The following is a 57,671-nucleotide window of genomic DNA, read 5'->3' on the forward strand; positions in this document are numbered from 1 at the left end:
ACAAGATTCTGGGTGTCGAGCCGACGGCCGATGACAAGGAAATCAAGGCTGCCTATCGCAAGCTCGCGCGCAAATATCACCCCGATGTGAGCAAGGAAAAAGACGCCGAAGAGAAATTCAAGGACGCGTCCGAAGCCTATGAAGCGCTTAAAAGCGCCGACAAGCGAGCCGAGTACGACGAATTGCGCAAATACGGCCAGCATGGCCAGCCGTTCCAGGGCCCGCCGGGCTGGCAGAGCCGTGGCGGCTTTGGCGGAGGCCAGGACGCGGGCGATTTCTCGGACTTTTTCAGCTCGATCTTTGGCTCGCGCGGCGATGCTTTCGGTGGTGGCCAACGTCGTCCTACCGGGCGCAAGGGCCAGGATGTGGAGATGCAGCTGTCGGTCTCCCTTGAGGAAACCCTGTCGGCCGAGTCCAAGCAGATCAGCTTTCAGGTGCCGCAATACGACGCCTCTGGCCGGCATGTCAGCAATAGCGTCAAGAGCCTGAATGTGAAGATCCCCGCCGGTGTAGCCGACGGCGAGCGCATCCGTCTCAAGGCCCAGGGCGCGCCAGGCATTGGCGGTGGCGCCAATGGCGACCTGTACCTGATCATCAAGTTTGCGCCGCACCCCAAGTTCGAGGTCGATGGCGAGAACCTGGTCATCAACCTGCCGCTGGCCCCGTGGGAGTTGGCCTTGGGTGCGGAAGTGGCAGTGCCGACCCTGACCGGCAAGATCAACCTCAAGGTGCCTGCCGGCAGCCAGAACGGCCAGCGTATGCGCGCCAAGGGCCATGGCTTGCTGAACAAGGCCGGGCAACGTGGCTACCTGTTCATCCAGTTGAAGGCGGTCATGCCCCCTGCGGGCAATGAGGATGTGAAAGCGTTGTGGCAGGAGCTGGCGCAAAAAGCCGCTTTTAACCCACGCGAGCAGTTCTAAGGTCCTGTGGCGAGAGAGCAAGCTCCCTCGCCACATGAGTTTGAGCTAGAACAGGAAATATCGCTGCGCCATCGGCAGGACTTCAGCCGGTTCACACCACAGCAGTACGCCATCGGCCTTGACCTGATAGGTCTGCGGATCAACCTCGATATCCGGCAGGTAATCGTTGTGGATCAGGTCGCTTTTCTGCACATCGCGGCAGCCCTTGACCACTGCAATCTGCTTCTTCAATCCCAGGGCCTCGGGCAGGCCGGCGTCCTGTGCCGCCTGGCTGATAAACGTCAGACTGGTGGCGTGCAGTGAGCTGCCGAAGCTGGCGAACATCGGGCGGTAATGCACCGGTTGCGGTGTGGGAATCGAGGCGTTGGCATCGCCCATCAGGCTCGACGCAATCGCGCCGCCCTTGAGGATCAGGGTCGGCTTGATACCGAAAAACGCCGGGCGCCACAACACCAGGTCCGCCCATTTGCCGACTTCGACGGAACCGACGATATGGCTCACGCCGTGGGTGATCGCCGGGTTGATGGTGTACTTGGCGATGTAGCGCTTGGCGCGGAAGTTGTCGTTGCCGGGGCCGTCACCTGGCAGTGGGCCGCGCTGTTTTTTCATCTTGTCGGCGGTCTGCCAGGTGCGCGTGATCACCTCGCCGACACGGCCCATGGCCTGGCTGTCTGAACTGATCATCGAGAACGCGCCGAGGTCATGCAGGATGTCTTCGGCGGCGATGGTCTCGCGGCGGATGCGGCTCTCGGCGAAGGCCACGTCTTCGGCGATGCTCGGGTCCAGGTGATGGCAGACCATCAGCATGTCCAAGTGCTCGTCGATGGTGTTGCGGGTGAATGGCCGCGTCGGGTTGGTAGAACTGGGCAGCACGTTCGGGTAACCGCACGCCTTGATGATGTCAGGTGCGTGGCCGCCACCGGCACCTTCAGTGTGGTAAGTGTGAATGGTGCGGCCCTTGAGCGCGGCGAGGGTGGTTTCGACGAAGCCCGACTCGTTGAGCGTGTCACTGTGGATCGCCACCTGCACATCGTACTGGTCGGCGACGCTCAGGCAGTTATCAATGCTGGCAGGCGTGGTACCCCAGTCTTCATGCAGCTTCAAACCGATGGCACCGGCCTTGACCTGCTCGATCAATGGCTCGGGCAAACTGGCGTTGCCCTTGCCGGTGAACCCGATGTTCATCGGGAACGAATCACTGGCCTGCAGCATCCGCGCAAGGTGCCACGGCCCCGACGTGCAGGTGGTGGCGTTGGTACCGGTGGCCGGCCCGGTGCCGCCACCGATCATGGTGGTGACGCCGCTGGTCAGTGCTTCTTCGATCTGCTGCGGGCAGATGAAGTGCACATGGGAGTCGATGCCGCCGGCGGTGAGGATCATGCCTTCACCGGCGATCACTTCGGTGCTGGCGCCAATGGCCATGGTCACGCCGGGCTGGATATCCGGGTTGCCGGCCTTGCCGATGGCATGGATGCGACCGTTCTTCAAGCCAACGTCAGCCTTGACGATGCCCCAGTGGTCAATGATCAGCGCATTGGTGATCAGGGTGTCCACTACCTCATGGGCGAGCAACTGGCTCTGGCCCTGGCCGTCACGGATCACCTTGCCGCCGCCGAATTTGACTTCTTCGCCATAGACGGTGAAGTCCTGTTCGACTTCGACAAACAGCTCGGTGTCGGCCAGGCGGACTTTGTCGCCGACGGTTGGGCCATACATGTCGGCGTAGGCTTGGCGGCTGATTTTCATGTGGTTGCCCTGATTAATTGTGTTGAATGTGAGATCGCTATCGCGGGCAAGCCCGCTCCCACATTTTGATTTGTGAACACTGTCAAAAGGTGGGAGCCGGCTTGCCTGCGATGAGGCCCTAGAGGTCGCCCATAATTCGACCGGCAAACCCGAACACCCGGCGCCCGCCGCTCAAATCGACTAACTCCACCTCCCGACGCTGCCCCGGCTCAAACCGAACCGCCGTGCCTGCCGGAATATTCAGGCGCATACCGCGGCTCGCTGAACGGTCAAATTCCAGCGCGTCATTGGTCTCGAAAAAATGGTAATGCGAGCCCACTTGAATCGGCCGGTCGCCGCTATTGGCCACGCTCAAGGTGACGGTGCGGCGGCCGACATTCAGTTCGATCTCGCCAGGCTGGATCTGATATTCACCAGGAATCATGCCGGTTGCCCCAGGGTCTTGTAGTAGATGGCGGTCGGGCTGTAGCGCCCGTCCGGGCTTTGGCAGTAATCGGGCAGCTCACCGATCTTGATGTAGCGCAGCGACTGATAGAAGGCTTCGGCGCCGGAGCCGGCCTCGGTGTCCAGATACAGCAGGCCGCGCTTGTGCTGGCGTGCGGCGAGCTCCAGGCTGTGCATCAATTGCTGGCCCAGGCCATGGCGGCGGGCGCTGCTGTGCACCAGCAACTTTTGCACTTCGGCGCGGTTGAGGCCATTGGCCTTTTGGCACAGCGCCAGTTGTACACTGGCGACTACCCGTTCTTCACGTACCACCACCCACAACAGCAGGCTGGCGTCTTCGATACCGGCTTGCACGCCGGCCAGATACTCGCGGGCCTGGGCCTCATCGAAGTCGGCCATAAAGCCCACCGACGCGCCATGCTGCACCGCGTCCAGCAACAACTCGATCAAGCCCAGGCGGTAATGGGCAAAACTTTCAGCATTGACTCGACGCAGTTGTGCAGCGTTCATCGATCTCACTCCTTGGGCGGTTCGGCGCCCGGGTTCAAGGTCAGTTGCATAAAGGTCAGGTCCAGCCAGCGGCCGAACTTGATGCCCACTTGCGGCATATGCCCGGTGGTGATGAAACCCAGGCGTTCATGCAGGTGGACCGAGGCCAGGTTGCCGCTTTCGATGGCGGCGACCATGACGTGTTTGCCGCAGCTGCGGGCGCGCTCGATCAGGGCCTGCATCAGGAGTGGACCGAGGCCTTTGCCGCGCTGGTCATTGCGCACGTACACCGAGTGTTCGACGCTGTAGCGGAAGCCTTCGAAAGGTCGCCAGTCGCCGAATGAGGCGTAGCCGGTGACTTCGTCGTTTTCCACCGCGACCAGGATCGGGTACTGCTGCGCCTGGCGTGCGCTGAACCAGGCTTGGCGGTTGGCCAGGTCCACCGGTTGTTCGTTCCAGATCGCCGTGGTGTTCAGCACGGCGTCGTTGTAGATAGCGCGGATCGCCGGCAGGTCGTGTTCGGTTGCATCACGAATCATCGCAGTGCCTCATGCAATGGGCTGGTGGACGGTGACCAGCTTGGTGCCGTCGGGAAAGGTGGCCTCCACCTGGATATCCGGGATCATCTCCGGGATACCTTCCATCACCTGTTCGCGGCTGAGCAGGGTGGTGCCGTAGTGCATCAGGTCGGCTACCGTGCGGCCATCGCGGGCGCCTTCCATTAGCGCGGCGGAAATGTAGGCGATGGTTTCCGGGTAGTTGAGCTTCACCCCGCGTGCCAGGCGCCGTTCGGCGACGAGGCCTGCGGTGAAGATCAGCAGTTTGTCTTTTTCCCGTGGGGTCAGGTCCATGGTTCAAGGTCCTTTAAATGCATTCTTCAATTTGACAGAGATCAAATGTGGGAGGGGGCTTGCTCCCGATTACAGAGGGTCAGTTGATGAATATATGTCTGACACACCGCTATCGGGAGCAAGCCCCCTCCCACATTTTGATCTTCATGTGCTCCAGATTCTCGGTGATATCGCTTCTCGGCCCAATACGGCCGGGCGCAGCAATCGCCATAAATCAATCAACCACCCCCGCGCCAACAGCGCTTCCTCGGCCAGACAACGCGCCACCAGCAACCCAGGCAGTTGGGTCAAATCGCCGCGCACCGCGTGGGGCAGCGAGCGGCAACGCTCAAGCAATTCAGGATCGACCTCACCCGTCACCAGCAACGTGGCAAACACCGGCTGCCCATCCAGCCCGATGGGCGAATCCAGCAACCCATCGGCGCCCACAATGCGCTGGCGCTCATGCCAGAGCAACTGGCCGTCGCGGCGAATATCCAGGTGTGATTGAAAGTGGCCGAGGTCGAACCGTTCGCCGCTGGCCGGGCGCCCCAGGGCGACCACGTCCCAGTAGAACAACCGCGCATCGCCCGAGAGCTCGATGCGCGTAGTGAGTTCGGCCTGGGCGGCGCTGAACACGATGGTTTCCTGGGGCAGCCATTCCAGCGTCGCGCCGGCCTCGACAGTCAGCTCGACGTGCTGAAATGCCGGACCGCTGGCGCGGTACCACTTGGCTGCGCCTGGGCTGGTCAACTGCGCCCAGGCACCGGCGCTGACGTGGGCGCTGATGTCCAGGCGATCGCCACCGGCAATTCCGCCGGGCGGGTGCACGATGATGTGCTGGCACACCTGGGGGCCTTCGGCGTACAGGTGCTTTTGCACGCGCAGCGGGCCCAGGTGGCGGCGCAATACCGGGCGCGTGGTGTCGCCGAAACGCGCGTAGCCGAGTTCCAGCGCGGCGTGCCAGCTGGGGGTGAACAGGGCAGGGGAAACGGGCAGGTTCATGATTTTTGGCTTAATGTCGTGACGCCACAGATTAGATGGTTACGAGGCCGCGTACACCTTCGCTCTCCATATTTTCACCGCGGCCCTGCTGCACGATTTCACCGCGTGACATCACCAGGTAGTGGTCGGCCAGTTCGGCAGCGAAGTCGTAGAACTGCTCCACCAGCAGGATCGCCATGTCGCCACGCTCGGCAAGCTTCTTGATCACCGCACCGATCTCCTTGATCACCGACGGCTGGATACCTTCGGTGGGCTCATCGAGGATCAGCAGGCGCGGGCGGCTGGCCAGGGCGCGGCCAATCGCCAACTGTTGCTGCTGGCCCCCGGACAAATCGCCGCCGCGTCGATGCTTCATTTGCAGCAACACCGGAAACAGCTCGTAGATGAACGCGGGCACTTCCCTGGCTTCGGAGCCGGGGAAGCGCGACAGCCCCATCAGCAGATTTTCTTCCACCGTCAGCCGGCCAAAAATCTCCCGGCCCTGAGGCACATAAGCGATCCCGGCATGGACACGCTGGTGCGGCTTGAAGCCGGTGATGGCCTTGCCTTCCCAATTCACCGCGCCCTCCTTGGCCGGCAGCAAGCCCATCAGGCACTTGAGCAGGGTGGTCTTGCCCACGCCGTTGCGGCCGAGCAGGCAGGTGACTTCGCCGATTTTCACGTCGAAGGACAGCCCGCGCAGGATGTGGCTACCGCCGTAGTACTGGTGCAGTTTGTCGACTTGCAGCATTCTCAATACCTCTTCAATCCCCCTGCGGGAACCGGATCAAATGTGGGAGCTGGCTTGCCTGCGATGCAGGCGACTCGGTGTTTGTGTGACACTGAGGTGACGCCATCGCAGGCAAGCCAGCTCCCACATAAAGCAGTTCGTGTCAGCGTTAGCGACCGAGGTAGACCTCGATCACCCGCTCATTTTCCTGCACCTGTTCCAGCGACCCTTCGGCCAATACGCTGCCCTGGTGCAACACGGTGACGTGATCAGCGATGGAGCCGACAAAGCCCATGTCGTGCTCCACCACCATCAACGAATGCTTGCCGGCCAGGCGCTTGAACAGTTCGGCAGTGAATTCGGTTTCGGCGTCGGTCATGCCGGCCACCGGTTCGTCGAGCAGCAACAGTTGCGGGTCTTGCATCAGCAACATGCCGATTTCCAGGAACTGCTTCTGACCGTGGGACAGCAAGCCGGCGGGCCGATGCACCGAGGCGGTCAGGCGGATGGTGTCGAGTACTTCATCGATGCGGTCTTTTTGCTCGCCACTCAGGCGCGCCCGCAGGCTGGCCCACACCGACTTGTCGGTCTTCTGCGCCAGCTCAAGGTTTTCGAACACGCTGAGGGCTTCGAACACCGTAGGCTTCTGGAACTTGCGGCCGATACCGGCCTGGGCGATTTGCACTTCGCTCATGCTGGTCAGATCCAGGGTTTCGCCGAACCAGGCCCTGCCGTGGCTGGGCCGGGTCTTGCCGGTGATCACGTCCATCAACGTGGTCTTGCCTGCGCCGTTGGGGCCGATGATGCAGCGCAATTCGCCGACGCCGATATACAGGTTCAGGTCATTCAACGCTTTGAAACCGTCGAAGCTGACGCTGATATCTTCCAGGGTCAGGATGGTGCCGTGGCGGGTGTTGAGCCCTTTGCCTGCGGCCTGGCCGATACCGATCGCATCGCGGCCGCTACCCGCATCGAAAATAGGTTCAAGCATGACGTTCCTCATTTCTTCAGCAGGCCGATAACGCCCTTGGGCAGGTACAGGGTGACGATGATGAACAGCGCCCCCAGAAAGAACAGCCAGTACTCGGGAAACGCCACCGTGAACCAGCTCTTCATGCCGTTGACTACCCCAGCGCCGAGCAATGGCCCGATCAGTGTGCCCCGCCCGCCGAGGGCGACCCATACGGCGGCCTCGATGGAGTTGGTCGGCGACATTTCGCTGGGGTTGATAATGCCCACCTGCGGCACATACAGCGCCCCCGCCAACCCGCACAACACTGCGCTCAACACCCACACGAACAACTTGAAGCCACGCGGGTCGTAACCACAGAACATCAGGCGGTTCTCGGCATCGCGCAAGGCAGTCAGCACGCGGCCGAACTTGCTCTGCGCCAGGCGCCAGCCGATGTACAGGCTGGCTACCAGCAACAGCACCGTGGCCACAAACAACACCGCCCGTGTGCCAGGTTCTGTAATGCCAAAGCCTAAGATGCTGCGAAAGTTGGTAAAGCCGTTATTGCCGCCGAACCCGGTCTCGTTGCGAAAGAACAACAGCATTCCGGCAAAGGTCAGGGCCTGGGTCATGATCGAGAAATACACGCCTTTGATTCGCGAGCGGAAGGCGAAGAAACCGAACACTAGCGCGAGCACTCCCGGGGCCAGCACCACCAGGCACAACGCCCAGAGAAAGTTGTCGGTGCCCGCCCAGTACCAGGGCAATTCGGTCCAGGACAAAAAGGTCATGAACGCCGGCAACCCGTCGCCCGACGCCTGGCGCATCAGGTACATGCCCATGGCATAACCGCCCAGGGCGAAGAACAGACCGTGGCCCAGGGACAACATCCCGGCATAGCCCCACACCAGGTCCAGCGCGAGCGCGACGATGGCGTAGCAGAGGATCTTGCCCACCAGCGTCAGGGTGTAGGCCGATACATGCAGTGGATTGTCCGGCGCCAGCAGCGAACACAGTGGCAGCGCCAGCAGCAGGAACAGGATCACCACGCCGACGGCGATCGTCACCTTGGGGCCGGCCTTTTGCGTGGCCGTAAGCATCAATGGCTGGTTCATCAGTCGATCACCCGTCCTTTCAGTGCGAAGAGTCCTTGCGGGCGTTTCTGGATAAACAGAATGATCAGCGCGAGGATCAGGATCTTGCCGAGCACGGCACCGATTTGCGGTTCAAGAATCTTGTTGGCGATACCCAGGCCGAAGGCTGCCATTACGCTACCGGCTAACTGGCCGACGCCACCGAGTACCACCACCAGGAATGAGTCGATGATGTAGCTCTGGCCCAGGTCCGGGCCGACGTTGCCGATCTGGCTCAGGGCCACGCCACCAAGGCCTGCGATGCCGGAGCCCAGACCAAAGGCGAGCATGTCCACGCGCCCGGTGGGCACGCCGCAGCAGGCGGCCATGTTGCGGTTCTGGGTGACGGCGCGCACGTTGAGGCCCAGGCGTGTCTTGTTCAGCAACAACCAGGTGAGCACCACCACGAACAGCGCGAAGGCAATGATGACGATGCGGTTGTACGGCAGCACCAGGTTGGGCAGTACTTGAATACCGCCGGACAGCCAGGCGGGGTTGGACACTTCGACGTTCTGCGCGCCGAACACCAGGCGTACCAGTTGGATCAGCATCAGGCTGATGCCCCAGGTGGCGAGCAGGGTTTCCAGTGGTCGGCCATAGAGGTGACGAATCACCGTGCGCTCCAGGGCCATGCCGATGGCGGCGGTGACGAAGAATGCCACCGGCAGCGCGATCAACGGGTAGAACTCGATGGCCTGGGGTACATAACGCTGCATCATCAGCTGCACCACGTAGGTGGAGTAGGCGCCCAGCATCAGCATCTCGCCGTGGGCCATGTTGATCACGCCGAGCAGGCCGAAGGTGATCGCCAGACCCAGTGCCGCCAGCAATAGAATCGAGCCCAGCGACATGCCGCTGAACGCCTGCCCGAGTATCTCTCCGACCATCAGTTTGCGTTTGACCTGGGCCAGGCTGGTTTCGGCGGCCGTGTGCACGGCGGCATCGGTTTCCACGCCCGGCGCGAGCAGCGCTTCAAGTCGCGTGCGTGCCAGAGGATCACCCGTGCTGCCGAGCAGGCGCACGGCGGCCAGACGCACCGCAGGGTCGGTGTCCACCAGTTGCAGGTTGGCCAAGGCCAGGCTGAGGGCGCCGTGCACATCTTCGTCGGTTTCGGCGGCGACCTGCTGGTCGAGGAATTTCAATTGCGCAGGCACAGCGCTTTTTTGCAGGGTTCGAGCTGCCGCCAGGCGTACCTTGGGATCGGCGGCGAGCAGTTGCTGGCTGGCTTGAACGTTGTCGATCAGGCCGCGCAGACGGTTGTTCAGGCGTACGGTCCTGGTTTCGCCATTGAGCTTGAGCTGGCCTTGTTGCAGGGCATCCACCAGCTCGATGCGCGCCGGGTCGGGCTGTGCGGCCCAGTCCTGGAGGAGCTTGGCTTGCTGCATCGGGTTGGCTTTGAGGAAGTCTTCGGCATCGCTGGCGTGTGCGGCCAAAGGCAGCAATAGCAGCACGGCGAGGATGAAGCGGTGGAGGGCAGTAGGCATAACACAATGTCCTAGTCATGCGCGGTCAACACTGTGGGAGGGGGCTTGCTCCCGATAGCGGTGTGTCAGGCAATGCATGTATCACTGACCCGCCGCCATCGGGAGCAAGCCCCCTCCCACATGTAGAACGCGTGGGGCTTTAGTTGCTCTTCACCGCGTAATCCGGCTTCTTGTCATTGCCCGGGATGTAAGGGCTCCATGGCTGTGCCCGAATCGGTGCTTCGGTCTGCCACACCACCGAGAACTGCCCATCAGCCTGGATCTCGCCGATCATCACCGGCTTGTGCAGGTGGTGGTTGGTCTTGTCCATGGTCAGGGTAAAGCCCGACGGTGCGGCGAAGGTCTGGCCGCCCAGGGCTTCGCGCACTTTGTCGACGTCGGTGGACTTGGCTTTCTCTGCCGCTTGGGCCCACATATGGATGCCCACATAGGTGGCTTCCATCGGGTCGTTGGTCACGGCTTTGTCTGCGCCCGGCAGGTTGTGCTTCTTGGCGTAGGCTTTCCAGTCGGCGACGAATTTCTGGTTGACCGGGTTCTCCACCGACTGGAAGTAATTCCACGCCGCCAGGTTGCCCACCAGTGGTTTGGTGTCGATGCCGCGCAGTTCTTCTTCGCCCACCGAGAACGCCACCACCGGTACTTCGGTGGCTTTCAAGCCCTGGTTGGCCAGCTCTTTGTAGAACGGTACGTTGGAGTCGCCATTGACGGTGGAGACCACAGCGGTCTTGCCGCCGGCGGAGAATTTCTTGATGTTGGCGACGATGGTCTGGTAATCGGCATGGCCGAACGGGGTGTAGACCTCTTCGATATCCTTATCCGCCACGCCTTTGGAATGCAGGAACGAGCGCAGGATCTTGTTGGTGGTGCGCGGGTACACGTAGTCGGTGCCCAGCAGGAAGAAGCGCTTGGCACTGCCGCCTTCTTCGCTCATCAGGTATTCCACTGCCGGGATCGCTTGCTGGTTCGGCGCCGCACCGGTGTAGAACACGTTGGGCGACATCTCTTCGCCTTCGTATTGCACCGGGTAGAACAGCAAACCGTTGAGTTCTTCGAACACCGGCAATACGGATTTGCGCGACACCGAGGTCCAGCAGCCAAACACCACGGCAACCTTGTCCTGGGTCAACAGTTGCCGGCCTTTTTCTGCGAACAGCGGCCAGTTGGACGCCGGGTCCACCACCACTGGTTCGAGCATCTTGCCGTTCACGCCGCCCTTGGCGTTGATCTCGTCGATGGTCATCAGCGCCATGTCTTTAAGCGAAGTTTCGGAGATCGCCATGGTCCCGGACAACGAGTGCAGGATGCCGACCTTGATGGTCTCGGCGGCCTGGACGGTCCAGGTCAATCCCATGGCGGCAATGGATGCCGACAAAGTAAAAGCCTTGATCAAGCTGCGACGCTGCATGGTGCGATCTCCGTGGACTCAACACTGTTATGAGGGGAAGTTGAGCAGGTGATTGCAAGCGCTGTGCCGAGTCGGAAAAAGGCATGAAATGGTCGCTTCGCCCAGGTCGGCGCATGGGAAATGCACCATGAAATGGCGGGTCGGTCTGCCAGGTGCGTGGCTGTGCGCTACAACGGGGCGCGCTCAACGCTTGCGCATCAAACCGATAAAAAACAGCCCGCCAATCGCCGCCGTCGCCACGCCAATCGGCAAGTCTTCGGGCGCTATCAGTGTGCGTGCGGCGACATCGACCCACACCAGGAACACACTGCCAAGCAGCACGCACACTGGCAGTAAACGCCGGTGTTCGGCACCTATCAGGCGCCGGGCGATGTGCGGCACCATCAGCCCGACAAAGCCGATAGAACCGCTGATGGACACCAGCACGCCGGTCATCAGCGAAGCGACCAGGAAGACTTTCAAGCGTACATTGCGTGCGTTCAAACCCAGGGTCACGGCGGTCTGCTCACCGGCCATCAACGCGTTGAGCGGGCGGGCCATGCCGAGCAGCAACAGCAACCCCAGCAGCACCGTGGTGGCGGGAATTGCCAGCAGTTCCCAGCGGGCCAGTCCCAGGCCGCCGAGCATCCAGAACATCACCGCCGAGGCGGCGCGGTGGTCACCCATGAACAGCAGCAGGTTGGCCACCGCCATCATCACGAACGACACCGCGACACCACACAGCAACAGGCGATCGCTTTCCAGGCGACCGTTGCGACTGGCGACGGCCAGTACTACCAACATGCTCAGCAGCGCACCGATAAAGGCGGCGAGGGGCAAGGTCAGCAGGCCGATGATTTCACCCACATGCAGCACCACGATCACCGCGCCGAGGGTGGCGCCGGAGGTCACACCGAGCAGGTGCGGGTCGGCCAGCGAGTTGCGCGTGACCGCCTGCAGTACCGCGCCAATCAGTGCCAGCCCGGCGCCTACCAGCGCCCCCAGTAGCATACGCGGCACACGGATCAGCCAGACGATATGTTCCTGGCCCACACTCCAGTCCACCACACCCAAGCCGAACACCTTGTTCAGCAAAATTCGCCACACCACGTCCACTGGCACCCGCGCCGAACCGAACCCCAGGGAGATCACGCAGGAGACCAGCAACAAGGCACCCAGAGCGCTCAATAACAGGACGTAGTGACGGGTGATCATTCGCCGTGAAACCCCTTGGCCAGGGTTTCAACCGCTAGCACGTTGTCGATGCTTGGTGTGGCTTGCATATAGGGGATCACGATGAAGCGCTGGTGCTTGATGGCGTCCACCGATTGCAGTGCAGGGTGGTCAAGCAGGAACTGTTTCTTCTGTTCGGCGGTGACCTCGCTGTAGTCAACGATCACGATGACTTGTGGGTTGCGCTCAACGACGGTTTCCCAGTTGACTCGGGTCCAGCTGGCGTCGATGTCATCGAGGATGTTGCGCCCGCCGGCGGCGTCTATCAGCGCCTGGGGCATGCCCAGGCGGCCCGAGGTCATGGCGCGGTCTTCGCCGCTGTCGTAAAGGAACACCCGTGGCTTGTCGGCGGGCAGGTCTTTTTGCACCTCGGCCACTTGCGCCTGCATCTGGGCGATAAGGGTATTGGCGCGATCCTGCACGTCGAAGATCCTGCCCAGGTTGCGCAGGTCGTTATAGGTATCGTCGAGGCTTGCGGCTGGGCGCTTCATCACGAACGCACATGACTCGGTCAACTCATACACATTGATGCCCAAGGGTTGCAGGGTGTGCGGTGTGAGGTCGCCGCCCACGCGCATACCGTAGTCCCAGCCGGCGAAGAAGAAATCCACGTTGGCGTTGAGCAGGGTTTCCACCGACGGGTACTTGCTCGCCAGTTCCGGCAGGCCGTCGAGGAGCGCGGCCATTTGCGGCGGTACTGACTTCCAGCCGGTCACGCCGCTGTAGCCGGCCATGCGTGGCTTGAGGCCCAGGGCGAGCATCATCTGGGTCATGTTGATGTCGTGGCTGACCGCGTGTTGTGGGGCTTGCTGGAAGGTTACGTCGCGGTTGCAACTTTTGATGGTCAGCGGGTATCGGGTGCTTTCGGCGAGTGCTTGAGCCGCGCCGAGCAACAGAGGCAGAGACAGCAGGATGCGCAGGATCATGGCTGGGTTATCCAAGTGATTCGTGGGTAGCCGTCCAAGGGGTGAGTGTCGATCAAGGCCTCGACGCCAAACACGTCGCGCAGCAACGCGGCGGTCAGCACTTCGTGGGGCGTGCCGCTGGCGACGATGCGCCCGTGGTGGATCACGTACAGGCGATCACAGAAGGCGGCGGCCAGGTTGAGGTCATGGATACTCGCCAGGGTGCCGATATTCAAACGCCTGACCAGCCTGAGCAACTCAAGTTGATAACGCGGGTCGAGGTGGTTGGTCGGCTCGTCAAGGATCAACAGTTGCGGTTGCTGGGCCAGGGCGCGGGCAAGGATGACGCGCTGTTTTTCACCGCCGGACAGGGTCGCGAAGGCATGGTCCTCGAAGCCTTGCATGCCCACCGATTCCAGCGCTTGAAGGATCAGTTGCTGGTCGTGCAGTGTGTCGCTGTCGAACAAACCCTTGTGGGGTGTGCGCCCCATGGCGACCACCTCATCCACGCGTAAGCCGAAGGTATCGGGAAACTCCTGCAGCACCACGGCGATGCGTTGCGCGCACCACTTTGCGCTTTGCTTCCAGACATTCCGGTGCGCAAGCGATACATCACCGTGTTCTGGCCGGGTGAACCGATAGGCGCAGCGCAGCAGGCTGGTCTTGCCACTGCCGTTAGGCCCGATCAGCCCGACAAACTCCCCGGCACCGACGCGCAGGCTGGCGTCACGCAGTTGGAACTGGTGATGGCAGTGGTTGTGGCCGGGTGGAGTCCAAGCCAGGTCGGTGAGGGTGAGTGAGGTCATTAGAAGGTGTAGTCCGCGGTAATGAACATGGAGCGAGGTACACCCAGAATCCACTGCTGCCCATCGTTGTACTGGCTGACCGCATAAGTGCGATCGAACAGGTTATTGAGTTGCAGGCCCAGCGTGGTGTCGCGCATGGCTTTCCACGACAACGTGGCATCGACCACGGTATAGCTCGGCAGCTCGCTCTGGTTGGCCATATCGGCATAGCGTGCGTCGACGTAACGCACACCGGCAGCGGCACGCACGTTGTCGGTCACGGCCTTGCTCAGCCACAGGTTGGCGGTGCGGCGCGGAACGTCCACCGGGCGGTTGCCGTCGCGGGAGACCTGTACGCCGTTGACGTCTTGTTTGAAATCGTCGTACTGCGCCCGCACGACGGCGGCGTTGGCTTGCAACTGCCAGGCGTGGGGCAGTTGCAAGTCGAGGCTGGCTTCCAGGCCGTTGGAGGATTGTTGGCCGACTTGCTGCTTGAAGTCCGGCTCACCCGGCACATCCGTCAGCAGCTTCTTTTTGACGATGTGGTAGGCGGCGAGGGTCCATTCTCCGCGGGCATCCCAGAACGCTTGTTTGATGCCGACCTCGGTCTGCTTGGCGGTAGACAGGTCGAACTGTTGCTGGCTCGGGCTCAGGGAGATCAGCCCGCCGACGCCGTCGGTGCTGGTAGCGTACTGGCCGTAGACCGAGGTGTCCGGGGTGATCGCGTAGACCAGACCGGCTTTCCAGTTATTGCCGGTGAGGGTTTTGTCGGATTGGCCGCCAGTGCGCAGGTCGTCGCGGTCGATGTGCGCGTAGTCGCGGCGGATACCGGTGATCAGCGTGAGTTGGTCGGTCAACTGCAAGCGGTTTTCAGCAAAACCTGCGAAGGTTTTGGTCGTAGTGGAAAACACCGGTTTGAACGGGTCTTTACTGGCAAACGGCGCGGGCGCCGGGTGATACAGGTCGATGGGTTGGCCGGTTCCCGACACATCATTAAATGGCGTGTTGCTCGCCAGGCGGAAACGGATGCGGTTGTATTCCACGCCCGCTACGGTCTGGCTATCGAGGCCGAACAGGGTGTGCTTGAAGGTGAAGGTCTGGCGGTCGCCCACCTGTTCCTGATCGTGCTTGATACCGAAGTTGCCGCTGCGGGTCAGTTGGCCGTTGGTGAAATTGTAGTTCTCGGCGTTCTGCCAGCGACGCTGGTTTTTCAGGTAGTACAGCTCGTTGGTGGCGCTGACGTTGTCGTTGAGTTGCCACTCGCTGGTCAGGCGCGTCCACTGGTCGTTGTAGTGCTGGGTGTCGTTGCTGACGTTGTAGTTCTTGTCGCGCAGGCCCTTGTGCAACTGGCCGTTGACCAGGGGCGTGCCGAAGTAGTTTTGTGGGCGCTGATCACCGTAGTCGCTGGCCAGGGTGAAACTCAGGTTGTCGGCTGGTTGCCAGCGCAGGGCGCCGCTGACGAAATCGCTGCTGGAATCGCCACGGTCGATGAAGCCGTTGCTGCGCAGGCGGTTGAGGTTCAAGCGGTAGCTCAAGGTGTCGGTCAGCGAGCCGCCGCTGTCGAGGGCTTGCTGCTGGCGGTCGTAGGAGCCGTAGCCAAGGCGGATATGGTTTTCGATCTCGCCCGCAAAGGGTTTTTTCGAGATCGTGTTGATCACTGCGCCGGTGGCGCCTTCGCCGTACAGCACCGAGGCCGGGCCGCGCAGCACGTCCACCCGTTCCACAGCCCAGCTGTCCACCGGGAAGGTCGAGGTGCCCATGCCGGTGTACATGCGGTTGCCGTCGTACAGCTGCATCACCGAGCTTTGGCCGGTAAAACCACGGGCCTGCAACGAGGTGCCGCCGTCGCCCGGCGTGCCGGTGCGGCTGATGCCGGTGGCGCGGGAGATGGCGTCCTGCACGCTGGCGTCGCCGCGTTCGCGGATCTGGGCGCCGGTCTGGCTTTCAACGCTGCCGGGGGTTTGCAGCGCTGTGAGATTCAGGCGCGAACCGGCGGTGGTCGGGGTGTTGAGGTCAACGCGCTCACTATCCACTGCCGGTGCGGTAATGGGGCTGGCGGGCAGGGTCAGGGCCTGGGCGTTGGTATGCAGGGCGAGCAGGCACAGGCCGCTCGCAAGGTAGTTGTTCATCGGTCGATCAGTCGCTTCTTGAGAGGTACTCGCCGCAGGGCGCGGCGAGCAACGATAGCGCAGAAAGTGTTATAAGTTAACACTTATCGGCTGCGGGGCAAAAGTCTGCGCAAGGCTACACAAGCCCCCTGGATTGGGCATCTCGCCTGTTTCATGCGGAACCTGAAGCGGATTCACCTTGGCCAAAAAAGCGCGACAGCACCAGACGATCCAGTACCCACACCACGATCAGCGACGCCCCCACCAGCGGGAAAACAAGTGCCAGACCCAGCATGATCACCATCGCGGTTTTCCACTTTGGCAGGTCATGACGCAACGGCGGAACACCGACGCCACCGGCAGGGCGACGCTTCCACCAGATCACCACGCCGCTGACCGCACTGAGCAGGATCATCAGGCAGATCACCAGCACGATCAGTTGGTTGACCCAGCCGAACATCTTGCCTTCATGCAGCATCACCCCGGTCTCGGTGGCGCGGGCGACCAGGTTGTAATGTTCCCAACGCACATCGGCCAGGACCTTGCCGGTGTACTGGTCCACATGCAGGGTGGCGTCATTGCGCGGGTCGTTGGCGAACACCGCGACGGTGAATACCCCCGTGGCGGTGGTGGGGAAGGTGATGCTGTAGCCGGGCTCGACCTTGCGTGCATTGGCCAGGTCGACCACTTGTTGCAGGCGCACGCTTGGTGCGGCAGGACCTGAATGCATGGCGCCGTGGTTCATGTGTTCGGCATGGTCGCCGGACATCGGCATCGGCGTGTTTTCCATGGCCCAGGGCACGGTCTGTTGGGTGGCCGTGTTGAGCACGCGTGCCTGCTGGTCGGACTGCGGCACGTTGTTCCACATCGCCGCCGGGAAGGTGTTCCACAGGTCGGCGTATTGCTTGCCCCAGAAACCGGTCCAGGTCATGCCGCTGAGCAGCATGACCAGCAGAAATGCCGCGCCCCAGAAGCCGGCGACAGCGTGCAGGTCACGCCAGAACAAGCGGCCACGACTGTTGAGGCGCGGCCACAATATGCCAGCCGATGACTTGCCACGCGGCCACCACAGGTACAGGCCGGACACCACCAGCATGACGCCCCAGCCGGCGGCGAGTTCTATCAGGCGGTCGCCGGTGGTGCCGATCATCAGCTCGCCGTGCAGGGCGCGGGCAATGGCCTGCAGGTTGTTTTTGGCGTCCTGCTCACCCAGGACTGTGCCGCGATACGGGTCGACGAATACGCTGATCTCGCGGCCCTGGTTGTGCATCACGAACTGCGCGCTGTTGGTGGCGTCGGCAGGCGGCAGGTATTTGCTGATCGCGGCCTGGGGGTAGGCGTCTTTGGCGCGTTGCAGCAGTTCGTCGGCGCTCAGAGCGTGCTCGGCTGTGGGTACGGTGAGCAGGTGGCCGTACATCAGCGGGTCGAGTTGGGGTTTGAACAGGTAGATGATGCCGGTCAGGGCCAGCAGCACCATGAAAGGGGCGACAAAGAGACCGGCGTAGAAGTGCCAGCGCCAGGCCAGGTTGTAGAAGGAGATCTTCGGTGTGCTCATCAGGGGCTCCGCAAGGCTTTTGATTTTTTTGTGTCGGTTACACCGCCATCGGGGGCAAGCCCCCTCCCACATTTGAAATGCGTTTCAAGTGTGGGAGGGGGCTTGCTCCCGATGCTGTTAGAAGCTCATGTCCACCTTGGTCCAGAGCGTACGCCCCGGCTCCTTGATGGCTTGCGGGTCATTCGCCGGGTAACCGAAGCCTGCGTTACCCGCCAGGTTCAAATGCTCGGCATAAGCCTTGCCGAACAGATTGTCGACTCCGGTACTGACCTTGAAGTTCTTATTGATGCGGTACGCAGCGTTGAGCGAGAACACGCCAAAACCGCCGCTCTTGTCGTAGTCCTTGCCGACCACGTTGCCCTTGTTCTGGTCGATGCGGTTTTGCGCCGCGACCACGCGCCACAAGGCGCCGGCACTCCAGTCGTCTTCGCTGTAGGTCAGGCCCAGGCGTGCATCCAGCGGCGGCATCTGCGGCAGGGCTTTGCCATCGCTGCTGTTCTTGCCCCAGGCGTAGGCGAGGCTGGCGTCGGCTTTCCAGTTGCGGCTCAGCTTGTAGGCCGCACCCAACTCGCCGCCCATGATGCGCGCGTCGACATTGCGCGCCTGGGAAGTGGTGCCCATCATGCCGGGCCGGTAGTCGAACAGGATGAAGTCGCGCACCTGGCCGACGTAACCCGAGGCCCAGGCTTCGAGGTCGGCGGTTTTGTATTGCGCGCCGAAATCCAGCTGCGTGGTCTTCTCGGGCTTCACGCCGTCAAAGGCATTCACCGAGCCGACCGCGCCGGTGTTGGGGGAGAACAGGTCCCAGTAATCCGGAAAGCGTTCAGCGTGACCCAGACCCGCATAGACGGTCGTGGGCGTGCCCGCCAGGTCGTGCTCGTAGCGCACAAAGCCCGATGGCAAGGTGTCTGCGCGGGTGTCGTCGGCGGTGGGGTTGGGGCGGCTCATCATTGCCGAGCCGGTGCGTTGCCGGAAATCCTTGGCTGAGGCACGGTCCAGGCGGGCGCCGGTGATCAGGCGGTCGTTGTCGGCGGCGTACCAGGTCAGCTCGCCGAATACCCCGTAGTTGTGGAAGTTGGCGTCCTTGTTGCGCGGCAGGTCCTTGTAGGTGTCGATGCCCATGCTGCTGCGCGCGCGGTGCTCGTTGGTCTGCGCGTCCAGACCGCCGATCAGTTGCACATCGGCCCAGCGCCAGGTTGCCTTGATGCGACCGCCCAGGGTGCGACGGTCGACGTTGGAGGCCATGGGCCCGGCCATCATGCCGGTGCCCGAAGGGACGCGCAGGCTGTAGTTGTCCATGACGTGGTCGGCGTAGTTGTAGTAGACCTGGGCCTCGACTTTGTCCAGCACCTCGCCGAGGTTGGATTTTTCGAAGCGCAGCCCGAGGCTTTCGCGCAGGAATTGCGAGCCGTCCATACCGCGTCCGGCGTAGCGCGCTTCACCGTCGCCACGGCCGGCGGTGAGTTCCAGCAGCGTGTCGGCGTCGGGGGTGAAACCCACCGCCACATCGCCATTCCACTTGTCATAGCGCGAGGCGACAGTGTCGTTGTTGCCGTCCTTGTAATCGTCGGCATGGGCCTGGTTGCCGATCACCCGCACATAGCCCAACGGGCCTCCTGCAGCAGCATCGATGACCTTGTCGAAACGCCCGTTGGAACCGGCCAGCACACTGGCATTGATCCGCGTGCCCAGCTCGCCGAACTGCTCGGGCTCACGGTCGAACAGGATCGTACCGGCCGACGCGCCCGGGCCCCAGAGTACGGTTTGCGGGCCTTTGATCACGGTGAGCTTGTCGTAGGTTTCCGGCGAAATATACGAAGTCGGCGCATCCATGCGGCCTGGGCAGGCGCCGAGCATCATGCCGCCGTTGGTAAGGATGTTCAGGCGCGAGCCGAACATGCCGCGCAGCACCGGGTCGCCGTTGGTGCCGCCGTTGCGCACCAGGGCGAAGCCGGGGATGGTCTTGAGGTAGTCGCCGCCATCGCTCGCGGGCACCGGCTGGCGTGGATCCTTGGGGTTGGTGACAACGGTGAGGGGCGAGCTGGGGGCGATCGCGGTGATCACCGTGGGGCTCAGCTCGTGTTCGTGCGCATGGGCGTAGGGGGCAAGCAGTACGCCGCACAGAGCGGCGAAAACAGGGGCAGCGCCCAAACGGGTGTCAGCAGAAAACCTGGACATGACAAATTCCATCAATCAATCGTAAACAACACGGCCAGCAGCCTGCGGCTGTCTAATTGAAGTCGGCCGGGGTGAAGTAACGCGGTGAAGGGCTTACGACACGATGGGCGGCGCACGACTGCGGGCGCCAGGGAAGATGCTCTGTCGGGCATGGCCCAGGCGGGGGGCGGGGATGAGTGCGTTGGCTGGCGGCGGGGTGCCGAGCGTTACGTAGGAGACGCTGCCGGGCAGGGCCGGGCAACTGAACAGCAGGCTGCAATAGCCGCATTTCTCCCAGAGGACATGATGTTCGTCGGGGGTTTTGGTCGGCTTGGGCTCGCCGTGGCACGCGGGCATGTCCATGGACATACCGGCGTGATGATCCATCGGCATCGCTTGGGAAATCAGCGGACCGATAAAGATCATCAGCATGGCGAACAGGCTGATCCAACTGCCGCGCATCACACGGCGGTGCGGAGACAACCTGGCGCGGGGGGCGCCCATCGGGTAGGTCTAGTGAGTGTGCTTATGCTCTTGCGTGGCCATCGGCGGGACCTTCTGCACCGACACTTGCACCTGAACCTTGCCTGCTTTCTCGAAGGTCAGGGTCAGTGGGAATTGCTTGCCATCGGCCAACAGGCTGCGGTCTTTGAGGCCCAGCAGCATCACGTGATAAGCCATCGGCGCGAAGGTCAGCTCACCCTTGGCCGGTACGGCAACGCTGGGCACTTGCTGCATCTTCATCAAGTCGCCTTGCATCACATGCTCGTGCAGCTCGGCTTTCTCCGCGACGCTGGTTTCAACGCTGAGCAGGCGATCCGGAGCAGCCCCGGTGTTATGAATCACAAAGTAGGCCGCCACGGTCGGCGCATTCGGTGGCAGCTCCTGGGACCAGGGATCGCTCACCAACAGGTCGCCGGCCTTGTAGTCATCGGCATTGGCAGCACTGAACACCGGCAACAACAACGCAGCCAGAAGCAGGGAAGATTTAAGCATGGCAGTTCTCCAGAACGGTTCTAAACGCAGTTCACTTGCGAAGAAGATCAGGCCGTTGGGGAGGCGCGAGGGTTAAGGCTTGGCCATTGCTGGCGCGGGGTGGGATTGCGCAATAAGCGTGGCGGCAGGCTCTGCACCGCCTCGAAGCGCGTCACATACAGCTGCGGCACATGCCCCGGCAACGCCACCAACGGCGCCGAGCCCGAGCAACACCAGCAATGCTGCATGGCAGAGTGATCGTCCGGCGCTGCCGGGATTTCCAGCTTGCCCAGGGCAATCGCCTTCAGGCTGGCACCATTGGACGAACAGAACCCACCCCACATCAGACGCTTGACCGGGTCATCAGTCTGCTGCATCGCACTGGCCAACGGCATGGCAAACGCATTGAACAGCACTGCAAGGCAGGCGATCCAGGCAATTGCAAAGCGTTGACGGGCCATGGCGGATAATCCGTAGGGTTAAACGATCAGGGGGTATTTAGCCTGATCGGGGGGGATAAGTAAAAAGGGGCGGTGTGGTTTGGTGTCGCAGTGCTGGATTTGAGCGTAGACGGGAATTGAGTGGATGAGGATCTTCAGGGCTGCGCAGGTCAAATGTGGGAGGGGGCTTGCTCCCGATCGCGGTGTGTCAGTTACTGATTTGTGGCTGATCCGCCGCCATCGGGAGCAAGCCCCCTCCCACATTAGGTCGGTGTTGCTCAGAAGGGGTGTATTGCCTTTAGCACCGCAGCTACGGTGGTGAACTCTCGATCCACCGCCGCCAGCACCGGCCGCTTCAGCACCAATACCGGCACGCCACGCTCACGCGCCACTTCCAGCTTCGGTTCGGTGGCGGTGCTGCCGCTGTTCTTGCTGATCAGTACATCGATCCTGCGCCGTTCGAATAAAACCCGCTCATCCTCGATCAGAAACGGTCCGCGCGCGCCGATCACTTCACACCGCGCATTCCCCGGATAAACGTCCAGTGCGCGCAGCGTCCAGAACTGGTCGGCGGGGATTTCCTCCAGATGCTGCAAGGGTTCGCGACCCAAGGTGAACAATGGGCGCTTGAAGGGCTTCAACGCGGCTATCAGGGCGGCCCAGTCAGGCACTTCCCGCCAGTCATCCCCCACTTGCGGCTGCCACGCCGGACGTCGCAACGCCCAGCAAGGCACATCGCTCAACCGCGCCGCCTGGGCCGCGTTGTGGCTGATCTGCGCCGCATACGGATGTGTGGCATCGAGAATCAGGCTGATACGCTCGTCACGAACAAACTGCGCGAGCCCTTCAGCGCCTCCATAACCCCCGACTCGAACCTGGCAGCTCAGGTCGGTCGGCACACGGCCCACGCCCGCCAGGCTGTAGATATGCTCCGGCCCCAGGGTGCGGGCAACGGCCAGCGCCTCCGTCACGCCGCCCAGCAACAGAATCCTTTTCATAGGGGCTTGATCACTTCCAATAGCGTGATCGGCAATGCCTGGCGCCAGGTATCGAACTCGCCCAATGGCTGCGCCTGGGCCACGTGGATGCGGGTCAGTTCGCCGCCGTGCTCGGCGCGCCAGTTCATCAAGGTCATTTCGCTTTGCAGGGTCACGGCATTGGCCACCAACCGTCCACCGGGGCGCAGGTGTTGCCAGCAGGTGTCGAGCACGCCTTCGCGGGTGACGCCGCCGCCGATGAAGATGGCGTTCGGTGCTTCCAGACCGCTTAACGCCTCCGGCGCCTTGCCGCGAATCAGTTGCAGGCCGGGCACGCCGAGGGCGTCGCGGTTGTGTTCGATCAGGCTTTGGCGGCCTGCGTCGGCCTCGATTGCCACGGCGCGGCAGCTTGGATGCGTGCGCATCCATTCAATGCCGATGGAGCCGCTGCCCGCGCCCACGTCCCACAGCAGTTCGCCGGGCATGGGGGCGAGGCGGGCGAGGGTCATGGCGCGCACGTCGCGTTTGGTCAGTTGGCCGTCGTGCTTGAAGGCCGCGTCGGGCAAACCTGCAAGGCGTGACAGACGTGGTGCGTTCGCATCCGCCAGGCAGTCGATGGCGACCAGGTTCAAAGCGGCAACCTCGGCGTGTTCCCACGATTGCGCGTGCCCGTCGATGCGCCCCTCAGCCGGGCCGCCCAGGTGTTCAAACACAGTAATCCGGCTGGGGCCGAAACCGCGTTCGGCCAACAACGCAGCCATCAAAGCGGGGCTGCTGCCGTCATTGCTCAAGACCAACAAGCGCACGCCAGCGGCCAGATGCGCATTAAGTGCTGCCAACGGACGAGCGACCACCGATAGCGTCACCACCTCCTGCAACGGCCAGCCCAGGCGTGCTGCCGCCAGGGACACCGACGATGGTGCGGGCAAAATCAACAACTCTTCAGCTGCCACTTGCCGGGCCAGGCTGGCGCCGACGCCATAGAACATCGGGTCGCCACTGGCCAGGACGCACACAGGCTCCCCGCGCCGCGACAACACCGGCTCCAGGGAAAACGGGCTCGGCCACACCTGGCGTTCGCCGCGAATACACACCGGCAAAAGGTCCAACTGGCGTTGGCCGCCTATAATCCGCGTGGCGCGCAACAGGGCGTGCCGGGCATTCCTGCCCAGGCCCTTGAAGCCGTCTTCACCGATGCCTACAACCGTCAGCCAGGGCGACATATCAATTCCTTGAGCGACATCCGACGGGCAGGCTTTTCATGCCGCCGGACAAAGCAGGCATAATACCGCGCCTTTACCCGTCAACCGGTAGCCCCGTGAACCCAACGCCCGCTGTGAATACCATGCGCCCCTCGGCTTGTCCGGGGTTGCTGCGTATTGTCCAGGCGTTGGACGGCGGCATTTGCCGGATCAAACTGGCCGGTGGTTCGATCACCGCCGCCCAGGCCAGCGCCGTGGCCGACGCGGCCCGTACGTACGCAGGCGGGATAATCGAGGCGACCAACCGCGCCAACTTGCAGGTCCGCGGCATTGGCGCCGAGCAGGACGCCTTGATCGCCAGGTTGCTTGCCGCCGGCCTGGGGCCCAATAACGCTGCCGGTGACGACGTGCGCAACCTGATGCTCAGCCCCGCTGCTGGCATCGACCCGCAGATGCTGTTCGACACCCGCCCGCTGGCCACGCAGATTCTTGCCACCTTGCAAAACCATGCGCGGTTCCACCAGCTGTCGGCCAAGTTCGCGATACAACTCGATGGCGGTGAAGCCCTGGCGATGCTGGAGCATCACCATGACCTGTGGCTGTCGGCGTTTGTGCGCGATGGTCAGACGCTGTTGGCATTCGGCCTGGCCGGCTGCCCGGGGCTGGATGCGCCCGTGGCAGCAGTGCCGTTGGACCAGGGGCATGCGCTGGTGGTGGCGGTGCTGGAGGCCTTTCTCGACCTGGCGACGCCCGAGCAAACACGTATGCGTCATCTGCCTGTGGATAACTTGTTGGGCCGCCTGAGGCTGCCGCTGTTGTCGGCGCAGGGCTTCAAGCGCCCGGCCAGTGGTGCGTTGTTGCACATCGGTAGTTATCCACAGGCCCAAAAGAATCAGTTTTACGTCGCGGCAGTCGCGCCGTTGGGCCGCCTGGATTCGCTGATGCTCCAGGGCGCCGCGCAACTGGCCAGCGAGTACGGCGATGGCACGTTGCGCTTCACGCCCTGGCAGGGCGTGCTACTGCCCAACATTGAACGCGTTGGCGCCGTGACCGAACGCCTGGCGCAACTGGGCTTTGTGTGTTCAATCGACCAACCCCTGGCGCGCATGATTGCCTGCACCGGTTCCAGCGGTTGCGGCAAGGGCCTGGCCGATACCAAGGTCGACGCGGTGCAACTGGCCGCCCTGCAACCCGGCGTCGAAGCGCACCTGTCCGGCTGCCCGCGCTCATGCGCCGCCGCGCACACCGCGCCGGTCACGTTGCTGGCGGTGAGCCCCGGCCATTACGACCTCTATTTTCGCGATGCTGCCCACCCGGGTTTCGGTCGGCTGCACGCGCGCACTCTTTCCATTGAAGCGGCGGGCGCCCTGTTACGCGCTCGCCCACGGAGCAACACCGATGATTGATTACATCCGCGACGGTCAGGAGATCTATCGCAACTCCTTTGCCATTATTCGCGCGGAAGCCAACCTGGACCGCATCCCGGCCGATCTGGAAAAACTCGCGGTGCGGGTGATTCATGCGTGCGGCATGGTCGAGGCCATCGACGGTCTGCAATTTTCCGAAGGGGCCGGCAAGGCCGGGCGCGATGCGCTGGCTGCTGGCGCGCCGATCCTGTGTGATGCGCGGATGGTCTCCGAGGGCGTGACCCGTGCGCGCCTGCCGGCCAATAACGAAGTGATCTGCACCCTGCGCGACGACAGCGTGCCGCAGCTGGCGCGGGAGCTGGGCAACACCCGTTCCGCTGCCGCCCTGGAGCTGTGGCGCCCGTACCTGGAAGGCAGCGTGGTGGTGATCGGCAACGCGCCGACCGCCTTGTTCTACCTGCTGGAAATGCTCGACGCCGGCGCGCCGAAACCGGCGCTGATCCTGGGGTTCCCGGTCGGTTTCGTCGGCGCCGCCGAATCCAAGGCCATGCTTGCCGCCGACAGCCGTGGCGTACCCTTCGTGATCATGCAAGGCCGCCTGGGCGGTAGCGCAATGGCTGCCGCCGCCGTCAACGCCCTGGCCACGGAGGTCGAATAATGCAGGTGCGCGGACGTTTGATCGGCCTGGGCGTAGGCCCCGGTGACCCGGAACTGATCACCCTCAAGGCCCTGCGCCTGCTGCGTGAATCGCCGGTGGTGGCGTATTTCGTGGCCAAGGGCAAGAAGGGCAACGCTTTCGGCATCATCGAAGGCCACCTGGTGCCACAGCAGACCCTGATGCCGCTGGTGTACCCGGTCACCACTGAAGCGCTGCCGGCGCCGCTGTCCTATGAACAAGTGATCAGCGACTTCTACGACAACGCCAGCCTCGACGTGGCCGCGCACCTGGACGCGGGCCGCGATGTGGCGGTGATCTGCGAAGGTGATCCGTTCTTCTACGGCTCCTACATGTACCTGCATGACCGCCTTGCCGAGCGCTACGAAGCCCAGGTAATTCCGGGCGTGTGTTCGATGCTCGGTGGCGCTTCGGTGCTCGGCGCGCCGTTGGTGTATCGCAACCAGAGCTTGTCGGTGCTCTCGGGCGTGTTGCCCCATGATGACCTCAAGCGCCGCCTGGCGGATGCCGATGCCGCAGTGATCATGAAGCTGGGGCGCAACTTCCCGAAGGTGCGCCAGGTGTTGGAAGAGCTGGGCCTGGCCGAACGTGCGTTGTACGTGGAGCGCGCCACCATGGCCAACCAGAAGATCGTGCCGCTGGACCAGGTGGAGCCGATGTCGTCGCCGTATTTCTCGCTGATCATCGTGCCCGGTGAAAGGTGGCAAGGTTGATGACTCCGGCGATTGTGATTCTGGGCCAAGGCAGTTTGGCCACGGCGCGCAAGATCCAGCAGGTTTACCCAGGCGCGTTGATCCACGGCCTGGCCGCTCGGGTTGAAGGGGCGGACCAGAGCTACAGCGAGTTCGGCGCGACGCTGCGCCAGCTCTACCAGCAAGGCACGCCGCTGATTGCCCTGTGCGCGGCCGGCATTGTGATTCGCACCTTGGCGCCGCTGCTGCTGGAAAAGGGCGAGGAACCCGCCGTGCTGGCCGTGGCAGAAGACGGCAGCGCCGTGGTGCCGCTGCTGGGTGGCCTGGGCGGGGTGAATGTGATGGCGCGGGACATCGCCGCGGCATTGGGCGTATCCGCGGCAATCACCACCAGTGGCGAACTGCGTTTTGGCACCTGCCTGCTCAACCCGCCGACGGGTTATCAACTGGCGGACATTGAACTGGGCAAGCGCTTTGTCTCGGACCTTTTGGCCGGTGAGTCGGTACGCGTCGAAGGCGTGGCGCCGTGGCTGGATCAAGCCAATCTGGCCCAGGACCCACAGGCGCGCCTGGCGATTCATGTGGGCAGTGCCGAGCGCCCACCGGCAGCGAACGAGCTGCTGATTTATCCGCAAAACGTCTGCATTACCTGCAAGCCTGGTGCGCGGTTGGCCGAGCGCGTGCGCACTGCGCTGCATGAGGCGGGGATCGCGGTGCAAGCCGTGGCCTGCCTGTTGGCCAGCGACCTGCAGATGGCCGACGCCTCATTGCATGAAGCTGCGCTGGCGTTGGGTGTGCCGCTGCGTTTTGCCCCGGTGACGCCCGTTGCGGACATCAGCATTACCGTGGCCGAAAAGCCCTTGGACGTGTCGCAGGTGGGACGCCCCCGTGGCCGTCTCGCAGTGATCGGCCTGGGTCCCGGCGCGGCCGAGTTGATGGTGCCGGCGGTCAAGGCGGAACTGGCGCGTTGCACCGATGTGCTGGGGTATGAAACCTATGTGCGCATGGCCGGGCCGTTCCGTGACGATCAAGTGCAACACTGCACCGACAACCGCGAAGAAATGCAGCGCGCTCGCCATGCTTTCGAGCTGGCTGCGCAGGGGCGTTCGGTGGTGGTGGTATCGTCCGGCGACCCGGGTGTATTCGCCATGGCCGCCGCGGTGATCGAGGCGCTGCACGACTCCACGGACCCGGCCTGGCATCAGGTCGACCTGGAAATCCTGCCGGGGGTTTCTGCCTCCCTGGCCACCGCTGCCCAGGCCGGTGCACCCTTGGGGCATGACTTCTGCGTCATGTCGCTGTCGGATAACCTCAAGCCCTGGTCGATCATTGAAAAGCGCCTGGACCTGGCTTCCCAGGCCGATCTGGCCCTGGCGTTCTACAACCCGATCTCGCGTTCGCGGCCCTGGCAACTGGGGCGTGCCCTGGAGATCGTCGGCCTGCACCGCACGCCCGATACGCCGGTGGTGCTGGGCCGCGACATCGGCCGCCCGGGCCAGACGCTACGCGTCACCACCCTGGGCCAATTGACGCCCGAGCAGGTGGACATGCGCACCATGGTGCTGATCGGCTCGTCCACCACCTGCGTGTTCCCGCGTGCCGGTGGCGGGGCGTGGGTGTACACGCCGCGTTGGTACGGCGACAAACCCGCCTCCTGAAAACGGCCCGCTGGCCGCCGGAAAGCTCCGAATGACCCAGGGATTCTCCTGATGTTGTTCGGGGCTTTTTCTTTTTTTTACGGTGAAAACCGCAAGCCTGCCGGCTGTGCCTTGTGATTGCTGGGCACTGGGTTTTGACCGGTGCCACCAAGGCATGTTTGTCGCATGGAAAGCCCTCCGCCCGCTGGACTAGTGTGAAGCAAAGCCCCATGTCGGGTGCTTGTGGAGAACTGAAAAATGGAGCGACGTCACAGAAGGATCAACACTATCAAACGGCGCAAGCTGATTGCCGCCTACAAGTTGCCGGGCGCACCAGGAGCGCACGCGGCGTTACCCCTGGACACTGACGACGACTGCAATGCGGCGGTGGTCAACAACGGGGTGATTTCCTTCGCCGAGGGGCTGTCTGGGCTGAACCGCGAATACATTCGCAAGAGTTACCTGCTGGCCAGCAGTTACGTGAGCGATGTATTGAAAGTACATCGGGGCACCGAGGCGTGGTACGACGAATTTATCAAGGTCATGGTCAGTCTTGGCTGGCTGCCGGTGCGCAGCAGTTTCGAGCGGGTCTCACGCTCCGGCAAGGGGCTGACGGTGCAATTGGCGGCGCTGAATATTATCGGCGCGCTGCTGGCGTCGATGTCACTGTCGGGGCCGCTGGTTACCGCGCTGCCAAAACTGGCCGCCGATGCGCTGGAGGCATTGAAGCGGCAGCCGGCGTCTTTTGATTTGTTCAAGCGCAATAGCGCGGTGCATGAGGGCGGTGACTTCGGCGTGGCGTCCTGCGCCGAAACCAATGGTGAAGTGATGATGGTGCTGGTGACCTTCAGCAGCCACGGCGTGAACAAACAGGTGGGAGTGCCGTTCCTTGAATGGGACAGCTCATCGTTCGAGGCTTTCAGCGGGCAAACCTGCCTGGTGCTGAACACCTCGGTGGTCAACGAAAAAACCATCCAGCTGATGCGCGAAAGCGCCGGTGACAAGGTGCAGCTGGCGATTGCCAAATACCGGATCTAAGGCACCAGGTAGCCGCGAACCCCGGTAAAAATGATTTGCGCGGCCAGGGCGCATACGAACAGGCCCATCAACCGGCTGACAATCTGCAAGCCCTGGTCGCCGAGAATCCGTTCGATACGGTTGGACAGGTACAGCACCACACCCACTGTGAGGCTGGCCAAGGCGATGCTGAGGATGGCGGTGAGCTTGTCGTCCCAGTGGGGCTGGCTCACGCCCATCACCAGCAGCGCACCGATGGTGCCTGGGCCGACAGTGAGCGGGATGGTCAGCGGCACGATGGTCACGTCCTGCTGCACGTTGTCGGTCTGCACCGCCGACTTGCCCTGAGCCATGCCCAGGGCCGAGATAAACAACACGCTGCCGGCGCCGATACGGAACGCGTCCACGGTAATGCCGAACACGCTGAAAATCACCCTGCCGAACAGGTAGAGCAACACGCTCGATACCAGGGTCGCCAGTGCGACTTTCCAGGCCAGGCGCCGACGTTCCTTGCTGGAATAGCCACGGGTCAGGCTGATAAAGCAGGACAGCACAAAAAACGGGCTGTAGAGCACCAGCATCTTCAGGTAAACGCTGAATAACACATGGAGCATGGGGGCGGCTCGCGGGCGGGGGAAGTGTGGAGGAGTCTATCCGACAGAGATCAAATGTGGGAGCTGGCTTGAACTGCGATAGCCATAGGTATCTAAACAATTTTGTAGGTTGTAGCAGCTGACGGTAACCACGATGCGAAGCGAGTCGCTTTTGATCTGTTTTTGATCTTAGGCGCCCCGTTAAACCACGCTGGCCGAAATTCGACAGGGATTTGGGGGGTAAACCGGCAGGGATGCCGGTTTAGCCGCCCCGCGCCATGGATGGCGCGGGGCGGCGGCCCCCCAAATCCATGGCGGATTACGGGCACACCGAGCCTAAGCGAGGTGCCGAGTGGTGGGGCAAGAGCGTTTGGGTTACTTTTGCGCTTTTCAAAAGTGACCCGCTGTAAAAGCGGAACCCTAAGTGGCCGTTACCGCAGGAATGGATATGTACTCGGTATAACTGTGTCGGCTGTCAGGCCGCCTTCGCGAGCAAGCCCGCTCCCACAGGGGATGGTATTTCAAATCAGGAAATGGTGCTGCGCTCAGGAAGCTTTTGGCGCTGCACTACCCAGTAATCCACCAGCTCGCGCAACTGTGATAGCTCCACCGGCTTGGCCATATGCCCGTCCATGCCGGCCTGGCGTGCGCGTTCTTTATGTTCCGAAAGAATATGCGCCGTGAGCGCTACCACCGGCGTGCGTACGCGTTGGTGGCTGACTTCCCACGCGCGCAGCTGCTGGGTGGCGGAGAATCCATCGAGGACTGGCATTTCACAATCCATCAATACCAGGTCATAGCGCTGGGCTTTCATCGCTTGCAGGGCTTCTTCGCCGTTGCTGGCGGTGTCCGGGTTGAGGTTGAGTTTGCCGAGCATGCCGCGAATCACTTTGGTGGAGATGCTGTTGTCTTCGGCTACCAGGATGCGGAAATCGCTCGGCACGGTCACCGCCACCGGTGCGCTGGGGGCGGGGCGTGGAATGGCTGCGCCTTTGCTGCGCTGGGCCAGTTCGTCGGCCAGGGTCGTCTTGAGCGTATAACCGGCCACGGGTTTGGCGAGGATGCGCTTGATCCCGCAGTTGCGCGCGATGATCTTGCTCGGCGCGTTGCTGATACCGGTGAGCATGATCAGCAGGATGTCGTGGTTCAGGCTCGGGTCTTCCTTGATCTTTGCCGCCAGTTGCATGCCGGTCATGCCCGGCATGTTCTGGTCCAGCAGCACCACGTCGAAGTAATCGCGCAGGTGTGCCTTGGTGCGCAGCAGCGCCAGGGCCTCCTTGCCGGACGGCACGGCGCTGACATTAAGGCCCCAGGCCGAACATTGCTGCACCAGTACTTTGCGGCAGGTGTCGTTGTCGTCCACCACCAGCACGCGGGCGTCCTTGAGCGGGCCGTCGAGATCCGACGTCGGGTGCTCCAGGCGCTCCGGGTCCAGCGGCAGGGTCAACCACAAGGTACTGCCCTGATGGCTGCCACTCTTGATACCGAATTCGCCGTTCATCAGCAGGATCAACTGGCGGGCAATGACCAGGCCCAGGTGACCGCTCAGGCGTGTCGCCGAGAGGAAGTTCTTGCTGTGCAGTTCGCTGTGCAGCAGCGCGTCGCGTTCGGCGGCTTCCATCGGCACGCCGCTGTCCTGCACGGCAATGCGCAAACGGGGCTTGGTGCTGCGCTCGTCGAGGGCCACGACGATCAGCACTTCGCCTTCATCGGTCTTGTGCAGGGCGTTCTCCAGCAGGCTCAACAAAGCCTGGCGCAGGCGCGTCGGGTCGCCGCTGATCACGCGTGGCACCTGGGGCTGGATAAAGCTGATCAGCTCGACATTCTGCTGCTCGGCCTTGGCGCGAAAGATACTCAGGCAGTCGTCGATCAACGCGTTGAGGTCGAACTGCACATCATCGAGTTCGATCTGCCCGGACTCCAGCTTGGAAATGTCGAGAATCTCGTTGATCAGGGTGAGCAGCTCGTTACCGGCGCTGTGGATGGTCTGCACGTAGTCGCGCTGCTTCACCGACAGCGGCGTACCCAATAGCAGTTCGGTCATGCCCAGCACGCCGTTCATGGGCGTGCGGATTTCATGGCTGATCTTCGCCAGGAACTCGGCCTTGGCGGCGATTTCGGCGTTGCTGGCGGCCAGGTCGCGGCTCAGGCTGAAGCGCGTTTCGACAATCGCGCGCTGGCGTTCGCCCAGGGCCAGGCTCATCAACAGGCCGCTGAGACAGATGAAACCCAGCAGGGTGACGATCAGGCCCTGCGGCGCCACCAGGGTGAGGCCGAGCAGGGCGGGAAGAATGATCAGTGTGCCAATGTTGAACACCACCATCGCCGCCACGAACAGACGCGCCGGGCGGTAGCCTTTTTGCCAATGGTAGGCCGAGACAAACAACATGCTCAGGCCGGCCAGCGCCACCAGGGCATAGGTGATGATGTTCAGTGGCAGGGTATTGACGAACAACAACAGCAGGCCGCACAGCACGATCAGCAGGATATCGGCCATCAACACCTTGTTCAGCGGGTGCGGGCCCAGGGGCATGAAGAAGCGGTAGGCGAACATCAACCCGCAAGGTGCGGTCAGCAACAGGGCGAGGTAGGCGCCAGGGGTCTGGATCGCGTGCCAGTTCGGCAGCCATGGCCCCACCAGGTTGAGCAGCAGCGCCAGGCTGAGCATCAACAGCAATTCGCAGGCGGCCAGCCACAGGCTGCTGCGCGAGCGGTGGTAGGCGAAGCGCGTGAGGTTGTGCAGGATCAGCATCAGCAGCACGCCGAACAGCAGGCCGTAGATCAGCGTCTGGTTCTGGTTGGCGGCGGCCAGTACTGCAGGTTCCAGGGTGATGTAGGGGCGCAGTTCGTGTTCCGAGACCAGGCGCAGGTACACCTCAAGAGGTCGTGGGCTCTGGGGCATCGGCAGCATGAAATCGCTGCTGGGCAGCGGGCGTTCAACCTGGGGTTGGCGCGTGCCGGTGGTTTGTTGCTCCACCAGGGTATCGCCGTCCAGTACATACAGGCTCAGGCTGGAAAGATCCGGGGCAAAGACCCGCAGCACTTGTTCGTGCTTGCCGGGCTGCAGCCTGAAGCGCACCCACAACGCACCGTCCGGCTGCGCGGCAGTGATCCGGTCCAGTTCGATGGGGCTGAATTGATTGGTGTAGCGGGCGGAACGGATGTCGCTCAGTTGCAGGTCGGCCTGTTCATCAAGCAATACCGCCCAACCACTGCCTTGCGCGGCGGCCTGGGCCGGGAGCAGGCAGAGCAGGGTCAGCAAGCTGACTGTGAAACCTATGGCGATCCTGAGCCAGCGCACGGCGAAATCCCTTCGTAGGTTGATGCACGGGTTAACTATGCGCGGGGCGACATGTGTACGGCAAGGGCCAAAGGCCCTTACCTAACCGAACGGATAGCTACTGCAAGTGTAGCTCTCAGCTGTTCTCGCCGCGTTCACGGGCAATGGCACGGTAGCCGATGTCGGTGCGGTAGAAACAACCTTTCCAGTCGATTTTCGCAGCCAGCTTGTACGCCTGCTGTTGTGCTGCATCGACACTGGCACCCATTGCGGTGGCGCACAACACACGGCCACCTGCGGTTACAACTTTGCCGTCCTTGAGCGCGGTGCCTGCGTGGAACACCTTGCCTTCCAGCGCAGCGGCGGCATCCAGACCTTCAATCACATCGCCCTTGGCGTAATCGGCAGGGTAACCACCGGCCGCCAGCACGATGCCGACGCTCGGGCGTGGGTCCCACTGTGCTTCGACCTTATCCAGCGCTTGGGCCAGCGCCGCTTCCACCAGCAGCACCAGGCTAGATTGCAGGCGCAGCATCACCGGTTGGGTTTCCGGATCGCCGAAACGGCAGTTGAACTCGATGACTTTCGGGTTACCGGCTTTGTCGATCATCAGGCCGGCGTAGAGGAAACCGGTGTAGACGTTGCCTTCGTCGGCCATGCCGCGCACGGTCGGCCAGATCACCAGGTCCATGACGCGCTGATGCACATCGCTGGTGACCACTGGCGCCGGGGAGTAAGCACCCATGCCGCCAGTGTTCGGGCCGCTGTCGCCATTGCCGACGCGCTTGTGGTCCTGGCTGGTGGCCATGGGCAGTACGTTCTTGCCGTCGACCATTACGATGAAACTGGCTTCTTCGCCGTCGAGGAATTCCTCGATCACCACGCGCGAACCTGCATCACCAAAGGCATTGCCGGCGAGCATGTCGCGCACGGCGTCTTCGGCTTCCTGCAGGGTCATGGCGACGATCACGCCTTTACCGGCAGCCAGGCCATCGGCCTTGATCACGATCGGTGCGCCTTTTTCGCGCAGGTAGGCGAGGGCCGGCTCGATCTCGGTGAAGTTCTGGTAGTCGGCGGTGGGGATCTTGTGGCGTGCCAGGAAATCCTTGGTGAAGGCTTTCGAGCCTTCCAACTGGGCGGCGCCAGCGGTCGGGCCGAAGCAATCCAGACCACGGCTGCGGAACAGATCGACGACGCCGGCAACCAGTGGCACTTCCGGGCCGACGATGGTCAGGGAAACATTCTTCTCGGCAAAATCTGCCAGTTGCTCAAGGGCCAGTACGTCGATGGCGACGTTTTCGCACTTGGCCTCAATGGCGGTACCGGCGTTGCCTGGGGCGACGAAGACTTTCTGGACACGTGGGTCCTGGGCAACTTTCCAGGCCAGGGCGTGTTCACGGCCACCGCTGCCAATGATCAAAACATTCATTTCAAAAACCTCGGATGAAGCAAATTCTGTGAGGCGCCGCAAGTGCGCTTTATGTGGGAGGGGGCTTGCTCCCGATTGCGGTGTATCAGTCAAATAATCAACCTGCTGAAATACCGCTATCGGGAGCAAGCCCCCTCCCACATTTCGATCGAGTGGGATCAGTGGCGGAAGTGGCGCATACCGGTGAAGACCATGGCGATGCCGGCTTCATCAGCAGCGGCAATCACTTCTGCATCACGCATCGAGCCGCCCGGTTGGATCACGGCAGTAACACCGGCTTTCGCGGCGTTATCCAGGCCATCACGGAACGGGAAGAATGCATCGGAAGCCATTACCGAACCCACCACCTGCAAACCAGCGTGTTCTGCCTTGATCGCGGCGATACGCGCCGAGTTCACACGGCTCATCTGGCCGGCGCCGACACCGATGGTCTGGCGGTTCTTGGCGTAGACGATGGCGTTGGATTTAACGTACTTGGCGACTTTCCAGGCAAAGATCAAATCGTTGATCTCTTGCTCGGTCGGGGCGCGTTTGGTCACCACTTTCAAGTCTTGGCTGCCGATCATGCCGATGTCGCGGCTCTGTACCAGCAAGCCGCCATTGACGCGCTTGTAGTCCCAGGCAGCGGCGCGGTCGGCCGACCACTCGCCGCAGGCCAGCAGGCGCACGTTGGCTTTGGCGGCGACAATGGCGCGGGCTTCTTCGCTGACGCTTGGCGCGATGATCACCTCGACGAACTGGCGCTCGACGATCGCCTTGGCGGTCTCGGCATCCAGCTCGCGGTTGAAGGCAATGATGCCGCCGAACGCAGATTCGGTATCGGTGGCGTAGGCCAGTTCGTACGCCTGGCGGATACCGCCTTCAGCGTCCGGGCTCACGGCCACGCCGCACGGGTTGGCGTGCTTGACGATCACGCAGGCCGGTTTGACGAAGCTCTTCACGCATTCCAGCGCGGCGTCGGTATCGGCCACGTTGTTGTAGGAAAGTTCTTTGCCTTGCAGCTGGGTCGCGGTGGCAATGCCCACTTCGGCAGGCTTGGCTTCCACGTAGAACGCCGCGCTCTGGTGCGGGTTCTCGCCGTAGCGCATTTCCTGGGCCTTGATGAACTGGCTGTTGAAGGTGCGCGGGAACTGGCTGCGACCTTCTGTGCTCAAGGTGTCAGCCGCTTGGTTCACGGTGCCCATGTAGTTGGCGATCATGCCGTCATAGGCTGCGGTGTGTTCGAACGCCTTGAGCATCAGGTCGAAACGCTGGGCGTAGGTCAGGCCACCGGCTTTCAGGTTTGCCAGCACGTTGGCGTAGTCGCTGGCGTTGACCACGATGGCCACGTCTTTGTGGTTCTTGGCCGCCGAGCGCACCATGGTCGGGCCGCCGATATCGATGTTCTCGATGGCGGTGGGGAGGTCGCAGCCTGGCTTGTTGATGGTGGCTTCGAATGGGTAGAGGTTAACGGCCACCAGGTCGATCGGCTTGATGCCGTGCTCGGTCATGATGGCGTCGTCGATGCCGCGACGGCCGAGGATGCCGCCATGGATTTTCGGGTGCAGGGTCTTGACGCGACCGTCCATCATTTCTGCGAAACCGGTGTAGTCCGCGACTTCTACTGCGGCCACGCCGTTGTCCTGCAGCAGTTTGAAGGTCCCGCCCGTGGAGAGGATTTCCACACCCAGGGCTTCCAGCTCCCGGGCAAATTCGAGGATCCCGGTCTTGTCGGAAACACTGATCAAGGCGCGGCGGATCGGCAGGCGGGTAGTCTGGTCGGTCATTTCAATTTCCATCAAAAGCAAAGGAGTCAGCAAAAAAGGCGACCGGTTTTACGCGGGCGCCTTTCTGGTTTGATTGAATGCTTACAGCAAATCGTACTGCTTGAGCTTTTTGCGCAAGGTGCCACGGTTGAGGCCCAGCAGCTCACTGGCTTTGGTCTGGTTGCCCTTGACGTAGTTCATCACGCTTTCGAGCAAGGGCGCCTCGACTTCGGAGAGCACCAGGTTGTACACGTCCGTGACGGAAGCACCCTCAAGGTGGGCGAAATAATTGTGCAGCGCTTTCTCGACACTCCCGCGAAGGGTCTGGCCTTCTTCGCTGGGCGTGTTGAGGTGCTGTTTCAAATTGACGTTGTCGCTCACGGGTGTTGTTCCACTCACTAAAGTCTCGGTCATCATCGTCATGCGGCCACCCCTTTTCCATCCCCTGTTCCCAGGCTCTTGTCACGTTCGGCGAAGAACTCACGAACGGTGGCGACCTGTGCCTGCGTTTCATCCAAACGATTGAACTGAGCGCGAAATTCCTTGGCGCCCGGCAAGGTGGCGAGATACCAGCCGACATGCTTGCGAGCAATGCGTACGCCCATCACATCCCCATAGAAGGCGTGCAGGGCGGCCAGATGCTCCAGCAGAATACGTTCCACTTCGACCAACTCCGGCGCCGGCAAGACTTCACCAGTGCGCAGGAAATGCTCGATCTCGCGAAAAATCCACGGTCGCCCCTGGGCGGCCCGGCCAATCAACAATCCGTCGGCACCGGTTGCGTGCAGCACACGCCGGGCTTTCTCGGCGCAGTCGATGTCGCCATTGGCAAATACCGGCATCGACACGGCCTGCTTGATCGCGGCAATGGTGTCGTACTCGGCTTCACCGGTATAAAGGTCGGCGCGGGTACGGCCATGCACCGCCAGCGCTGTAATCCCGGCCTGTTCAGCGATCTTTGCCACTGTGAGGCCATTTTTGTTGTCCCGGTCCCAACCGGTACGAATCTTCAGGGTCACCGGCACATCGACTGCGCCAACGACGGCCTGCAGGATCTCGGCGACCAACTGCTCATCTTTCAACAGGGCGGAACCGGCGGCCTTGTTGCAGACCTTCTTGGCCGGGCAGCCCATGTTGATATCAATGATCTGTGCACCCAGCTCCACATTGGCCCGGGCCGCATCCGCCAGCATCTGCGCATCACCCCCGGCGATCTGTACCGAGCGTGGCTCGGGATCACCTTCGTGGATCATGCGCATCCGCGATTTGCGGGTGTTCCACAAACTCATGTCGCTGGTAACCATTTCAGAGACTACTAGACCCGCGCCCAAACGCTTGCACAGCTGACGAAAGGGCTGATCGGTGACACCCGCCATCGGGGCGAGGATCAAGCCGTTCTGCAATGTATATGGGCCGATGCGTACCGCCGACATAGGACTTCCCTGTTGTGGGGCCGGATCATTAGAGTTCGAAAAAGGGTTGGCATGATACCCGCTCTCGATGACGGGTTAAAGGCTGAATTGGATAAAATCTGAACAGTTATTTTTTTATCGCCGCCGGTTTGGTTGACGTCGGTCAAGTCAATAATCCGCCGTCAACCCTCTGCGGGCGTGCCGTTTCACTCGGGCGAGTGGAAGCTCAGGCTGTAGTTCACGGCTTTGTTGCCGGGATCAAGGATGTCCAGGGAAATGTGGATCGGTGTCTGCGAAGGCATTTCGCTGACGCCAGCCAACTCGCCGCTCAGATACTCGGCGGGTTTGAAGCGACGACTGGCGATCAGGCCGCCGTTCAAATCTGCAAAACGCAGTTCCAGCAGCGGGAACGGCTGGGAAAAGGTCGCGCGGTTATAGAGAATCGCATCCACCACCAGCGCACCGGCGAACTCCGGGTGGCTGCGTACCACCAGGTTGCTGCTCTTGATATGGGCGATATCGACCCGCGATGGCACGGTGCAACCCAATTTCGGGCACAGCTGCTGGAACCACGGACGGTAGGCGTCCTGACGGGCCAGTTCGTCGAATTGGTAGGCGATGTACTGGCCTGCCAGGCCGGCGGCGGCGACCAGCACCAGCAGGATCCAGATCAGGCGGCGGCCCCAGCCCGACGGACGTTTCTGCGCATAGAGGTGCAGCGGGTCGTCTTCAAGGTCCTGGAGCACGGCGTCGTGCACGCTGGCCTCGGTGCGTGGGCGTTTACGCCGTGATTGCGGGCGTTCATCGGCTTCTTCTGCCGCTGGGGTCAGGGGCGTGAAGGGCGGGTCGGGCTCGTCGTCATGCAGGGGCGAGAGCAGGGTTGGCTCGTCGTCGATGGTTTCGCTGTGCAGCGACATGGACGGTTCGGTGCGCTGCCGGGTATTGCTTGGTTCAGGCTCGTCTTCATCGCTGTCTGCGCGCTCTTGCGCGGGCTCGCTGAACAGGCTGGCGGCCCATTGTTCTTCCTCGGCCTTGACCGTGTCGCGGCTGGCGCTGAGGGTGTCTTCCTTGTGCCGACGATCGGTGCCGGGTTGCCGACGCTCCGCGCCCTGGGGTTGAGTGTGCTGAATCTCGCGGCGCTCGAGCTTGGCCAGTTCTTCGTCCAGGTCCAGGTTGTCCAGGTCCAGCTCCTGGGCTGTCCACTGTTTCTGGCTGATGGCTCGCGGGGGTTCAGGCGTTGGCTCAACCGCAGTGGGCAGTTCAGGTTCGGCTGCCGACACTTGGGCGCGCTGCTCCAGCAACTGGCGAGCGGCGTTGAACACTTGCAGGCACGAGCCGCAGCGCACCACGCCACGGGCCACGCTCAACTGAGCGTGGTTGACACGGAAGCGGGCTTGGCAATGCGGGCACTGGGTGACGAAACTGTCGGTCATGCGGCCATCCGATTCAGACAAGCGCTCATTCTAGCGCCGACGACCGCTGATGCGTACCCAGCCATCACGGTTGGCGATCGGGTCCAGCTCGAAATCCCTGGCGTAGGCCGCAGCCACTTCTTCACCTTGCTCGGCGAGGATACCCGACAGCGCCAGGCGCCCACCCGGCTTGACCAGGCTCGACAGTTGCGGTGCCAGCGACACCAGCGGCCCGGCGAGGATATTGGCGACCAGCACATCGGCTTGTACCTGGGGCAGATCTTCAGGCAGATAGAGTGGGAATTTGCCTTCAGCGATGTTATTGCGCCCGGCGTTATCGCGGGAGGCTTCCAGGGCCTGCACGTCTATATCTGTGCCCACGGCCTCCTTGGCGCCCAGCAGCAGCGCTGCAATCGCCAGGATCCCGGAGCCGCAGCCGAAGTCCAGTACGTTGCTGTCGGTCAGGTCCTGGCCGTCCAGCCATTCCAGGCACAGGGCGGTGGTGGGGTGGGTGCCGGTGCCGAACGCCAGGCCCGGGTCCAGCAGCAGGTTGACGGCGTCTGGCTCGGGAGCAGCGTGCCAGCTTGGCACGATCCACAGGCGCTGGCCGAAGCGCATGGGCTGGAAGTTATCCATCCAGCTGCGTTCCCAGTCCTGGTCTTCGATGACTTCGCTGTGATGCTCGGGCAGCGGGCCGCCGGTGAGCAGTTCCATATGGGCCAGCACGGCGGCGGCATCGGTGCCGTCTTCGAACAGGGCCAGCAGGTGGGTGTGGGACCACAGCGGCGTGGTGTTGAGTTCCGGCTCGAAGATCGGCTGGTCTTCGGCGTCCATGAAGGTCACCGACACAGCGCCCACTTCGAGGAAAGCGTCTTCGTAGGTTTCGGCTTGTTCTGGGCTGATGGCGAGACGGACTTGCAGCCAAGGCATGGCGGGCACCTTTGAAAAAATGAATGTGCAGCGAGTAGGCCGCGAAAGCGCGCAAGTTTACGCGAGCGGACGGCAGAAGACGACATTACTGAATGAGCGCGGACCAAATGTGGGAGGGGGCTTGCTCCCGATAGCGGTGGATCAGTTACAGATACTGAGGCTGACACACTGCAATCGGGAGCAAGCCCCCTCCCACATTTGGACAGTGTCCATCCTGGAAAACAGGTGTGCAGAAACAACAAAGCCGCCCGAAGGCGGCTTTGTTGGGTGGAGCACTTACTGGTTGGCCAGCTTGTGTTCCAGGTAGTGAATGTTCACACCACCTTCGCAGAAGCCCTCATCGCGAACCAGGTCCCGATGCAGCGGGATGTTGGTCTTGATGCCGTCGACCACGATTTCGTCCAGGGCGTTGCGCATACGGGCCATGGCCTCGTCGCGGGTCGCGCCCCAGGTGATCAGCTTGCCGATCAGCGAGTCGTAGTTGGACGGAACCTTGTAGCCGCTGTACAGGTGCGAATCCACACGTACGCCGTTGCCGCCGGGCGCGTGGAAATGCTTGACCAGGCCAGGGCTTGGGATAAAGGTTTTCGGGTCTTCGGCGTTGATGCGGCACTCCAGGGAGTGGCCGTGCATCTTCACGTCGTCCTGGGTGAAGGACAGCACGTTACCGGCGGCGATGCTCAGCATCTCCTTGACGATGTCGATACCGGTGACCATCTCCGAAACCGGATGCTCTACCTGCACACGAGTGTTCATCTCGATGAAGTAGAAGCGACCGTTCTCGTAGAGGAACTCGAAGGTACCGGCGCCACGGTAGTTGATGTCGATGCACGCCTTGACGCAGCGTGCCAGGACTTCCTGGCGGGCTTTTTCGTCGAGGCCCGGTGCCGGGGCTTCTTCCAACACTTTCTGGTGACGACGTTGCAGCGAGCAATCGCGGTCGCCCAGGTGGATGGCGTGGCCCTGGCCGTCGGACAGCACCTGGACTTCCACGTGACGTGGGTTGGTCAGGTATTTTTCCAGGTAGACCATCGGGTTGCCGAACCAGGCGCCCGCTTCGGAGCGGGTCTGCTTGGCGGCTTCGATCAGGTCTTCTTCCTTGTGCACCACGCGCATACCGCGACCACCACCGCCACCGGCGGCCTTGATGATCACCGGGTAACCGACTTCGCGACCAATGCGCAGAGCGGTTTCCTCGTCTTCAGGCAGAGGGCCGTCGGAGCCTGGAACGGTCGGCACGCCCGCTGCAATCATGGCGTCCTTGGCCGAGACCTTGTCGCCCATCAGGCGAATGGTTTCGGCTTTGGGGCCGATGAAGGCAAACCCGGATTTTTCCACCTGTTCGGCGAAGTCGGCGTTTTCCGCGAGGAAGCCGTAGCCCGGGTGGATGCCATCAGCGCCGGTCACTTCTGCGGCAGCGATGATGTTCGAGACTTTCAGGTACGAGTTCGTGGCCAGTGGCGGGCCGATGCAGATGCTTTCGTCCGCCAGTTTCACGTGCATCAATTCGGTATCGGCCGTCGAGTAAACAGCGACGGTCTTGATGCCCTCTTCCTTACAGGCGCGCAGGATACGCAGCGCGATCTCGCCGCGGTTGGCGATCAGGACTTTTTGCAGTTTCTTCGCAGGTTTCAACATCGAAGGCGCTCCGCGGTTCAAACGATGGTGAACAGCGGCTGGTCGTACTCAACCGGCTGACCGTTTTCTACCAGGATGGATTCAATGACGCCGGCTTTTTCAGCGGTGATGTGGTTCATCATCTTCATCGCTTCAACGATGCAGATGGTGTCGCCCACTTTCACGGTCTTGCCCACTTCAACGAAGGCTGGCGAGGTCGGTGCCGGGGTGCGGTAGAAAGTACCGACCATTGGCGACTTGACCACGAAGCCGTTCAACGCTGGAGCGGCTGGGGCAGCAGGGGCTGCGGCAGCGGCTGGAGCGGCGGCAGGGGCGGCAGCGGCAGGAGCCGGTGCTTGCATCTGCGGTGCGTAGAACTGTTGGGCCGGGGTCTTGCTGTGACGGCTGATCCGTACGGACTCTTCGCCTTCCTTGATTTCCAGCTCGTCGATACCGGATTCTTCCAGCAGTTCGATCAGTTTCTTAACTTTACGGATATCCATGAATCATCAACTCCCAAGGGTCGGTCAGGGGCGTTTAGCCTGTTCTTCAACGTGTTCCAGGGCGGCCTCCAGGGCCAGTCGGTAACCGCTGGCGCCAAGGCCGCAGATCACTCCTACCGCTACGTCGGAGAAGTAAGAGTGATGGCGGAAAGCTTCGCGTTTGTGCACGTTCGATAAATGCACTTCGATGAATGGGATGCTCACCGCCAGCAGCGCGTCACGTAATGCAACGCTTGTATGCGTAAAAGCGGCGGGATTGATCAGGATAAAGTCCACGCCTTCGTTACGCGCGGCGTGGATGCGATCAATCAATTCATACTCGGCATTGCTTTGCAGGTAGAGCAGATGGTGGCCGGCTTCACGGGCCCGTCTTTCCAGGTCGAGGTTGATCTGGTCGAGGGTCACTGCCCCGTAGACGCCCGGTTCGCGGGTGCCAAGCAGGTTCAGGTTGGGTCCATGAAGAACCAGTAAGGTCGCCATCGGCTGTTCCTTGTTATTGGTAGGGGTGCGGCAGAACCCGGCGACTATGCCGCAAAGCCTTTGTGACTGTCCAGTTCTATGCAGTAGCCAGCACGATTAGCGAGGATTGCGCGAAATTTGTGACTGTGGCCCGGAATCCGGTCATGCTGAACACGGTCTTGAATCCACTGAAGATCAAATGTGGGAGGGGGCTTGCTCCCGATAGCGGTGGATCAGCTACAGGTATTGAGACTGACACACTGTAATCGGGAGCAAGCCCCCTCCCACATTTGATCTCCATAGGGCGGGAGAGCGTGTCAGACGCGGAAGGCTTGTACGGCAGTGTTGAGTTGCCCTCCGAGCACCAACAGGTGCTCACCTTGGCTACGGCCCTGGCCTATGCGCAGCAAGTTATCCTCACCCAGCTGGTGAATCCGCTCACTGTTATCGCGAATCTCACTCACGGCCCCACTCTGCTGCGCAGTCACATCGGCAATGCGTACCGCCGTCTCGGAAATCGTCTGGATCGCGCCGACGATTTCATCCAGCGCACCATCTGCTGCCTGGGCTTGCTGGGCGGTGGCTTCGGCGTGTTCAACCTGGGCGCGCATGCCTTGTACCGATTGATGGGCGGCGGTTTGCAGGCCGGCGATCAGGCCCTGGATTTCGGCAGTAGCGCCAGCGGTGCGCTGGGCCAGGGAACGGACTTCGTCGGCCACCACCGCGAAGCCGCGTCCGGCTTCACCGGCGCGAGCCGCCTCGATAGCGGCATTGAGCGCCAGCAAGTTGGTCTGCTCGGCAATCGAGCGAATCACGGTCAGCACGCCGCCGATGGTGGCGGATTCTTCCGCGAGTTTCTCGATCATCTGCGCATTTTGCTGCACTTCGCCCACCAAGGCGTGCAACCCGGTCAGGCTCAGGCCGATTACGCGCTGGCCTTGCTCCACAGCAAAGCCTGCACTGCGACTGGCGCCGGCAGCCTGGCTGGCATCCCCGGCCACTTGCTGGATGGTGGCTTCCAGTTCACCCAGGGAGTCACGGATCTGCGCGGTGTCGCCGGCCTGACGCTCGGCGCCGTCGTGCAGGCCGCTGCTCAGTTCGGCGAGGGCGCGGCTGCTGCCGGCCACTGCTTCGGCATTCCCGCGAATAGTGCCTACCAGGCCCACCAGATAGGCGCGCAGGCGGTTCAGGGAGGCTTCGATAGCGTGCAGTTCATGGTTGGTCTTGCCCAGGGCTATCGGCTGGCTGAAATTACCTTCGGCCCAGGTCGACAAGGCCGGTGCCAGATTGGTCAGCACCCGTGCCAGGCGCCGTTGCAGCGTGTCGATCAGCAGCGCGATCAACAGGATCAGGCCGATCATCACGCCTTGCAGCACACGCACCTCGCCCTGGATCCTGGCGTGCTGTGCACGTACTACCGGCTCCAGGCCGGCGATGGCCTGTTGCACGTTGGCGATCTTCAGGTGGGTGGTGGTGGCGAGGTCGGCGCGCTGCTGGATCTGCTCGCGGGTGCGCTGGAGTTCGGCGGGGTAGCGGGTCAACAGGCTGTTGAGCTCGCGCTTGAGGTCGACGCCGGTGTCCTGGGCTGCGGTTTTTTCGGTGTTTTCCAGGCCCATCAACGCGGAGAAATCGTCAGCGCTGGATTCGGCGCTGGCCGTTACCCCAAGCAATGGCAACTGCGCCAACAGGTCGGCCTGGGTGCGCACGGTGGCAATCTCGCGCTCCACCTCGTCGGCCAGCTCGGCGCGGCCGCTGCTCACCAGCTTGTCGCGGGCCAGGGACAGTTTGCCCAGATGCTGCGAGGCGGTCAGCAGGGGAGGCAGGTAGCGTGCCGCGTCTGTGGAGTTGACACCGCTGGCGTATTGGCTCAGTTGCTCCAGGTTTGCGCCCAGTTCGCGCTCGGCCTGCACTAACAGTGCTTGCGGGTCGCCGGCCAGCTTGCCTGCAGCCAGCAGGTCGGTCTTGCTGAAGGTTTCCAGGTCCGCCAGGCTGGGGTGCAGGGTTTGCGCCAACTCGGCCGGCAATTGGGCGAGTTGCTGCAACAGGCTCTCCAGGCTTTGACTGGCGCTGCTCAGGCGCAGGGCATCGCCGCTGGCCAGGTAGTCGTCGATATTGCGCGCTGCCTGGTTTTGAAAGCCCTGGGACAGGCCCAGGTAGCGCTCCATCAATAAATAAGGGCGCTCCAGCGCCCGTTGCGACCACCACAGCGTCGCCCCGAGGGCCAGGCATACGGCCACCAGCAGAAGGGTATTGAGATTGGTCAGCAGCTTGAGGCGCATGCGGGGTTTCAACCGACGGCAAAAGATAAGTGCCTGAAGTTATTGCGCTTGCGTTACAGAGTTATGACCGATTCGGTGGATTCCGGTGAAAAGATGGCACTTTGCTTTGATGCGCGCGCGGCTTGCACGCGGTTGCGTCCGGCGTCCTTGGCAAGGTATAGCGCTTCGTCAGCCTGGGCGGCCATCGTCAGGCTGTCGCAACCGTCACACAGCTCCACCAGGCCGGCGCTGAAGGTGCACCACAAATCCTGCGGTTGAGCGGGGTAGTGGATTTCTGCAAAGCGCCGCCGAATGTCGTCCAGTACCTTGCAGGCCGAGTCCACATCGGTGTCGGGCATCACAATGGCGAACTCTTCACCGCCATAACGGCCGATGTAGTCGGTCTTGCGCAGGCGCTGCTTGAGAAACAGCGCCAGGCTCTTGATCACCCGGTCGCCCATGGGGTGGCCGTGGCTGTCATTGACGCGCTTGAAGTGGTCGATATCCAGCATCGCAAAGCTCAAGGGCTTGTTCTCGCGGCGGGCGCGAAAGCTGCAGTCTTCGAGCAATTGCAGGATATGCGTATGGTTGTACAGCCCGGTCAGGCTGTCGCGCACCATCCGCGCCTTCAAGTTGCGCGCACGCGCTGCGCGGTTGCGCACGGTGGTGATCAGGTGGCGCGGCTTGATCGGTTTGGTCAGGAAGTCATCGCCGCCTTCGCTCATCGCGTCCAGCTGTTTGTCCAGGTCGTCTTCGGCCGACAGGTAGATGATCGGCACGCTGACGTAACGGTCGTTGTGGCGAATCACCTTGGCCAGTTCGGTGCCGGTACAGGCGGGCATATACATGTCGAGGATGATCAGGTCGGGCTGGAAATCCGCCAGTTCGGCCATCGCCTGGATGGGTTCGATCAAGGTGCGCGTGACAATCCCGGCGCTGTTGAGCAGGCGCTCGGTGTGCAGCGCCTGGGCCCGCGAGTCGTCAATGATCAGCACTTTGTACGGCTCGTACTGGGCAACGCAGGTCAGCACTTCGATCTTTTCCAGCAGGCTCGAAGCCTCCAGGGTGCCGGTCAGGAACTCTTCACCTCCGGCGCGCACGGCGGCCAGGCGCGTCGGCGTGTCGGTTTCGTGCAGGCTGAAAAACAACAGCGGCAGCTTTTGCTCCAGGCCCTCCTGGGCTTGCGCGGCGAGGGTGAGGCCCAGGCCGGGGCCGCAAAAGTCCACGTCCATGACGATGGCTGACGGCAGGCGCTCAGCCATGGCCGTGTGAAAAGCCGCGACGCTGTCCAGGGACTGGGCACTCAGGCCAAAGAATTCCAGCTGCTTGGCCAGGCGCTCGGCGCGGTCGTGGTCGGCCAGCATCACGTAGATCGGCTTGCGCATCGGTGGCAGCAGGGTTTGCTCAAGCTGGTCACCCTGACGCAGGCCGGTGCGCGACAGGCGCTGCATCAAGCGGTTGAGTTCGGTGATCAGTTGGCTGCTCAAACGGCCACGGTTTTCGTCCACCGCCTGGAGAGTTTGGCCAATATGCTGGGCCAGTTGGCGGTGTTCGGGCTGTTCAAAACGCTCGGCGAAGCGCTGCAGGCGCAGGTTGGCTTCGCTGAGTTCGGAAAAGTCTGCGTTCGACCATTCGCCGCGTTGCAGGCGCTGCCAGATCTCAAGAATTTGACGTGCCTGATGAATTACCCGCTGGGCAAAATGCTGCTTGAGACGCTCGCGGCTAGGGTCTTCTGACTCGGTCATATCCTGACTACTGTGAGGGTGCATGCTGAGGTCGACTGATGGCTCTATGCTAGCACCTCTTTTCTGTTGCATGAGTGTCATACGTCAATTAAGTCTGCGTGCCGGATATTCAGTTATTGACTCGCGGGTCGCGCAGCGTAAAAAGCGTGCATCCTTTATAGTCCAACCCTGCTTGTGCGCTACTTTCGCGTAAAAGCCCCGCAACGATGGGCACGATGGGGTAGGGTTGTGGTCGGAGTGTCTGAACGCACCCGGACAATTGACGTGCATGAACTCAAGTGATTGAAAGGATATCGCCATGCTGGACTGGAAAAACCGTGAAGGCAGTGCCAAAGGCCCCGCCCCTGAGCCCAAGTCGGCCAACCGCAGCTATTTTCGCAACTTGCTGATGAGCCGGGCTTTGCTCAGCATTATCGGCCTGTACCTGCTGGTCACCGGTGGCCTGGGTTGGTACTGGAGCCAGGAGCCGGCGCTGTTTCCGGTCCAGCAGAACGCCCAGCTTGCCGCGGAGAAGGAAGGCAAGCAGATGGTCGTGGGCTACACCACGGTCGAAACCCTCAAGACCGTGGTCGGCACCTTGCTGAACAAGCCTGGCGGCTACATCTCCAACGACCGTTTCCCGCCGGGCTTGTGGATGGACAACATGCCGAGCTGGGAATATGGCGTGCTGGTGCAGGTGCGTGACCTGACCCGCGCACTGCGCAAAGACTTCGCTCGCTCCCAGTCGCAGTCGGCTGAAGACGCGGACCTGGCCAAGGCCGAACCGCGGTTCAACTTCGATAACAAGAGCTGGGTGCTGCCTTCGAGCGAGTCGGAATACCAGGAAGGCATCAACTCCCTGAGCCGCTACGAAGCGCGCCTGTCTGACCCGAACCAGCGCGGCGCACTGTTTTACGCGCGTGCCGACAACCTGAACAACTGGCTGGGCGATGTGGCGACCCGTCTGGGCTCGCTGTCCCAGCGCCTGTCGGCCAGCGTCGGCCGCGTCAAACTGAACACCGCGCTTAAAACCGAGGCGCTGGCGCCGGGCGAAGTGCCGCAAGTCGATGAAGAAGTGGTGGAAACCCCATGGATGCAGATCGATAACGTGTTCTACGAAGCCCGTGGCCAGGCATGGGCCTTGTCCCATCTGCTGCGCGCCATCGAAGTCGACTTTGCCGACGTGCTGGCCAAGAAAAACGCCACCGTCAGCGTGCGCCAGATCATTCGTGAGCTGGAGGCCTCGCAGGAACCGGTGTGGAGTCCCATGATTCTTAACGGCAGTGGCTTCGGGGTACTGGCGAACCATTCGTTGGTGATGGCCAACTATATTTCCCGGGCAAACGCTGCAGTGATCGACTTGCGTCAGCTCCTTAACCAGGGTTGATGATGGATGCTACTCAAAAGGAGGCCGAACACCGTGCGGCCTCCGATGCTGAACTGATCTGCTGGGTCGACGAGCAGGACAAGCTGCTCGGCCACCTGGTCAGGTCCGACCTGCGCCAGCGCGGCCTGATTGGCCGTTGCACCTTTATCTTTCTGTTCAATTCCAAGGGCGAGCTGTGTGTGCACCGGCGCACCTTGAGCAAGGCCCTGTATCCGGGGTTTTGGGATACGGCGGCTGGCGGCATGGTGGCGGCGGGGGAAAGCTATGCCCTGTCGGCACAGCGGGAGTTGGCCGAAGAGCTGGGCGTAAGTGGAGTGGAGTTGGTCGAGCACGATCATTTTTACTTTGAAGATGGTGACAGCCGCCTGTGGTGCACTTCCTACTCTGCCGTATGGGACGGCCCGTTGTGTTTGCAGCCTGAAGAGGTCATGGAGGCACGCTTTCTGCCCCTCGAAACGGTGCTTGCCGAGGCCGAGCAAAAGCCCTATTGCCCGGATGCTCAGGAAGGTCTGCGGCGCTATCTCGCCTCACGTCGCTAAAGTTGCATAAATTGGCGCCATTTGGCTCTTAGCAACTTCGCTTTTTGCCGTTACACTGCGCGCCTTTTCACCCGAACCACATTAGCGGTTCGGTAGCGCTGCCCCTGCCTGAGTGGGGCTTCGCGGTCGGTCACCGCCCTTTGCGGCGCCGATCAGTCTTCATCCTCCCAAGAGGATTGCCGGTGGCCAAAAAAGCCGCATCCTTCGCCGCCCTTGGTGGCCTGGTATTTTCCACCGACGCAGGTCGACACTGCCCGGACTGTCGTCAGCCCGTGGATTCGTGTACCTGCAAACAGACCCTGATTCCCGAAGGCGATGGCATTGCTCGCGTACGCCGCGAGAGCAAAGGCCGTGGCGGCAAAACGGTGACCACCATCACCGGCGTGCCCCTGGCCGAAGATGCCCTCAAGGAGCTGGCCACCACGCTGAAAAAGCGCTGCGGCACCGGTGGTGCGTTGAAAGACGGGGTCATCGAGATTCAGGGTGATCACGTCGAACTGCTGTTGGCCGAGTTGATCAAGCTCGGTTACAAGGCCAAGAAGTCCGGCGGCTGAAAGCCTCTTCCCAACCTGTGGCTAAACTCTGTCCTGCGAGTGGGGTCTGACCTTCTTGCAGGCAAATCGTCATTTTCATTCTTTAGACTGCGCCAGCCTCCGCTTGAGGTGGCGCCTTCGCCTTCATTTATAGGGGACTTCGATGTCCGTACGACGCACACGCAAAGACGATGGCAGCCAATGGACAGTTGCGGACAGCCGCAGTGTTTACGGGATCCGCCATTGGGGGGCCGGTTATTTCGCGATCAATGAAGCCGGTCGCGTAGAAGTCCGCCCCAACGGTCCGAACAGCACGCCGGTCGATTTGTACGAGCAGGTCGATCAACTGCGTAAAAGCGGCCTGTCGTTGCCGCTGCTGGTGCGTTTCCCCGACATTCTGCAAGACCGTGTACGCCAACTCACCGGCGCCTTCGATTCGAATATCGAACGCCTGGAATACCAGAGCAAGTACACCGCGTTGTACCCGATCAAGGTGAACCAGCAGGAAGCGGTGATCGAGAACATCATCGCCACCCAGAACGTTTCCATCGGCCTGGAAGCGGGCTCCAAGCCCGAGCTGCTGGCCGTGTTGGCCTTGGCGCCGAAGGGTGGCACGATCGTCTGCAACGGTTACAAGGACCGCGAGTTCATCCGCCTGGCGTTGATGGGTCAGAAGCTTGGTCACAACGTATTTATCGTGATCGAGAAAGAATCCGAGGTCGGGCTGGTGATCGAAGAGGCCGCCAGCCTCAAGGTCAAGCCTCAGGTGGGTCTGCGTGTGCGCCTGTCTTCCCTGGCATCGAGCAAGTGGGCGGACACTGGTGGCGAGAAATCCAAGTTCGGCTTGTCGGCGGCGCAGTTGCTGTCGGTGGTCGAGCGTTTCCGCGCGGCCGGCCTGGACCAGGGCATCCGCCTGCTGCACTTCCACATGGGTTCGCAGATCGCCAACCTGGCCGACTACCAGCACGGGTTCAAGGAAGCTATTCGTTACTACGGCGAACTGCGCAACCTCGGCCTGCCGGTGGACCACATCGACGTCGGCGGCGGCCTGGGCGTGGACTACGACGGTACCCACTCGCGTAACGCCAGCTCGATCAACTACGACATGGACGACTACGCCGGCGTGGTCGTGGGCATGCTCAAGGAATTCTGCGATGCGCAGAGCCTGCCGCACCCGAACATCTTCTCTGAAAGCGGTCGCTCCCTGACCGCCCACCACGCCATGCTGGTGGTGCAAGTCACTGACGTCGAGAAGCACAACGACGAAATCCCGACCATTGAAAACAAGGAAAGCCTGCCGGAAACCGTGCAATGGCTGGTGGACCTGCTCGGTCCGACCGACATCGAAATGGTCACCGAAACCTACTGGCGCGCCACCCACTACATGAGCGACGTGGCCACCCAGTACGCCGACGGCAAACTGACCCTGGCCGAAAAAGCCCTGGCCGAACAGTGCTACTTCGCCGTGTGCCGCCGCCTGCACAACTCGTTGAAAGCCCGCCAGCGTTCGCATCGCCAGGTGCTGGACGAACTCAACGACAAGTTGGCCGACAAGTACATCTGCAACTTCTCGGTGTTCCAGAGCCTGCCGGACACCTGGGCCATCGGCCAGGTCCTGCCGATCCTGCCGCTGCACCGCCTCGACGAAGAGCCGCTGCGCCGTGCCGTGCTGCAAGACCTGACCTGCGACTCCGACGGCAAGATCAAGCAGTACGTCGACGAGCAGAGCATCGAGACCAGCCTGCCGGTGCACGGCTTGAACGAAGGTGAAGACTACCTGCTGGGTATCTTCCTGGTCGGCGCGTATCAGGAGATCCTGGGCGACATGCACAACCTGTTCGGTGACACCGACTCGGTGAACATCTACCAGCGTGAAGACGGTTCGGTGTACAGCGCCGGGATCGAGACCCACGACACCATCGAAGACATGCTGCGCTATGTGCACTTGTCGCCCGAGGAGTTGATGACGCATTACCGCGACAAGTGTGCGAGTGCGAAGATTTCGGCGTCCGAGCGTACCCAGTTCCTGGATGCGTTGCGCCTGGGCTTGACCCGTTCTTCGTACCTGTCCTCGTAATATATGTGGGAGGGGGCTTGCTCCCGATAGCGGTGGATCAGTCAATGAATCTGTTGACTGACACTCAGCTATCGGGAGCAAGCCCCCTCCCACATTTGGATCTGCATTCCTTCAGTTTGCTCCCAGCCACAGCCCTTGCCGATTCAAGCGCCAGGCTATCGCCCAGAGTGTCAGGCTGCGCACCGCCATGAACAGCAGGAAGGTTACCCACAACCCGTGGTTACCCAACCCCTGCAACGCCCAGGCAATCGGCAGCACCAACAGCACCGTCAGCAACATCCCATTGCGCATCTCCCGCGCCCGCGTTGCGCCGATAAACAGTCCATCGAGCAAATAACTCCACACCGCAATCAACGGTAGTACCGCCAGGTAAGGCAGGTAGATGTCGGCGGTTTCGCGCACGCTGGGAATATCCGTTTGCATAGCGATAAACAGATGGCCGCCGAAGGTGAACAACAGGGCGAAACCGATGCTGGCGATCAGCGACCAACCGCAGGCAACCACCAACGAGCGGCGCAACGCCTGGCGGTCGTGGGCGCCGATGGCGTGCCCGCACAGGGCTTCGACGGCGTGAGCCAGGCCATCCAGCGCATGGGCCGTCAGCAACAGGCCATTGAGCAGCAAGGCATTGGCGGCGACCGTGGCGTCCCCCAGCCGTGCACCTTGCACCGTGATCATGAAAAACACTGACTGCAAGGCGAGGCTGCGAATAAAGATATCGCGGTTCACTGCCAGCAGCGGGCGCCAGCATTGCCACAGTTTCAGCGCGGCCCAGGCGATATGGCCAGGGTAGGCGCGCAGGGCTTTTTGCGTGAGTGCCAGGCCGAGCAGCGCGCCGGTCCACTCCGCGATCACCGAGGCGCGGGCGGAGCCAACCACGCCCCAGTCCAGGCCGAGTACAAACCACAGGTTAAGCGCAATGTTGACCAGGTTGGTGGTCAGCAGAATCGCCAGCGGCGCCCGCGCGTTCTGCGTGCCGAGGAACCAGCCGACCAGCGCATAGCTGGCGAGGGCGGCGGGCAGGCCGAACAGGCGGGTGTGGAAGAATTCGCGGGTCAGTTGGTTCAGTTCAGGGGAGGGCTGCATCCATTCCAAAGCCAGATGGCTCAGGGGAATACCGACCGTGCCCAGTAACATCGCCAGCCCCAGTGCCAGCAGCAAGCCTTGCAACAGGATTTGCCGCAGCGCCGCGCCATCCTTGCGCCCGGCGGCCTGGGCGGCGAACCCGGTGGAGCCCATGCGCAGGAAACCCATGGCCCAGGCCAGGAAGGTATACAGGCTGGCACCGACGGCCACGGCGCCCAGTTGATGGGCGTGGGGCAGGTGGCCGATGACCATGCTGTCGACCAGGGCTACCAGCGGCACGGAGATATTCGACAGGATCATCGGCGCGGCCAGGGCCCAGACGCGGCGATGGGTGGGGCGGTGGCGCCAGTCGGCAAGCAGGGCGGTCATGAAGGCTCCTTGGTGGAGCGGGCATTGTACCCGTCCACCCATCACGCCGCAGATCCATGTGGGAGGGGGCTTGCCCCCGATTGCGGTGAATCGGCCAGGAATTTCTAACCTGATACACCGCCATCGGGAGCAAGCCCCCTCCCACATTTTGAACTGCATTGTTTGTGGGATTTGGTTTAGCCCGGAAGGCACCCAGAACCAAACTTCCCTCCGTCGGTCAATGTGACCGGCACCGCAGCAGCCAGCGCGGCGCTGATATATAGTTCACCCCTCGGTTCCCTCTGACTACGAGTGCCCCATGCTTAACAAAGGACTGTTCCTCGCTTGTGCGCTGGCCCTGCTGAGCGCCTGTGATTCTTCCGATAAGCCCGCTGCACCGACGGCACCCGCCGCGGCAAGCGTAGTGCCCAAACCCGCCAAGGCAGCGGTGGACGTGGCGGCGCTGAAGCAGCGCTATGCCGGGCGCGAGTTAAGCGTGGTGGACGTGTCCGAGGTGCAGTTGGACGGGGCCAGCACCTTGTCGGTGAGTTTTTCCATTCCTCTGGACCCGGATCAGAAGTTCGCCGACAAGCTGCACTTGGTGGACAGCAAGTCCGGCAAGGTCGATGGCGCCTGGGAGCTTTCCGATAACCTGATGGAGTTGCGCCTGCGCCACCTGGAGCCGCAGCGCAAGTTGGTGCTGACGGTGGACGCCGGGGTAAAGGCGGTCAACGACAACACACTCGCCGCCGAATACACCGCCCGCCTGGAAACCCGTGACCTGCAAGCCACCGTGGGCTTCGCCAGCCGTGGCACGTTGCTGCCGACGCGCCTGGCCGAGGGCCTGCCGGTGATCGCGCTGAACGTCGACAAGATCGACGTCGAATTCTTCCGCATCAAGCCCGAATCCCTGCCGTCGTTCCTGGCGCAGTGGGGGCGCAATACCAGTCTGCAAAGCTATGAGTCCCGTGAACTGCTGCCAATGGCCGAGCTGGTCTACGGTGGGCGTTTCGATCTGAACCCGGCACGCAACACTCGCGAAACCCTGCTGCTGCCGATTGCCGGCCTCAAGCAATTGCAGCAGCCGGGCGTATACCTGGCGGTGATGCGTGCCTCGGGCACCTACAACTATTCGCAACCGGCCACGCTGTTTACCTTGAGTGACATCGGCCTGTCGGTGCACCGTTATGCCAATCGCCTGGATGTGTTTACCCAAGCGTTGGAAGGCGGCAAGGCACTGAACGGCGTCGAACTGGAAATCCTCGATGCGGAAGGCCGCGTACTCGGCCAGGGCAAGACTGAAGACGGTGGTCACGCCGAGCTGCCACTGCCGAAAAAAGCCCAGGTGTTGCTGGCCAAACAAGGCGAGCAGACCAGCCTGTTGCGCCTGGACAGCGCCGCGCTGGATTTGGCCGAGTTCGATATCGGCGGGCAGCCGTCCCACCCGCTGCAGTTCTTTGTGTTCGGCCCGCGTGACCTGTATCGCCCCGGCGAAACCGTGCTGCTCAATGCGCTGTTGCGCGACAAGGATGGCAACGCGGTCAAGCCGCAGCCGGTGAGCGTCGAGGTGCGTCGTCCGGATGAACAGGTGAGCCGCAAGTTTGTGTGGGATGCGGATGCCTCGGGCCTGTATCAATACGCGCTGCAACTGGCCGGCGAAGCACCGACCGGGCGCTGGCAGTTGGTATTTGACCTGGGTGACGGCAAGCCGCAACTGTATGAATTCCTCGTCGAAGACTTCCTGCCCGAACGCCTGGCACTGGAACTCAAGGGCAGTGAAACCGCACTGAGCCCGGCGGAGAACCCGGTCATTCAGGTCAATGGGCGCTATCTGTACGGCGCACCGGCATCCGGCAATCGGGTCAGCGGCCAGGTCTATGTGCGCCCGCTGCGTGAGGCGGTCAAATCCTTGCCGGGGTACCAGTTCGGTTCCGTCACTGAAGAAGAGCTGAGCCAGGATTTCGAACTGGACGAAAGCGTACTCGACGCCAACGGCGAGCAAGCGCTGACCCTGGAAAGCAAATGGGCCGAGGCCAAATCCCCGTTGCAACTGATTGTGCAAGCCAGCCTGCAAGAGTCCGGCGGGCGGCCCATCACCCGACGCCTGGTGCAGCCGATCTGGCCGGCCGAGCAATTGCCGGGCCTGCGCGGGTTGTTTGACGGCAAGGAAACCAATGGCGATGGCCCGGTGGAATTCGAAGTGCTGGTGGCCAACCAGGACGGTCAGAAACTAGCTGCGCAAAACCTCAAGGTGCGCCTGGTGCGTGAGCGCCGTGACTACTACTGGAACTACTCGGAGAACGATGGCTGGAGCTATCACTTCAACGAGAAATTCCTCAACCTCGATGAGCAGACCCTGAACATCAAGGCCGGCGACACCGCCAAGGTCAGCTTCCAGGTGGAGTGGGGCCCGTACCGTGTCGAGGTGGAAGACCCGCAGACCGGACTGGTCAGCAGCGTGCGCTTCTGGGCCGGCTACCAGGCCCAGGACAACACCGAAGGCGGCGCCGTGCGCCCCGACCAGGTCAAGCTGGCGTTGGATAAACCGGCCTATGGCGATGGCGACACCGCCAATGTCACCGTCACGCCACCGGCTGCCGGTAAAGGCTACCTCTTGGTGGAATCCGCCGAAGGCCCGCTGTGGTGGCAGGAGATCGACGTACCGGCCGAAGGCAAAAGCTTTGCGGTGAAGCTCGACCCGAAATGGTCGCGCCATGATCTGTATGTGAGCGCCCTGGTGATTCGCCCCGGCGAGCGCAAAGCCAATATCACCCCCAAACGTGCCGTGGGCCTGTTGCACCTGCCGCTGGATCGTACCCAGCGCAAACTCGGCCTGACCCTCACTGCACCGGAAAAAATGCGCCCCAAACAACCTCTGACGGTGAAGATCGCCGCCAAAAACGCCGATGGCAGCGTGCCCCAACAGGTGCATGTGCTGCTGGCGGCGGTGGATGTGGGCATCCTCAATATCACCGAATACCCCACGCCTGATCCGTATTCCAGCCTGTTCGGCCGCAAAGCCTATGGCGTCGACCAGTTCGACATCTACGGCCAGTTGATCGAAGCCGGCCAGGGGCGCCTCGCCAGCCTGGCATTTGGCGGTGACGCGGCGTTGGCCAAAGGCGGCAAGCGCCCGGACACCAGCGTGACCATCGTTGCCCTGCAAAGCGCGCCGGTGACCCTGAACGACAAAGGCGAGGGCGAAGTCAGCGTCAATATCCCCGACTTCAACGGCGAACTGCGCCTGATGGCCCAGGCCTGGAGCGATGATCGCTATGGCATGGCCGAGGGCAAGACGGTCATCGCCGCACCGCTGATTGCCGAACTCTCGGCGCCGCGCTTCCTCGCGGGAGGCGACCAGACCACCTTGGCCCTGGACCTCTCCAACCTGTCGGGCAAGGCGCAGAAACTCGATGTGCAATTGACCGCGCAAGGGCAGTTGGAACTGGTCAACGGCGGCGCGCAATCGGTTGAGCTCAAGCAAGGCCAGCGCACCACCCTGCGTATTCCGGTAAAAGCCTGGGGCGGTCTCGGCCAGGGCAAGGTCAAGGTCACCGTCAATGGCCTGGACCTGCCGGGGGAAAACCTGCCGCCGTTCAGCCGCGAATGGACCCTGGGCGTGCGCCCGGCGTACCCGGCCTTGCTCAAGCATTACCGCGCTGTGCTCAAGGATCAGCCGTGGAGCCTGCCGGCGGGCACGCTCGATCAGTTCGATGCCTCGGGGCGTGAGGCGCTGTTGAGCCTGTCGAGCCGGCCGCCATTGAACCTTGGTGCACAGATCAGTGCGCTCAAGGCTTACCCCTATGGCTGCCTGGAACAAACCGCCAGTGGCTTGTACCCGTCGCTGTATGCCGATGATGCGCTGCTCAAGCGCCTGAGCATCAAGGGTGAGCCGGATGCCGAGCGCAAACGCAAGATCGAGTTGGGCATCGAACGCCTGCTGGGGATGCAGCGCTACAACGGCAGCTTTGGCTTGTGGGGCGCTGACGGCGAGGAAGAATATTGGCTGACCGCCTATGTCACCGACTTCCTGCTGCGCGCCCGCGACCAGGGGTTTGCCGTACCGCCTGAAGCCTTGAAGAAGGCCAGCGAGCGGTTGCTGCGGTATGTGCAGGAACGCAACCTGATTGAAGTCGACTACAGCGACAACGCCGAGCACACGCGTTTTGCCGTACAGGCCTACGCCGGCATGGTGCTGGCGCGCAGTCAGCAGGCGCCGTTGGGTGCCTTGCGCAGCCTGTTCGAACGCCGCAGTGATGCGCGCTCCGGCTTGCCATTGGTGCAGTTGGCCATCGCCTTGCAAAAAATGGGCGATCAACCGCGTGCCGATCAAGCCTTGCTCGCCGGTTTGGCGGCGCAGCGCAGTGCCAAGGAATGGCTGGCCGACTACGGCAGCCCATTGCGCGATCAGGCGATGATCCTGGCGCTGCTGGAGGAAAACGACTTGGCCAAGGGCAAGCGTGAAGAGCGCCTGTTTACCTTGTCGGACCAGCTGGCGGCCAGCCCGTATCTGTCGACTCAGGAGCGCAACTCGCTGTTCCTGGCCGGGCGGCTCGGCTTCGCCCAGCCCGAGGCTGACTGGCAGGTGTCGCTGACCGGCAGTGGCGTGGCGCGGGAGCTGAACAACCAGCAGTCCACGCTGCAACTGGATGAAAAGCTGCTATCAAGCGACCTGAGCCTGAGCAATCAGGGCCAGACCCCCGTTTACCAGCAGCTGACTATTTCAGGTTACCCACAACTGCCACCGGCAGCGGGCGGCGAGAACCTGAGCATTCGCCGCGAATACCTGGGCATGAACGGCCAGCCGTTGAACCTGCGCAGCCTCGACAGCGGCGACCTGGTGCTGGTGCACCTGGCCGTCAGTGCCAAGCAGCGCGTGCCGGATGCCTTGGTGGTAGACCTGCTGCCCGCCGGCCTGGAACTGGAAAACCAAAACCTGGCACAAAGCGCGGCGAGCCTGGAGAACGCCAGCAGCCAGGTGAAGGAGTGGCGCGAGTCGATGCAGAACGCATCGCTCAAGCATCAGGAGTTCAGGGATGATCGCTATGTGGCGGCGATGAACCTGGACGGCTACGGCACCACGCACTTGCTGTACCTGGCACGTGCGGTGACGCCTGGCACCTATCGCGTGCCGCCGCCGCAAGTGGAGTCGATGTATCGGCCGAACTGGCAGGCGGTGGGCGAGACGCCGGCGGATATGGTGATCAAGGGCCGCTGATCGCTGAAGTTGAAGTGGGGGACTCTTGTGGGAGGGGGCTTGCTCCCTCCCACAAGGGATTGGGGCTGTCAGATAAATCAGTGCACAACCCAGCTCAGCAACCACAGGCCTAGCAGCAGCCAGATGATGCCCACGATGATCGAGGCCCGCATAAAGGCGCGTACCGCCGAGTACAAGAAGAGCAACCCGACGATCAGGGTGATGATGCTGATGATCGAGGTGTCCATGCCTAGCGCTCGAGACATCCCATCGACAAAGTTGCCGCCGGCGTTGGATAGCATATTGAACAGCCCACTGAA

Annotated in this window: 48 protein-coding genes (2 of these 48 only partly in view); 11 read left to right on the plus strand and 37 right to left on the minus strand. The window is 62.1% G+C overall.

The features are described 5' to 3' along the window. Positions 1-920: the 3' portion of a DnaJ C-terminal domain-containing protein gene (locus FW800_RS03665; RefSeq protein WP_032878155.1), read on the plus strand. It extends 19 nt beyond the left edge of the window; 920 of the gene's 939 nt are visible here — the last part of the coding sequence; its start codon lies off the left edge, out of view; its stop codon occupies positions 918-920. A gap of 45 nt (positions 921-965) precedes the next feature. On the opposite strand, the gene ureC is transcribed toward FW800_RS03665, so the two are convergent. The 22 genes from ureC to cbiE form a co-directional block, all read right to left on the minus strand. Beyond that, a complete protein-coding gene (gene ureC / locus FW800_RS03670; RefSeq protein ID WP_078820161.1) occupies positions 966-2,666 on the minus strand; it encodes an urease subunit alpha in 1,701 nt (566 codons plus the stop codon). Positions 2,667-2,784: 118 nt separating this feature from the next. Further along, positions 2,785-3,090 carry an urease subunit beta gene (locus tag FW800_RS03675; protein ID WP_032878152.1) on the minus strand — a complete coding sequence of 102 codons (306 nt, stop codon included), beginning with the start codon at positions 3,088-3,090 and terminating at the stop codon, positions 2,785-2,787. Next, complete coding sequence (locus FW800_RS03680; protein ID WP_223018727.1) at positions 3,087-3,620, minus strand: GNAT family N-acetyltransferase; 534 nt, start codon at positions 3,618-3,620, stop codon at positions 3,087-3,089. The genes FW800_RS03675 and FW800_RS03680 overlap by 4 nt, the downstream gene beginning before the upstream one ends. Positions 3,621-3,625: 5 nt before the next feature. After that, on the minus strand, positions 3,626-4,138 hold the full coding sequence (locus FW800_RS03685) for an N-acetyltransferase family protein (RefSeq protein ID WP_446436983.1): 513 nt from the start codon (positions 4,136-4,138) through the stop codon (positions 3,626-3,628). 9 nt (positions 4,139-4,147) lie between these two features. Further along, entirely contained in the window at positions 4,148-4,450 is a 303-nt protein-coding gene (gene ureA / locus FW800_RS03690) for an urease subunit gamma (protein ID WP_003171437.1), read from the minus strand. Positions 4,451-4,594: 144 nt separating this feature from the next. Further along, positions 4,595-5,434, minus strand: a complete 840-nt coding sequence (locus tag FW800_RS03695) for an urease accessory protein UreD (protein WP_446436984.1) — start codon at positions 5,432-5,434, stop codon at positions 4,595-4,597. Between the two features lie 31 nt (positions 5,435-5,465). Continuing rightward, positions 5,466-6,164 carry an urea ABC transporter ATP-binding subunit UrtE gene (gene urtE / locus FW800_RS03700; protein ID WP_078820165.1) on the minus strand — a complete coding sequence of 233 codons (699 nt, stop codon included), beginning with the start codon at positions 6,162-6,164 and terminating at the stop codon, positions 5,466-5,468. Positions 6,165-6,312: 148 nt separating this feature from the next. After that, on the minus strand, positions 6,313-7,146 hold the full coding sequence (gene urtD / locus FW800_RS03705) for an urea ABC transporter ATP-binding protein UrtD (RefSeq protein ID WP_087149500.1): 834 nt from the start codon (positions 7,144-7,146) through the stop codon (positions 6,313-6,315). Next, positions 7,143-8,210: an urea ABC transporter permease subunit UrtC gene (gene urtC, locus FW800_RS03710; RefSeq protein ID WP_032878142.1), complete on the minus strand. Its 1,068-nt coding sequence runs from the start codon at positions 8,208-8,210 to the stop codon at positions 7,143-7,145. Before urtC ends, urtD begins: the two co-directional genes overlap by 4 nt. After that, on the minus strand, positions 8,210-9,712 hold the full coding sequence (urtB, locus tag FW800_RS03715) for an urea ABC transporter permease subunit UrtB (protein WP_446436985.1): 1,503 nt from the start codon (positions 9,710-9,712) through the stop codon (positions 8,210-8,212). Before urtB ends, urtC begins: the two co-directional genes overlap by 1 nt. A 139-nt stretch (positions 9,713-9,851) precedes the next feature. Continuing rightward, positions 9,852-11,117 carry an urea ABC transporter substrate-binding protein gene (urtA, locus tag FW800_RS03720; protein ID WP_005784337.1) on the minus strand — a complete coding sequence of 422 codons (1,266 nt, stop codon included), beginning with the start codon at positions 11,115-11,117 and terminating at the stop codon, positions 9,852-9,854. 183 nt (positions 11,118-11,300) lie between these two features. Then, positions 11,301-12,311, minus strand: a complete 1,011-nt coding sequence (locus tag FW800_RS03725) for a FecCD family ABC transporter permease (RefSeq protein ID WP_223018724.1) — start codon at positions 12,309-12,311, stop codon at positions 11,301-11,303. Beyond that, complete coding sequence (locus tag FW800_RS03730) at positions 12,308-13,255, minus strand: ABC transporter substrate-binding protein (RefSeq protein ID WP_446436986.1); 948 nt, start codon at positions 13,253-13,255, stop codon at positions 12,308-12,310. Before FW800_RS03730 ends, FW800_RS03725 begins: the two co-directional genes overlap by 4 nt. Further along, a complete protein-coding gene (locus tag FW800_RS03735; RefSeq protein WP_446436987.1) occupies positions 13,252-14,040 on the minus strand; it encodes an ABC transporter ATP-binding protein in 789 nt (262 codons plus the stop codon). Before FW800_RS03735 ends, FW800_RS03730 begins: the two co-directional genes overlap by 4 nt. After that, positions 14,040-16,148, minus strand: a complete 2,109-nt coding sequence (locus FW800_RS03740) for a TonB-dependent receptor (protein WP_446436988.1) — start codon at positions 16,146-16,148, stop codon at positions 14,040-14,042. Before FW800_RS03740 ends, FW800_RS03735 begins: the two co-directional genes overlap by 1 nt. A gap of 151 nt (positions 16,149-16,299) precedes the next feature. Continuing rightward, a complete protein-coding gene (locus FW800_RS03745) occupies positions 16,300-17,682 on the minus strand; it encodes a PepSY-associated TM helix domain-containing protein (protein WP_446436989.1) in 1,383 nt (460 codons plus the stop codon). 117 nt (positions 17,683-17,799) lie between these two features. Next, on the minus strand, positions 17,800-19,860 hold the full coding sequence (locus FW800_RS03750) for a TonB-dependent copper receptor (RefSeq protein WP_446436990.1): 2,061 nt from the start codon (positions 19,858-19,860) through the stop codon (positions 17,800-17,802). Positions 19,861-19,953: 93 nt separating this feature from the next. Beyond that, positions 19,954-20,343 carry a DUF2946 domain-containing protein gene (locus tag FW800_RS03755; protein ID WP_032878129.1) on the minus strand — a complete coding sequence of 130 codons (390 nt, stop codon included), beginning with the start codon at positions 20,341-20,343 and terminating at the stop codon, positions 19,954-19,956. A gap of 9 nt (positions 20,344-20,352) precedes the next feature. After that, positions 20,353-20,835, minus strand: a complete 483-nt coding sequence (locus FW800_RS03760) for a copper chaperone PCu(A)C (protein ID WP_005784362.1) — start codon at positions 20,833-20,835, stop codon at positions 20,353-20,355. Between the two features lie 47 nt (positions 20,836-20,882). Next, on the minus strand, positions 20,883-21,275 hold the full coding sequence (locus FW800_RS03765; RefSeq protein ID WP_446436991.1) for a DUF2946 domain-containing protein: 393 nt from the start codon (positions 21,273-21,275) through the stop codon (positions 20,883-20,885). A gap of 257 nt (positions 21,276-21,532) precedes the next feature. After that, positions 21,533-22,252 carry a cobalt-precorrin-6A reductase gene (locus tag FW800_RS03770; RefSeq protein WP_446436992.1) on the minus strand — a complete coding sequence of 240 codons (720 nt, stop codon included), beginning with the start codon at positions 22,250-22,252 and terminating at the stop codon, positions 21,533-21,535. After that, the gene (gene cbiE, locus FW800_RS03775; protein ID WP_103733882.1) at positions 22,249-23,454 is read right to left on the minus strand and encodes a precorrin-6y C5,15-methyltransferase (decarboxylating) subunit CbiE; all 1,206 of its coding nucleotides are present in this window, start codon (positions 23,452-23,454) and stop codon (positions 22,249-22,251) included. The genes FW800_RS03770 and cbiE overlap by 4 nt, the downstream gene beginning before the upstream one ends. A gap of 38 nt (positions 23,455-23,492) precedes the next feature. Here cbiE and cobG point away from each other — a divergent pair, with 38 nt between their 5' ends. From cobG to FW800_RS03800, 5 genes are all read left to right on the plus strand, one after another. Then, positions 23,493-24,839, plus strand: coding sequence for a precorrin-3B synthase (gene cobG / locus FW800_RS03780; protein WP_446436993.1), 1,347 nt, complete (start codon positions 23,493-23,495; stop codon positions 24,837-24,839). Continuing rightward, positions 24,832-25,458, plus strand: coding sequence for a precorrin-8X methylmutase (locus tag FW800_RS03785; RefSeq protein WP_032878122.1), 627 nt, complete (start codon positions 24,832-24,834; stop codon positions 25,456-25,458). Before cobG ends, FW800_RS03785 begins: the two co-directional genes overlap by 8 nt. Then, complete coding sequence (locus FW800_RS03790) at positions 25,458-26,189, plus strand: precorrin-2 C(20)-methyltransferase (protein WP_005784378.1); 732 nt, start codon at positions 25,458-25,460, stop codon at positions 26,187-26,189. The genes FW800_RS03785 and FW800_RS03790 overlap by 1 nt, the downstream gene beginning before the upstream one ends. Continuing rightward, positions 26,189-27,826, plus strand: a complete 1,638-nt coding sequence (gene cobJ, locus FW800_RS03795; protein ID WP_446436994.1) for a precorrin-3B C(17)-methyltransferase — start codon at positions 26,189-26,191, stop codon at positions 27,824-27,826. The genes FW800_RS03790 and cobJ overlap by 1 nt, the downstream gene beginning before the upstream one ends. 237 nt (positions 27,827-28,063) lie before the next feature. After that, positions 28,064-28,843, plus strand: coding sequence for a hypothetical protein (locus FW800_RS03800; protein ID WP_078820177.1), 780 nt, complete (start codon positions 28,064-28,066; stop codon positions 28,841-28,843). On the opposite strand, the gene FW800_RS03805 is transcribed toward FW800_RS03800, so the two are convergent. The 13 genes from FW800_RS03805 to FW800_RS03865 all read right to left on the minus strand — a co-directional run bounded on the left by FW800_RS03805 (position 28,840) and on the right by FW800_RS03865 (position 46,205). Beyond that, the gene (locus FW800_RS03805) at positions 28,840-29,436 is read right to left on the minus strand and encodes a MarC family protein (protein ID WP_003171467.1); all 597 of its coding nucleotides are present in this window, start codon (positions 29,434-29,436) and stop codon (positions 28,840-28,842) included. The genes FW800_RS03800 and FW800_RS03805 overlap by 4 nt on opposite strands. A gap of 505 nt (positions 29,437-29,941) precedes the next feature. Then, the gene (locus FW800_RS03810) at positions 29,942-32,716 is read right to left on the minus strand and encodes a hybrid sensor histidine kinase/response regulator (protein ID WP_032878117.1); all 2,775 of its coding nucleotides are present in this window, start codon (positions 32,714-32,716) and stop codon (positions 29,942-29,944) included. Between the two features lie 115 nt (positions 32,717-32,831). Further along, the gene (gene purD / locus FW800_RS03815; RefSeq protein ID WP_032878115.1) at positions 32,832-34,124 is read right to left on the minus strand and encodes a phosphoribosylamine--glycine ligase; all 1,293 of its coding nucleotides are present in this window, start codon (positions 34,122-34,124) and stop codon (positions 32,832-32,834) included. 158 nt (positions 34,125-34,282) lie between these two features. Continuing rightward, entirely contained in the window at positions 34,283-35,890 is a 1,608-nt protein-coding gene (purH, locus tag FW800_RS03820) for a bifunctional phosphoribosylaminoimidazolecarboxamide formyltransferase/IMP cyclohydrolase (protein ID WP_032878113.1), read from the minus strand. An 81-nt stretch (positions 35,891-35,971) separates the two neighbouring features. Continuing rightward, positions 35,972-36,292 (minus strand): DNA-binding transcriptional regulator Fis, encoded by a 321-nt coding sequence (gene fis / locus FW800_RS03825; RefSeq protein WP_002555375.1) that lies wholly within the window; start codon positions 36,290-36,292, stop codon positions 35,972-35,974. Next, positions 36,289-37,302 (minus strand): tRNA dihydrouridine synthase DusB, encoded by a 1,014-nt coding sequence (dusB, locus tag FW800_RS03830; protein WP_032878112.1) that lies wholly within the window; start codon positions 37,300-37,302, stop codon positions 36,289-36,291. The genes fis and dusB overlap by 4 nt, the downstream gene beginning before the upstream one ends. Positions 37,303-37,487: 185 nt before the next feature. Then, positions 37,488-38,714 (minus strand): DUF3426 domain-containing protein, encoded by a 1,227-nt coding sequence (locus tag FW800_RS03835; protein ID WP_446436995.1) that lies wholly within the window; start codon positions 38,712-38,714, stop codon positions 37,488-37,490. Between the two features lie 30 nt (positions 38,715-38,744). Further along, positions 38,745-39,623 carry a 50S ribosomal protein L11 methyltransferase gene (gene prmA / locus FW800_RS03840; protein WP_032878110.1) on the minus strand — a complete coding sequence of 293 codons (879 nt, stop codon included), beginning with the start codon at positions 39,621-39,623 and terminating at the stop codon, positions 38,745-38,747. A gap of 276 nt (positions 39,624-39,899) precedes the next feature. Next, on the minus strand, positions 39,900-41,261 hold the full coding sequence (gene accC / locus FW800_RS03845) for an acetyl-CoA carboxylase biotin carboxylase subunit (RefSeq protein WP_003188188.1): 1,362 nt from the start codon (positions 41,259-41,261) through the stop codon (positions 39,900-39,902). A gap of 17 nt (positions 41,262-41,278) precedes the next feature. Further along, positions 41,279-41,743, minus strand: coding sequence for an acetyl-CoA carboxylase biotin carboxyl carrier protein (gene accB, locus FW800_RS03850; protein WP_003188191.1), 465 nt, complete (start codon positions 41,741-41,743; stop codon positions 41,279-41,281). Between the two features lie 24 nt (positions 41,744-41,767). After that, positions 41,768-42,223, minus strand: coding sequence for a type II 3-dehydroquinate dehydratase (aroQ, locus tag FW800_RS03855; protein ID WP_032878109.1), 456 nt, complete (start codon positions 42,221-42,223; stop codon positions 41,768-41,770). A 296-nt stretch (positions 42,224-42,519) separates the two neighbouring features. Further along, positions 42,520-44,481 (minus strand): methyl-accepting chemotaxis protein, encoded by a 1,962-nt coding sequence (locus FW800_RS03860; protein ID WP_446436996.1) that lies wholly within the window; start codon positions 44,479-44,481, stop codon positions 42,520-42,522. Between the two features lie 53 nt (positions 44,482-44,534). Then, positions 44,535-46,205 carry a diguanylate cyclase gene (locus FW800_RS03865; protein ID WP_446436997.1) on the minus strand — a complete coding sequence of 557 codons (1,671 nt, stop codon included), beginning with the start codon at positions 46,203-46,205 and terminating at the stop codon, positions 44,535-44,537. Positions 46,206-46,503: 298 nt separating this feature from the next. Here FW800_RS03865 and FW800_RS03870 point away from each other — a divergent pair, with 298 nt between their 5' ends. From FW800_RS03870 to speA, 4 genes are all read left to right on the plus strand, one after another. Beyond that, positions 46,504-47,571 (plus strand): DUF2333 family protein, encoded by a 1,068-nt coding sequence (locus tag FW800_RS03870; protein ID WP_003188197.1) that lies wholly within the window; start codon positions 46,504-46,506, stop codon positions 47,569-47,571. A 2-nt stretch (positions 47,572-47,573) separates the two neighbouring features. Beyond that, on the plus strand, positions 47,574-48,110 hold the full coding sequence (locus FW800_RS03875; RefSeq protein ID WP_032878106.1) for an NUDIX hydrolase: 537 nt from the start codon (positions 47,574-47,576) through the stop codon (positions 48,108-48,110). Between the two features lie 182 nt (positions 48,111-48,292). Then, positions 48,293-48,664 carry a translation initiation factor Sui1 gene (locus FW800_RS03880; RefSeq protein ID WP_005784408.1) on the plus strand — a complete coding sequence of 124 codons (372 nt, stop codon included), beginning with the start codon at positions 48,293-48,295 and terminating at the stop codon, positions 48,662-48,664. Between the two features lie 142 nt (positions 48,665-48,806). Beyond that, complete coding sequence (gene speA, locus FW800_RS03885) at positions 48,807-50,720, plus strand: arginine decarboxylase (protein ID WP_005784410.1); 1,914 nt, start codon at positions 48,807-48,809, stop codon at positions 50,718-50,720. 111 nt (positions 50,721-50,831) lie between these two features. Here speA and FW800_RS03890 read toward each other — a convergent pair whose 3' ends face one another. Further along, complete coding sequence (locus FW800_RS03890; protein WP_446436998.1) at positions 50,832-52,175, minus strand: MATE family efflux transporter; 1,344 nt, start codon at positions 52,173-52,175, stop codon at positions 50,832-50,834. A gap of 298 nt (positions 52,176-52,473) precedes the next feature. Between FW800_RS03890 and FW800_RS03895 the strand changes: the two genes are divergently transcribed. After that, positions 52,474-57,372 (plus strand): alpha-2-macroglobulin family protein, encoded by a 4,899-nt coding sequence (locus FW800_RS03895; RefSeq protein WP_446436999.1) that lies wholly within the window; start codon positions 52,474-52,476, stop codon positions 57,370-57,372. A 77-nt stretch (positions 57,373-57,449) separates the two neighbouring features. On the opposite strand, the gene FW800_RS03900 is transcribed toward FW800_RS03895, so the two are convergent. Next, positions 57,450-57,671: the 3' portion of a hypothetical protein gene (locus FW800_RS03900; RefSeq protein ID WP_032878103.1), read on the minus strand. It continues 69 nt past the right edge of the window; the window shows 222 of its 291 coding nt (coding positions 70-291); its start codon lies off the right edge, out of view — the gene reads right to left on this strand; its stop codon occupies positions 57,450-57,452.

This window comes from Pseudomonas sp. 910_23 (assembly GCF_052850795.1).

Excerpts from the sequence above, each read along its gene's own strand:
- ureC (WP_078820161.1), bottom strand. The coding sequence starts at position 2,666 with ATGAAAATCAGCCGCCAAGCCTACGCCGACATGTATGGCCCAACCGTC.
- FW800_RS03675 (WP_032878152.1), bottom strand. The coding sequence starts at position 3,090 with ATGATTCCTGGTGAATATCAGATCCAGCCTGGCGAGATCGAACTGAAT.
- FW800_RS03680 (WP_223018727.1), bottom strand. The coding sequence starts at position 3,620 with ATGAACGCTGCACAACTGCGTCGAGTCAATGCTGAAAGTTTTGCCCAT.
- FW800_RS03685 (WP_446436983.1), bottom strand. The coding sequence starts at position 4,138 with ATGATTCGTGATGCAACCGAACACGACCTGCCGGCGATCCGCGCTATC.
- ureA (WP_003171437.1), bottom strand. The coding sequence starts at position 4,450 with ATGGACCTGACCCCACGGGAAAAAGACAAACTGCTGATCTTCACCGCA.
- FW800_RS03695 (WP_446436984.1), bottom strand. The coding sequence starts at position 5,434 with ATGAACCTGCCCGTTTCCCCTGCCCTGTTCACCCCCAGCTGGCACGCC.
- urtE (WP_078820165.1), bottom strand. The coding sequence starts at position 6,164 with ATGCTGCAAGTCGACAAACTGCACCAGTACTACGGCGGTAGCCACATC.
- urtD (WP_087149500.1), bottom strand. The coding sequence starts at position 7,146 with ATGAGGAACGTCATGCTTGAACCTATTTTCGATGCGGGTAGCGGCCGC.
- urtC (WP_032878142.1), bottom strand. The coding sequence starts at position 8,210 with ATGAACCAGCCATTGATGCTTACGGCCACGCAAAAGGCCGGCCCCAAG.
- urtB (WP_446436985.1), bottom strand. The coding sequence starts at position 9,712 with ATGCCTACTGCCCTCCACCGCTTCATCCTCGCCGTGCTGCTATTGCTG.
- urtA (WP_005784337.1), bottom strand. The coding sequence starts at position 11,117 with ATGCAGCGTCGCAGCTTGATCAAGGCTTTTACTTTGTCGGCATCCATT.
- FW800_RS03725 (WP_223018724.1), bottom strand. The coding sequence starts at position 12,311 with ATGATCACCCGTCACTACGTCCTGTTATTGAGCGCTCTGGGTGCCTTG.
- FW800_RS03730 (WP_446436986.1), bottom strand. The coding sequence starts at position 13,255 with ATGATCCTGCGCATCCTGCTGTCTCTGCCTCTGTTGCTCGGCGCGGCT.
- FW800_RS03735 (WP_446436987.1), bottom strand. The coding sequence starts at position 14,040 with ATGACCTCACTCACCCTCACCGACCTGGCTTGGACTCCACCCGGCCAC.
- FW800_RS03740 (WP_446436988.1), bottom strand. The coding sequence starts at position 16,148 with ATGAACAACTACCTTGCGAGCGGCCTGTGCCTGCTCGCCCTGCATACC.
- FW800_RS03745 (WP_446436989.1), bottom strand. The coding sequence starts at position 17,682 with ATGAGCACACCGAAGATCTCCTTCTACAACCTGGCCTGGCGCTGGCAC.
- FW800_RS03750 (WP_446436990.1), bottom strand. The coding sequence starts at position 19,860 with ATGTCCAGGTTTTCTGCTGACACCCGTTTGGGCGCTGCCCCTGTTTTC.
- FW800_RS03755 (WP_032878129.1), bottom strand. The coding sequence starts at position 20,343 with ATGGGCGCCCCCCGCGCCAGGTTGTCTCCGCACCGCCGTGTGATGCGC.
- FW800_RS03760 (WP_005784362.1), bottom strand. The coding sequence starts at position 20,835 with ATGCTTAAATCTTCCCTGCTTCTGGCTGCGTTGTTGTTGCCGGTGTTC.
- FW800_RS03765 (WP_446436991.1), bottom strand. The coding sequence starts at position 21,275 with ATGGCCCGTCAACGCTTTGCAATTGCCTGGATCGCCTGCCTTGCAGTG.
- FW800_RS03770 (WP_446436992.1), bottom strand. The coding sequence starts at position 22,252 with ATGAAAAGGATTCTGTTGCTGGGCGGCGTGACGGAGGCGCTGGCCGTT.
- cbiE (WP_103733882.1), bottom strand. The coding sequence starts at position 23,454 with ATGTCGCCCTGGCTGACGGTTGTAGGCATCGGTGAAGACGGCTTCAAG.
- cobG (WP_446436993.1), top strand. The coding sequence starts at position 23,493 with ATGCCGCCGGACAAAGCAGGCATAATACCGCGCCTTTACCCGTCAACC.
- FW800_RS03785 (WP_032878122.1), top strand. The coding sequence starts at position 24,832 with ATGATTGATTACATCCGCGACGGTCAGGAGATCTATCGCAACTCCTTT.
- FW800_RS03790 (WP_005784378.1), top strand. The coding sequence starts at position 25,458 with ATGCAGGTGCGCGGACGTTTGATCGGCCTGGGCGTAGGCCCCGGTGAC.
- cobJ (WP_446436994.1), top strand. The coding sequence starts at position 26,189 with ATGACTCCGGCGATTGTGATTCTGGGCCAAGGCAGTTTGGCCACGGCG.
- FW800_RS03800 (WP_078820177.1), top strand. The coding sequence starts at position 28,064 with ATGGAGCGACGTCACAGAAGGATCAACACTATCAAACGGCGCAAGCTG.
- FW800_RS03805 (WP_003171467.1), bottom strand. The coding sequence starts at position 29,436 with ATGCTCCATGTGTTATTCAGCGTTTACCTGAAGATGCTGGTGCTCTAC.
- purD (WP_032878115.1), bottom strand. The coding sequence starts at position 34,124 with ATGAATGTTTTGATCATTGGCAGCGGTGGCCGTGAACACGCCCTGGCC.
- purH (WP_032878113.1), bottom strand. The coding sequence starts at position 35,890 with ATGACCGACCAGACTACCCGCCTGCCGATCCGCCGCGCCTTGATCAGT.
- fis (WP_002555375.1), bottom strand. The coding sequence starts at position 36,292 with ATGACGATGATGACCGAGACTTTAGTGAGTGGAACAACACCCGTGAGC.
- dusB (WP_032878112.1), bottom strand. The coding sequence starts at position 37,302 with ATGTCGGCGGTACGCATCGGCCCATATACATTGCAGAACGGCTTGATC.
- FW800_RS03835 (WP_446436995.1), bottom strand. The coding sequence starts at position 38,714 with ATGACCGACAGTTTCGTCACCCAGTGCCCGCATTGCCAAGCCCGCTTC.
- prmA (WP_032878110.1), bottom strand. The coding sequence starts at position 39,623 with ATGCCTTGGCTGCAAGTCCGTCTCGCCATCAGCCCAGAACAAGCCGAA.
- accC (WP_003188188.1), bottom strand. The coding sequence starts at position 41,261 with ATGTTGAAACCTGCGAAGAAACTGCAAAAAGTCCTGATCGCCAACCGC.
- accB (WP_003188191.1), bottom strand. The coding sequence starts at position 41,743 with ATGGATATCCGTAAAGTTAAGAAACTGATCGAACTGCTGGAAGAATCC.
- aroQ (WP_032878109.1), bottom strand. The coding sequence starts at position 42,223 with ATGGCGACCTTACTGGTTCTTCATGGACCCAACCTGAACCTGCTTGGC.
- FW800_RS03860 (WP_446436996.1), bottom strand. The coding sequence starts at position 44,481 with ATGCGCCTCAAGCTGCTGACCAATCTCAATACCCTTCTGCTGGTGGCC.
- FW800_RS03865 (WP_446436997.1), bottom strand. The coding sequence starts at position 46,205 with ATGACCGAGTCAGAAGACCCTAGCCGCGAGCGTCTCAAGCAGCATTTT.
- FW800_RS03870 (WP_003188197.1), top strand. The coding sequence starts at position 46,504 with ATGCTGGACTGGAAAAACCGTGAAGGCAGTGCCAAAGGCCCCGCCCCT.
- FW800_RS03875 (WP_032878106.1), top strand. The coding sequence starts at position 47,574 with ATGGATGCTACTCAAAAGGAGGCCGAACACCGTGCGGCCTCCGATGCT.
- speA (WP_005784410.1), top strand. The coding sequence starts at position 48,807 with ATGTCCGTACGACGCACACGCAAAGACGATGGCAGCCAATGGACAGTT.
- FW800_RS03890 (WP_446436998.1), bottom strand. The coding sequence starts at position 52,175 with ATGACCGCCCTGCTTGCCGACTGGCGCCACCGCCCCACCCATCGCCGC.
- FW800_RS03895 (WP_446436999.1), top strand. The coding sequence starts at position 52,474 with ATGCTTAACAAAGGACTGTTCCTCGCTTGTGCGCTGGCCCTGCTGAGC.